General features: G+C 48.5%; 47 protein-coding genes and 1 other RNA gene. 29 read left to right on the top strand and 19 right to left on the bottom strand.

The features are described 5' to 3' along the window. Window positions 1-3554 (top strand): phosphoribosylformylglycinamidine synthase (purL, locus tag ABY802_RS03435; RefSeq protein ID WP_372625611.1); only part of this gene is annotated, 3554 nt, incomplete at its 5' end. A gap of 104 nt (window positions 3555-3658) precedes the next feature. Here the strand turns inward: purL and ABY802_RS03440 are convergent. The 4 genes from ABY802_RS03440 to ABY802_RS03455 form a co-directional block, all read right to left on the bottom strand. Then, on the bottom strand, window positions 3659-4576 hold the full coding sequence (locus ABY802_RS03440) for a histone deacetylase family protein (protein ID WP_372625612.1): 918 nt from the start codon (window positions 4574-4576) through the stop codon (window positions 3659-3661). Then, complete coding sequence (locus tag ABY802_RS03445) at window positions 4576-6423, bottom strand: GNAT family N-acetyltransferase (protein WP_372625613.1); 1848 nt, start codon at window positions 6421-6423, stop codon at window positions 4576-4578. Before ABY802_RS03445 ends, ABY802_RS03440 begins: the two co-directional genes overlap by 1 nt. Before the next feature lie 132 nt (window positions 6424-6555). Continuing rightward, entirely contained in the window at window positions 6556-7980 is a 1425-nt protein-coding gene (locus tag ABY802_RS03450) for a DUF3300 domain-containing protein (RefSeq protein WP_372625614.1), read from the bottom strand. 113 nt (window positions 7981-8093) lie between these two features. Further along, window positions 8094-9833, bottom strand: a complete 1740-nt coding sequence (locus ABY802_RS03455; RefSeq protein WP_372625615.1) for a GNAT family N-acyltransferase — start codon at window positions 9831-9833, stop codon at window positions 8094-8096. Between the two features lie 171 nt (window positions 9834-10004). On the opposite strand from ABY802_RS03455, the gene ABY802_RS03460 reads away from it, so the two are divergent. Next, on the top strand, window positions 10005-10925 hold the full coding sequence (locus ABY802_RS03460) for a 2-hydroxyacid dehydrogenase (protein WP_372625616.1): 921 nt from the start codon (window positions 10005-10007) through the stop codon (window positions 10923-10925). 381 nt (window positions 10926-11306) lie between these two features. Here the strand turns inward: ABY802_RS03460 and smrA are convergent, their stop codons facing one another. Next, complete coding sequence (gene smrA / locus ABY802_RS03465; protein WP_372625617.1) at window positions 11307-11882, bottom strand: DNA endonuclease SmrA; 576 nt, start codon at window positions 11880-11882, stop codon at window positions 11307-11309. A gap of 87 nt (window positions 11883-11969) precedes the next feature. Then, window positions 11970-12257: a hypothetical protein gene (locus tag ABY802_RS03470; protein WP_372625618.1), complete on the bottom strand. Its 288-nt coding sequence runs from the start codon at window positions 12255-12257 to the stop codon at window positions 11970-11972. Between the two features lie 293 nt (window positions 12258-12550). Between ABY802_RS03470 and ABY802_RS03475 the strand changes: the two genes are divergently transcribed. Then, window positions 12551-12925 carry a hypothetical protein gene (locus ABY802_RS03475; protein WP_372625619.1) on the top strand — a complete coding sequence of 125 codons (375 nt, stop codon included), beginning with the start codon at window positions 12551-12553 and terminating at the stop codon, window positions 12923-12925. Window positions 12926-12968: 43 nt separating this feature from the next. Here the strand turns inward: ABY802_RS03475 and ABY802_RS03480 are convergent, their stop codons facing one another. Then, window positions 12969-14306: a M20/M25/M40 family metallo-hydrolase gene (locus ABY802_RS03480; protein WP_372625620.1), complete on the bottom strand. Its 1338-nt coding sequence runs from the start codon at window positions 14304-14306 to the stop codon at window positions 12969-12971. A 150-nt stretch (window positions 14307-14456) separates the two neighbouring features. Here ABY802_RS03480 and ABY802_RS03485 point away from each other — a divergent pair, with 150 nt between their 5' ends. Next, window positions 14457-14834, top strand: coding sequence for a response regulator transcription factor (locus ABY802_RS03485; RefSeq protein WP_372625621.1), 378 nt, complete (start codon window positions 14457-14459; stop codon window positions 14832-14834). A 131-nt stretch (window positions 14835-14965) separates the two neighbouring features. Then, window positions 14966-15259 carry an ArsR/SmtB family transcription factor gene (locus ABY802_RS03490; RefSeq protein WP_372625622.1) on the top strand — a complete coding sequence of 98 codons (294 nt, stop codon included), beginning with the start codon at window positions 14966-14968 and terminating at the stop codon, window positions 15257-15259. A gap of 61 nt (window positions 15260-15320) precedes the next feature. Here the strand turns inward: ABY802_RS03490 and rpsT are convergent, their stop codons facing one another. Further along, entirely contained in the window at window positions 15321-15590 is a 270-nt protein-coding gene (rpsT, locus tag ABY802_RS03495) for a 30S ribosomal protein S20 (RefSeq protein WP_046555958.1), read from the bottom strand. A gap of 175 nt (window positions 15591-15765) precedes the next feature. Between rpsT and murJ the strand changes: the two genes are divergently transcribed. From murJ to ABY802_RS03590, 19 genes are all read left to right on the top strand, one after another. Continuing rightward, window positions 15766-17340 carry a murein biosynthesis integral membrane protein MurJ gene (gene murJ / locus ABY802_RS03500; RefSeq protein WP_372625623.1) on the top strand — a complete coding sequence of 525 codons (1575 nt, stop codon included), beginning with the start codon at window positions 15766-15768 and terminating at the stop codon, window positions 17338-17340. 54 nt (window positions 17341-17394) lie between these two features. After that, window positions 17395-18345, top strand: coding sequence for a bifunctional riboflavin kinase/FAD synthetase (gene ribF / locus ABY802_RS03505; protein ID WP_372625624.1), 951 nt, complete (start codon window positions 17395-17397; stop codon window positions 18343-18345). A gap of 23 nt (window positions 18346-18368) precedes the next feature. Further along, window positions 18369-21197, top strand: coding sequence for an isoleucine--tRNA ligase (ileS, locus tag ABY802_RS03510; RefSeq protein WP_372625625.1), 2829 nt, complete (start codon window positions 18369-18371; stop codon window positions 21195-21197). Continuing rightward, a complete protein-coding gene (gene lspA, locus ABY802_RS03515; RefSeq protein ID WP_372625626.1) occupies window positions 21197-21688 on the top strand; it encodes a signal peptidase II in 492 nt (163 codons plus the stop codon). Before ileS ends, lspA begins: the two co-directional genes overlap by 1 nt. Continuing rightward, on the top strand, window positions 21685-22122 hold the full coding sequence (fkpB, locus tag ABY802_RS03520; protein ID WP_372625627.1) for an FKBP-type peptidyl-prolyl cis-trans isomerase: 438 nt from the start codon (window positions 21685-21687) through the stop codon (window positions 22120-22122). Before lspA ends, fkpB begins: the two co-directional genes overlap by 4 nt. A gap of 4 nt (window positions 22123-22126) precedes the next feature. Then, entirely contained in the window at window positions 22127-23056 is a 930-nt protein-coding gene (gene ispH, locus ABY802_RS03525) for a 4-hydroxy-3-methylbut-2-enyl diphosphate reductase (RefSeq protein WP_372625628.1), read from the top strand. A gap of 29 nt (window positions 23057-23085) precedes the next feature. Further along, on the top strand, window positions 23086-24135 hold the full coding sequence (locus ABY802_RS03530; protein ID WP_372625629.1) for a sensor histidine kinase: 1050 nt from the start codon (window positions 23086-23088) through the stop codon (window positions 24133-24135). Next, window positions 24132-24854 carry a LytR/AlgR family response regulator transcription factor gene (locus ABY802_RS03535; RefSeq protein ID WP_372625630.1) on the top strand — a complete coding sequence of 241 codons (723 nt, stop codon included), beginning with the start codon at window positions 24132-24134 and terminating at the stop codon, window positions 24852-24854. Before ABY802_RS03530 ends, ABY802_RS03535 begins: the two co-directional genes overlap by 4 nt. A gap of 150 nt (window positions 24855-25004) precedes the next feature. Next, on the top strand, window positions 25005-25622 hold the full coding sequence (locus ABY802_RS03540; RefSeq protein ID WP_372625631.1) for a GspH/FimT family pseudopilin: 618 nt from the start codon (window positions 25005-25007) through the stop codon (window positions 25620-25622). Window positions 25623-25635: 13 nt separating this feature from the next. After that, window positions 25636-26052 (top strand): type IV pilus modification protein PilV, encoded by a 417-nt coding sequence (gene pilV / locus ABY802_RS03545; RefSeq protein WP_372625632.1) that lies wholly within the window; start codon window positions 25636-25638, stop codon window positions 26050-26052. Continuing rightward, window positions 26049-27029, top strand: coding sequence for a prepilin-type N-terminal cleavage/methylation domain-containing protein (locus tag ABY802_RS03550; protein ID WP_372625633.1), 981 nt, complete (start codon window positions 26049-26051; stop codon window positions 27027-27029). The genes pilV and ABY802_RS03550 overlap by 4 nt, the downstream gene beginning before the upstream one ends. Beyond that, window positions 27007-27525, top strand: coding sequence for a PilX N-terminal domain-containing pilus assembly protein (locus tag ABY802_RS03555; RefSeq protein WP_372625634.1), 519 nt, complete (start codon window positions 27007-27009; stop codon window positions 27523-27525). Before ABY802_RS03550 ends, ABY802_RS03555 begins: the two co-directional genes overlap by 23 nt. A 10-nt stretch (window positions 27526-27535) precedes the next feature. Then, on the top strand, window positions 27536-30946 hold the full coding sequence (locus ABY802_RS03560; protein WP_372625635.1) for a pilus assembly protein: 3411 nt from the start codon (window positions 27536-27538) through the stop codon (window positions 30944-30946). An 8-nt stretch (window positions 30947-30954) separates the two neighbouring features. Continuing rightward, window positions 30955-31362: a type IV pilin protein gene (locus tag ABY802_RS03565; RefSeq protein WP_372625636.1), complete on the top strand. Its 408-nt coding sequence runs from the start codon at window positions 30955-30957 to the stop codon at window positions 31360-31362. A 78-nt stretch (window positions 31363-31440) separates the two neighbouring features. Then, window positions 31441-31938 (top strand): hypothetical protein, encoded by a 498-nt coding sequence (locus ABY802_RS03570; protein ID WP_372625637.1) that lies wholly within the window; start codon window positions 31441-31443, stop codon window positions 31936-31938. Between the two features lie 2 nt (window positions 31939-31940). Further along, window positions 31941-32891 (top strand): PilW family protein, encoded by a 951-nt coding sequence (locus ABY802_RS03575; protein WP_372625655.1) that lies wholly within the window; start codon window positions 31941-31943, stop codon window positions 32889-32891. Between the two features lie 91 nt (window positions 32892-32982). Continuing rightward, window positions 32983-33366 carry a hypothetical protein gene (locus tag ABY802_RS03580; protein ID WP_372625638.1) on the top strand — a complete coding sequence of 128 codons (384 nt, stop codon included), beginning with the start codon at window positions 32983-32985 and terminating at the stop codon, window positions 33364-33366. Between the two features lie 40 nt (window positions 33367-33406). Then, window positions 33407-34534, top strand: coding sequence for a hypothetical protein (locus tag ABY802_RS03585; protein ID WP_372625639.1), 1128 nt, complete (start codon window positions 33407-33409; stop codon window positions 34532-34534). Then, the gene (locus ABY802_RS03590; protein ID WP_372625640.1) at window positions 34534-34944 is read left to right on the top strand and encodes a type IV pilin protein; all 411 of its coding nucleotides are present in this window, start codon (window positions 34534-34536) and stop codon (window positions 34942-34944) included. The genes ABY802_RS03585 and ABY802_RS03590 overlap by 1 nt, the downstream gene beginning before the upstream one ends. Window positions 34945-34955: 11 nt before the next feature. On the opposite strand, the gene ABY802_RS03595 is transcribed toward ABY802_RS03590, so the two are convergent. Both ABY802_RS03595 and nadE read right to left on the bottom strand, forming a co-directional pair. Beyond that, window positions 34956-35465: a GspH/FimT family pseudopilin gene (locus ABY802_RS03595; protein WP_372625641.1), complete on the bottom strand. Its 510-nt coding sequence runs from the start codon at window positions 35463-35465 to the stop codon at window positions 34956-34958. A gap of 147 nt (window positions 35466-35612) precedes the next feature. After that, window positions 35613-36443, bottom strand: a complete 831-nt coding sequence (gene nadE, locus ABY802_RS03600; RefSeq protein ID WP_372625642.1) for an ammonia-dependent NAD(+) synthetase — start codon at window positions 36441-36443, stop codon at window positions 35613-35615. Window positions 36444-36590: 147 nt separating this feature from the next. Between nadE and glnB the strand changes: the two genes are divergently transcribed. Then, the gene (gene glnB / locus ABY802_RS03605) at window positions 36591-36929 is read left to right on the top strand and encodes a nitrogen regulatory protein P-II (RefSeq protein ID WP_290613161.1); all 339 of its coding nucleotides are present in this window, start codon (window positions 36591-36593) and stop codon (window positions 36927-36929) included. 17 nt (window positions 36930-36946) lie between these two features. Here the strand turns inward: glnB and ABY802_RS03610 are convergent, their stop codons facing one another. Genes ABY802_RS03610 through ABY802_RS03620 form a run of 3 tightly spaced genes read right to left on the bottom strand, consistent with a single transcriptional unit; the run spans window position 36947 to window position 41371 of the window. Further along, complete coding sequence (locus ABY802_RS03610; RefSeq protein WP_372625643.1) at window positions 36947-38458, bottom strand: deoxyribodipyrimidine photo-lyase/cryptochrome family protein; 1512 nt, start codon at window positions 38456-38458, stop codon at window positions 36947-36949. Between the two features lie 4 nt (window positions 38459-38462). Further along, on the bottom strand, window positions 38463-39848 hold the full coding sequence (locus ABY802_RS03615; RefSeq protein ID WP_372625644.1) for a DASH family cryptochrome: 1386 nt from the start codon (window positions 39846-39848) through the stop codon (window positions 38463-38465). After that, the gene (locus ABY802_RS03620) at window positions 39845-41371 is read right to left on the bottom strand and encodes a cryptochrome/photolyase family protein (protein WP_372625645.1); all 1527 of its coding nucleotides are present in this window, start codon (window positions 41369-41371) and stop codon (window positions 39845-39847) included. The genes ABY802_RS03615 and ABY802_RS03620 overlap by 4 nt, the downstream gene beginning before the upstream one ends. A 159-nt stretch (window positions 41372-41530) precedes the next feature. On the opposite strand from ABY802_RS03620, the gene ABY802_RS03625 reads away from it, so the two are divergent. Continuing rightward, window positions 41531-42169: a DUF2796 domain-containing protein gene (locus ABY802_RS03625; protein WP_372625646.1), complete on the top strand. Its 639-nt coding sequence runs from the start codon at window positions 41531-41533 to the stop codon at window positions 42167-42169. 67 nt (window positions 42170-42236) lie between these two features. Here the strand turns inward: ABY802_RS03625 and ABY802_RS03630 are convergent, their stop codons facing one another. Further along, complete coding sequence (locus ABY802_RS03630; RefSeq protein WP_372625647.1) at window positions 42237-42782, bottom strand: DUF3299 domain-containing protein; 546 nt, start codon at window positions 42780-42782, stop codon at window positions 42237-42239. A gap of 57 nt (window positions 42783-42839) precedes the next feature. On the opposite strand from ABY802_RS03630, the gene ABY802_RS03635 reads away from it, so the two are divergent. Beyond that, complete coding sequence (locus ABY802_RS03635) at window positions 42840-43550, top strand: ABC transporter ATP-binding protein (RefSeq protein ID WP_372625648.1); 711 nt, start codon at window positions 42840-42842, stop codon at window positions 43548-43550. Further along, window positions 43544-44800, top strand: coding sequence for an ABC transporter permease (locus ABY802_RS03640; RefSeq protein ID WP_372625649.1), 1257 nt, complete (start codon window positions 43544-43546; stop codon window positions 44798-44800). Before ABY802_RS03635 ends, ABY802_RS03640 begins: the two co-directional genes overlap by 7 nt. Window positions 44801-44827: 27 nt before the next feature. On the opposite strand, the gene ABY802_RS03645 is transcribed toward ABY802_RS03640, so the two are convergent. Then, the gene (locus ABY802_RS03645; protein WP_372625650.1) at window positions 44828-45796 is read right to left on the bottom strand and encodes a metal-dependent hydrolase; all 969 of its coding nucleotides are present in this window, start codon (window positions 45794-45796) and stop codon (window positions 44828-44830) included. A 43-nt stretch (window positions 45797-45839) separates the two neighbouring features. Further along, entirely contained in the window at window positions 45840-46682 is an 843-nt protein-coding gene (locus ABY802_RS03650; RefSeq protein ID WP_372625651.1) for a PEP-CTERM/exosortase system-associated acyltransferase, read from the bottom strand. A 319-nt stretch (window positions 46683-47001) separates the two neighbouring features. Between ABY802_RS03650 and arfB the strand changes: the two genes are divergently transcribed. Next, window positions 47002-47421: an alternative ribosome rescue aminoacyl-tRNA hydrolase ArfB gene (gene arfB / locus ABY802_RS03655; protein WP_372625652.1), complete on the top strand. Its 420-nt coding sequence runs from the start codon at window positions 47002-47004 to the stop codon at window positions 47419-47421. A 102-nt stretch (window positions 47422-47523) separates the two neighbouring features. Here arfB and ABY802_RS03660 read toward each other — a convergent pair whose 3' ends face one another. The 3 genes from ABY802_RS03660 to ssrA all read right to left on the bottom strand — a co-directional run bounded on the left by ABY802_RS03660 (window position 47524) and on the right by ssrA (window position 51999). Then, window positions 47524-49599, bottom strand: a complete 2076-nt coding sequence (locus ABY802_RS03660; RefSeq protein ID WP_372625653.1) for an amidohydrolase family protein — start codon at window positions 49597-49599, stop codon at window positions 47524-47526. Between the two features lie 118 nt (window positions 49600-49717). After that, a complete protein-coding gene (locus ABY802_RS03665) occupies window positions 49718-51433 on the bottom strand; it encodes a diguanylate cyclase (protein ID WP_372625654.1) in 1716 nt (571 codons plus the stop codon). A 205-nt stretch (window positions 51434-51638) separates the two neighbouring features. Next, window positions 51639-51999: a transfer-messenger RNA gene (ssrA, locus tag ABY802_RS03670) on the bottom strand. Window positions 52000-52017 lie beyond the last annotated feature (18 nt).

Consider the following 52017-nt stretch of genomic DNA (forward strand, 5'->3'; position numbering starts at 1 on the left):
AGGGTGAACGTACCCTAACTGCCAGCGAATTAAACGTGGTTAGCGGTTTGTTGCATGACCGGATGATGGAGGTGGTGTTTAGCGAGTTTGCTCAGGCAGCTGCCTTGTTTGCGCATGCTGCACCGGCAGAATTAAGTTCTGTTGATATTATCAATGGTGGCCGTCAGGCGCTCTCAGAGGCCAATATGGCGATGGGCCTGGCGTTGGCCGATGACGAAATTGATTATCTGGTCAGCAATTTTCAGCAGTTAGGTCGCAATCCAAATGACATTGAACTGTACATGTTCGCTCAGGCGAACTCAGAGCACTGCCGTCATAAAATTTTTAATGCCGATTGGACTATTGATGGTGTAGTGCAGCCTAAATCCTTGTTCAAAATGATTAAAAATACCTTTGAGCACACGCCCGACTATGTATTGTCAGCCTACAAAGACAATGCCGCAGTAATGACCGGCTCAACCGCTGGCCGGTTTTTTCCGGTTCCAGGTACGGCAGAGTATAACTACCATCATGAAGATATCCATATTTTGATGAAGGTGGAAACCCATAACCATCCAACTGCCATTTCCCCTTACCCGGGTGCGGCGACCGGTTCTGGTGGTGAAATTCGTGATGAAGGCGCTACCGGTGTTGGTTCAAAACCAAAAGCTGGTCTGGTAGGCTTTTCGGTGTCGAATTTACGGATCCCGGGCTTTACTCAGCCATGGGAAACAGACTTTGGCAAGCCAGAGCGTATTGTCAGCGCGCTGGATATTATGCTGGAGGGCCCGCTCGGTGGCGCTGCTTTTAACAACGAATTTGGCCGCCCGGCGATTAACGGTTACTTCCGTACCTATGAAGAAAAAGTGACCAGCTATAACGGTGAAGAAGTCAGGGGTTACCATAAACCTATAATGATTGCCGGTGGACTGGGTAATATCCGCACCGATCATGTCCAAAAAGGGATACTACCGCCCGGGGCTAAGCTGGTGGTGCTTGGCGGTCCAGCCATGAATATCGGTTTGGGCGGCGGGGCGGCGTCATCGATGGCCTCTGGCCAGTCCGCAGAAGATCTCGACTTTGCCTCTGTGCAGCGGGAAAACCCGGAAATCGAACGGCGGTGTCAGGAAGTGATTGACCGCTGCTGGCAGCTAGGCGCAGATAACCCAATATGTTTTATTCATGACGTTGGCGCCGGCGGTTTATCTAACGCGTTCCCGGAGTTGGTAAATGACGGTGGCGTTGGTGGTAAGTTTGAACTGCGGAATGTCCCAAACGATGAACCTGGCATGTCGCCATTGCAAATCTGGTGTAACGAATCGCAAGAGCGCTACGTTATGGCGATACCGCCGGAAAAAATGGCAGTGTTTGAGCAAATATGTCAGCGCGAGCGAGCACCTTATGCGGTAGTGGGTGAGGCTACCGCTGAGCAGCATCTGACCCTGACAGATCAGCACTTTGGTACCACTCCCATTGACTTACCGCTTAGTGTATTGCTGGGTAAAGCACCGAAAATGCACCGTGATGTGCAAAGTGCTAAAACCCCTGGCCAACCTCTGCGCCGTGAAGGTATCAGCATTGCTGATGCTGCTGAGCGGTTGCTGCGCTTACCGACCATTGCCGAAAAAACCTTTCTGGTTACCATTGGTGACCGCACGGTGACCGGTTTGGTGGCGCGTGATCAAATGGTCGGTCCCTGGCAGATCCCGGTGGCCAACTGCGGTATTACCGCAGCCAGTTATGATACTTACCATGGCGAGGCTATGGCAATGGGTGAGCGGACCCCGGTCGCGTTACTGGATTTTGCTGCTTCAGCCCGCTTAGCGGTAGCTGAAGCCATCACCAATATTGCCTGTAGTGATATCAGCGATTTAAAACGGATTAAATTGTCAGCTAACTGGATGTCTGCTGCCGGCCATCCGGGTGAAGATGCCGGTTTATATGCTGCAGTAAAAGCCATTGGCGAAGAACTGTGCCCGGCGCTTGAGGTGACCATTCCGGTGGGTAAAGACTCAATGTCAATGAAAACTAAATGGCAGCAAAATGGTGAAGAGAAGGCGGTTACCTCACCAATGTCACTGGTGATCACTGCATTTGGCCGGGTAGAAGATATTCGTAAGACGGTTACCCCACAGCTTCGCACTGACAAAGGTGCCAGCAGTGTGTTACTTATTGACCTGGGCCAGGGCGCTAACCGCTTAGGTGCATCCTGCTTAACTCAGGTATATAAGCAATTGGGTGAAACTCCAGCCGATTTAGACAGCCCAGAGCTGTTACTGAATTTCTTTGCTGCTGTGCAGCAACTGGTTCGTGAGCAAAAACTGCTGGCTTATCATGACCGCTCCGACGGTGGTTTATTTATTACTCTGGCAGAAATGGCCTTTGCCGGTAAAGCCGGTGTTACCGCCGATATCAGCAGCCTGGGTGACGATGACTTAGCCGTGTTGTTTAGTGAAGAGCCCGGTGCCGTGCTCCAGGTTGCTAATAGCGAGTTGGCATATGTGCAGCAAGTTCTGGCTGAGCATAAGCTGGCCGCGTGCAGCCATACGCTGGGCCCTGTAACAGCTAATGACCAACTGTCCTTTAGCCGTGGCGAGCACACCGTGTTCAGTGACAGTCGCAACCGTTTGCGCTGTATCTGGGCGGAGACCACATATCAAATGCAGGCACTGCGTGACAATCCGGCGGGTGCACTGCAAGAATTTACCGCGAAAGCTGATGAAACCGATCCGGGCTTAAATGTCAGCCTTAGCTTTGATGCAAATGAAGATATCGCCGCACCCTATATTGTTAAAGGGGCCGCGCCTAAAGTGGCTATTTTGCGCGAACAAGGCGTTAACTCGCACCTGGAAATGGCTGCTGCGTTCAACCGTGCTGGTTTTAGCGCGGTTGATGTGCATATGAGTGATATTCTGGCGGGCCGGGTTAAGCTTAGCGACTTTAACGGTTTAGCTGCCTGTGGTGGTTTCTCCTACGGCGATGTGCTCGGTGCGGGTGAAGGTTGGGCTAAGTCAGTGTTGTTTAACGATATTGCCCGGGCACAATTTGCGGCATTTTTTGAACGTCAGTCTACCTTCTCATTAGGGGTGTGCAATGGCTGTCAGATGATGTCTAACTTAAAGTCATTGATCCCGGGTGCAGAGCTGTGGCCACACTTTGTCCGCAATAAGTCAGAACGGTTTGAAGCGCGCTTCAGCCTGGTAGAAGTGCAGCAAAGCCCGTCATTATTTTTCAGCGGCATGGCCGGCTCTCGGATGCCCATTGCCGTATCACACGGTGAAGGTCATGCCGAGTTTGCCAGTAGCGAAGCGTTGGCCAAAGCTAATCACAGTGGTACCGTAGCGATGCGCTTTGTCGATAACTTTGGCAAGGTAACGGAAAGCTATCCGGCTAACCCGAATGGTTCCGCTGCAGGTATTACTGCGCTGACCACTACCGATGGACGGGTCAGTATTATGATGCCGCATCCGGAGCGGGTGTTCCGTACCGTGGCCAACTCCTGGCACCCGGATGACTGGCAGGAAGACAGCCCATGGATGCGCATGTTCCGTAATGCCCGGGTCTGGCTTGGCTAATATCTGTTTTGTATAGCTAAAAAAACCCTGCATTTGCAGGGTTTTTTATGGTTTAAGTTAAGGTTTGCGGCCGAATTATAACGTTCAGAGCAGGTCATTTTTTACTACATCAAGCCCTTTAAAAAAGCCACTACGCTGCGCCCCAGTGCGCTGAGGGCATAGCCGCCTTCCAGCATGGCGACGACACGACCCTGACAGTGTTTATTGGCCAGTGCTTTAAGCTCTGTTGCTAGCCAGTGGTAATCGTCTTCACGTAACATAAAGTGCGCCATCTCATCTTCGGCATGGCCATCAAAGCCAGCGGATACCAGAACAAGCTCAGGAGCAAAGGCATTCAGTGCAGGCAGCCAATTGCTGCTGACAGCCGAGCGCCACTGGCTGGCTTTACAGCCTCCCGGCAATGGTAAGTTAATGATATGGTCTGATACCGTGTCGGCGCCGGTATTGGGGTACAACGGGTATTCAAACGATGAGCAAAATAACACTCTGGGTTCGTGTTTAAAAATATCTTCAGTGCCATTGCCGTGGTGGACGTCAAAATCCACTATTGCCACGCGTTTCAACTTATAGTGGTTAAGCGCATACTCGGCCGCAATAGCGATGTTATTAAAAAAACAAAACCCCATAGCCTGTTCATGGGTGGCGTGATGGCCTGGTGGGCGGATGGCACAGAACGCCTGCTTATCACTTGCCTGCATGACCTCATCCACCGCGTTGATACCGCTGCCGGCGGCGTAAAGTGCTGCCTGCAGCGTTTTATTCATCATCTGGGTATCCGCATCAAGCCAGATATGGCCCTCAGTTGGTGCTTTGGCAAACAATTCGTTGACGTAAAGCGTGCTGTGGGCCCGGCATAAATCAGCCCTGGTGGCGGCGGTGGCATCTTTTTGTTGTAAAACATAATCGAGCCCGGAGCGGATTAACTGATCGTTTATTGCATCTAAGCGCTCAGGACATTCCGGATGATCTGTGCCAACATCGTGCTGACGACAAAAGGCATGGCTAAAAACAGTAATGGCCATCAGTGGGCTCCTCTGTCTGCTGCAGTCGCTAAATCAAGTTCCAGAAATACCTCACTGGGATCATCATAACCTTTGCGTTTAAAGCCGGCTTTGGTAAATACACTTAGCATCGGTTTATTTTCCGCCCGAACATAAGCAGTCATTTTGCTGAGTTTACGACTGACAGCGATATCGATCATTTCTTGCAGCAGACGTTTTGCCATGCCTTTACCCTGGTGTTTTTCGCGGGTAACGAAAGCCACTTCACAGCTGTTATTGGCTTTAATCAGGTAATAACGGCCGACCGCCTGAATTTCAACCACTGAGCCTTTTTGTCTGACGATACACAGGGCTAAATCTTCTGTCTGATCGACACTGACCAGAGTGCACGATTTCTCCCGGCTCATCTGGGTAGGCACGGTGTTATAGCGCATTTGCAGGGTTTCTTTAGTGTGAGAGTAAAAAAACTCCTGCAATCGGCGCTCATCCGATGGATTCAAGGGCCGTAAATCAAAGCTTTCACCGTCAAGTTGTAATTCCTTAAAACCGACAGCGCCAAGTTCTGCAACCTCTACCGGTGTCTGTAATTGATAATGGGGTACCCAGTAAAACTTTCGTACCTCTGCCAGCAGCTGACTGCGAAACTTCGGGTGCGCTACCCTAATCAGTTCCAGCGCCCGCTCACGCACACTTTTACCGCGCAAAGACGCTACCCCAAACTCGGTGACCACGTAGTGGACATGGCCACGGCTGGTGACCACCCCGGCGCCTTGTCTGATATGCGGCACAATGCGGGAAATACTGCCATTTTTAGCGGTGGACGGCAGGGCAATAATTGGTTTTCCGCCGTTACTCATTGACGCGCCGCGGCTAAAATCAACCTGGCCGCCTATACCGCTGTAAAAATGATGACCAATTGAGTCTGAGACAACCTGGCCGGTTAAATCAACTTCGATGGCACTGTTGATGGCTACCATTTTATCGTTGCGCGCAATATTGGCCGGTGAGTTAACATACTCGCTGGGATAAAAGCCGATATGTGGGTTTTGATCGACAAACTGATACAGCGCTTTACTGCCGATACAGAAACTAACCACGCTTTTACCTGGATGGAAGGTTTTGCGCCGGTTATTAATGACGCCTTTTCTGATCAGTTCCAGCACGCCATCTGTGATCATTTCGCTATGCAGGCCTAAATCTTTATGATTACTGAGGTATTTAGTAACAGCAGCACAAATACGTCCGACACCCAGCTGGACTGTGGCGCCATTTTCCACCAGCAGTGACACATACTGGCCTATTCGTTCAGTACGGGCATCCAGCTCGGGCATTACTGCCTCTGGCAGCGATTGATCCGCATAATAGAAGGTGTCAATGTCGTCACGGTGAATAAAGGACTGGCCAAAAGTAATCGGCATTTGTGGGTTTACCTGTGCAATCACTTTTTTAGCCGCTTTTGCCGCGGCGGCTACCACGTCAACCGATACCCCAAGCGAATGATAGCCATGTTCATCTGCCGGGCTTACCATGATCAATGCGGCATCCAGCGGTAACACCCCGTCGGTAAAAAGGGCCGGTATATCGGTCATAAAGCAGGGGGTGTAGTCTGCCCGCCCTTCTGCTACCGCCTGGCGAATTTTTTCACCACCAATAAAAAAGGTGTTCACTTTAAATAAATGCTGATATTGCGGCTCTGCCCATTTATTGTCGGCCAGCGTTACCAGCTGCACAATTTCAATATCGTGCAGACTGTTGGCGTGGCTAATTAAGTCGTCAATAAGGGCAGTAGGTACCGCAGCATGCGAACCAATAAAAATCCGGTTACCGGACTTAAGCAACTGTTGCCAGTTTAGCGGGGCAGGTGCCATAGTGCATTACCTGAAAATTGACGGTTACTGCTACTGTAAAGCACAGTAAGTGCCGTTGCCAGCCCCAACTTTAGTCGAAAAAAAGCCAGGGCATGGTTGCCCTGGCTTTTTAACACGTGAAACAAAATCGGGTTATTGAATGCGCTGTGCCTCGCGGTTCCCCCGCACTTCGCGACTGGCGCTGGGCACAGGCCGCTCTATCTGGCGCTGTGGCTGGACTTGACGCTGTGGCTGCACCTGCTGACGTTGCGGCTGCACCTGACGTTCTGGCTGAGCCTGACGCAGTGGCTGAACCTGACGTTGCGGCTGCGCCTGTGGCTCTGGCCGCTGCACCGGTGTTATCCGTTGTTCTGGCCTGGTCTGTTGGTGGCGCACCACCTGCTGGCGCTCAGCAGTTATTGGCGTAGTAGTCTGCATTGGCCGACTAACCGTGGTTCTTACTGGTTGTTGTTCAGCTTGCTGACGACTGGCCTGGTGCTCCCGGTGGTGCACTTGGGGCCTTTCGTTACGCTCAATCCGCTCAGCTCGCTGCTGGCTATTAAGCTGACGGCTGGCAGTAGCTGCCGGCGTCTGGCGTAAATTAACCTGTTCAGCGGTGCGTCGTTGCATCATGGTACTTTCACGGCTTTGCTGATGAGTGTTGTCGTATGCGCGATGTTGCTGGTCACGTCGTTTGCCGGTTTCTGCACGGTATTCCTTCGTTACCTGGCGGGCATAGCCAAAGTTATGCTGACGGTTTAGCACTTCGTGCCGGTAGTGTACGCCACGTCTGTGGTAACTGTCGTGCTGCCAGCGCCGGGCGTCAGTATAGTGCTTATTTCGCCGCGGATAATAACGAGGTGGTGTGTGGTAATAATGATGATTAACCACGATATGGCGATGATGCCAGTCAAATATACTGAAATAAAATGACGGACGTACCGTAAAGCTGGGGCCCCAGTAAAAATGGCTGCTAGCATAAAAACCACGGGGCGCATGCCAGTATACCGGCGGATATGCTGACCACCACCAGTTACCATACACCACGCGGGTATCGTAGTAAGGCACATAAATGACTTCCGGGCGGCGTGGTTCAATGACAATAACCTCACGTTCACGCTGTACCGTCAAATGTTTCATTTTATCTAACGAACCCTGCTGATAAGCACGCTCACGTAATTGCTGAATACTGGCTAGCACCGCAGCTTCGTCCGTTAAAAACATTTCCCCCAGTTGCTGCGTCCATTTCAAGTCATTGCTAAGACGTTGCAATAAATCAGGAAATGCCACCAATGCTTTGACGCTGGGCTCCCAATCTTCAGAAGCGACAGCTTGTACGGCCGCATCACCGTCTAAATCGGGGTTCAATTCTGACCAGCGGGCAGCCTGAACGACCTCCAGCGGGTACGTTGCTGCAATTAACACATGAGTCAGCACGGTATCCGGATACAGTGCGACCGGCGCCAGCATCTGGTCCAGTTCTGCCTGCGACAGGGTATCACTGGCTTTAGCGCTAACGCTAAACAGCAGTATGACACTGAGTAACAGGGCTTTTACGCTTACACTGGTACTTAACATAGTGGTTTCCTCCACAGTGGGCGGTAATGCATTAACGACGTTGATAATACATTACACAAGTGTAGAGGTTATAGGCGGCTGTGGCTTAATGCTAACTGAACTTTGGTTATTCTTTACACTGCCTTTACGTAATCTAAGCTTGCCAGTTGCGGCAGATATCGGGCTTGTTTGGCCGGTTTTAATTGTTGAAGATCGACCAGCACCAGGCCATCAACACAGTCAGCAAAAGCCGGATCGGTGCTGAATGCCAGAAAACTGACTCCGCCTGGCTGGCATAATTCACTGTATTGTTTATATAAAGTCGGAACATTAAGTCCCATGTTAGCCAGTAAATGTTTTAACTGGATAAAATCAGCATGGTAATCATTGCCAGAAAAATGCAGCGCCAGCTCATGCTGTTGCGTCGAAGATAACATATAAGGATGAACTGCCAGTGCCAGAGACGCTGCAGAGCTAAAATATAAGGAGTAAAAATAAACAAGTAAGTCGCGCGCAGTTTGTGGGTAGCTGGCCGAAATACTGACCGCTCCGAACAAATAACGAATATGAGGGTGGTATTGTAAATAGGCGCCGATGCCGTGCCATAAATAATCCAGGCTTCTTTTACCCCAGTATCGAGGTTGAATAAAACTTCGACCAAGCTCCAGTCCTTGCGCTAAATAGGGTTGCATGGTCTGGTTATAATGAAACAAACTTGCGGTGTATAAACCACTGACATCGTGATTTGTGCATACTTGTGCAGCAGGCGCCAGCCGGTAAGCTCCAACCATTTCTAATTCGGCAGGGTCCCACAGAATTAAATGATGATAGGTACTGTCGTATTTATCAATGTCCCGCTTATTGCCAGTACCTTCGCCCACTGCCCGAAACGCCAGTTCCCTTAAACGGCCAATTTCTCTCATTAGCGCGGAGCTTTGCTTATGGTGATACAGATAAATAAGTTTACCATCGCTGGTGGTTCCAAGCTGCTGGCAATTTGCTAAGTCAGCTTTTAATTGAGCACGAGTTTCCGGGTGGGCGATAGTACTTTGAGTACGCAGCAATGGCGCTTTGTCTTTGGCCAGTCGATACAGATGCTTTTTAAATAATTTAAGTTGTTCTTTTGTGGATAAAGGCAGTTGGCCATAGCTGTCGTAAGGGATCTGTTCACCAATTCGCATAGAGATGTTTTTGCGTTGTTGTTTAAACATCTCCTGCACCAGCAACATCGTCGCCAGCGGTTTGTAAAGCATAGAGGCGCCATAAAACAGAGCTGAGTTTCTGCCATCGATATAGATAGGTAATATGGGCGCTTTGGCGCTGCTGGCGAAGCGTAAAAAGCCATTGTGCCACTTACCATCACGCACCCCGTTTGGTTTTAAGCGCGACACTTCTCCTGCCGGAAACAGCACCAGAGCACCTTCCTGCTGCAAATGCGCTCTGATCCGGCTTAAGTGTCCACGCTCAGTACCGCCGTCCATATTATTGACGGGCAACAACAGGCTATGCAGTGCACTTACCGACATCAGCAACTGATTGGCGATAATTTTAACGTCCGGCCTGATATCACTGATCAGTTTTATCAGCGCCAGTCCATCCAGAGAACCAATGGGATGATTAGCAATAATCACCACTTTGCCACTGGAGGGGATGCGGGCAATTTCATTGTCGCGGGCACTGTAGCTGAAATTAAAGTACTCCAGAACCTGTTCGACAAAGTCCAGCCCCTGCAAATGTGGGTATTGTTGGCCAAATGCAGCAAATTCCTGCTCATGCAGTAAATAACTTAAGGCACCTTTTAGTGGTTTATACAGCCATGGCTTGCCGCTGATCCCCGGCATTTGTTGCTGAATAACCTGCTCGACATTAAACATAAAACCTCCTGCATAGTGCCTGTCCAACGACCTCTACTGCAGGCTAACGCTGCAGTATGACAGCGGCGCGACAGTTTTATGGCAATTTACAGAAGTTTTCCGGATACTGCATGGGCATGTTATGAGTTAGTATTAGCGGGTGTTATTGGCTGGTTATAGACGGAATTGCCCATGAGTATTGCCCTAATCATTCCAGATCGGAAATTAGATGATCTACAGCAAAAGCTGCAGCTTGCCTTACCAGACATACCCATTGAGATCTGGCCGAAGCTGAACGATCCCGCTAAGGTTGAGTTTGCCGTGGTATGGAAGCAACCCCATGGTTGCCTGAACTCTCTGGTTAATTTAAAGGCGATTCAATGTTTCGGAGCCGGGGTTGACTCTATTCTGAGTGACCCGACATTACCCGATGTTCCAATCAGCCGGATAGTAGACCCTGCGTTAACCGACGCCATGGTCACTTATCTGGATGGCGTGGTCAGTTACTACCGGTTACGGCTTGACCTGTTTAGCGCTCAGCAGCAACAACTTTTATGGCGGCCCAAAAGCCCTCGTAAGTTTAGCCATATTACGGTTCTGGGACTGGGAGAGCTCGGCGGTGCTGTCGCGCAACATTTTACCCGGCTGGGTTTTCAGGTGGCCGGTTGGTCTCGTAGCAGTAAAAGCCTGCCAGGTATACAGTGTTATGCGGGTGAGGAACAGCTGCACCAGGCGGTCGCATTAGCAGACGTTATTATCTGTCTACTGCCACTCACTCCGGCCACCGAGAGCCGGCTTAACAGCAATTTTTTTCAGGCTCTGCAACCGCAGTCAATTTTTATTAACGTTGCCAGGGGCGCTATTGTTGATGACGCTGCGTTATTGGCGGCATTGAATAACGGCCCGTTGGCGGCAGCATGTCTGGATGTGTTCCGCCAGGAGCCCTTACCCCAAGACAACCCACTGTGGCAGCATCCGGCGATACTGGTTACTCCCCATGTGTCAGCGGTAACGAATGTCAGTACGGTGGTCAACCAAATCGCCGATAATTATCGGCGCAGTCAGCAAGGCCTGACGTTGCATAATCCGGTGAATTTACTAAAAGGCTACTAACTGGTTAAAAACACAGTTATTGTAAATTTGTAACAAGTTAACTAAACTCAGCAACGGTTTAAGTATACTGAAGCTTAAACTCTAATAAAAAGAATAAAATGCGTTATTGAGGTATGTTATGAGTAAAGCGTCCAGTCGTGGTTTTGGCTTTACTGCAATCGCCGTTGTGGTGTGTCTTATGGCACTGTCGGCGTTTCTGACCAAAGCCGAAGCGGCCTGGTTGTTAATCTGATAGGTTAATAATAGTAAGGCTGCAGGAAAAGATTCGGTCAAATGGAATGACCAACTATCAAGGGGTTAGGGTTGTTGCCGGTGTAAACTGGTTAATGTCCCTGGCCCCTTGATGTTTACGACCAATCCCAGGCCCTCTTATTGATGATATTAACTTTTAGTATGCCGTTCCCGATTCTGCCGTTTTTGCTCCGCGTTTTTTTGCAGTAATACATAGGTTGCACTATAACCGCCATGCTGGCGCTGAGCCGTATGAGCTGCCAGCACAGCAGGTAACTGTGGCAGCCATTTAAATACGTAACTGCGAAGTATAGCCGGGTGGGGTTTGCTGTTGCGGCCCATGCCATGATGAACCAATAAGGTACGGATACCACGCTTGTGGCAATCTTCAATAAAGTGTAACAGCTGGCTGCGCGCTTCTGTCAGGGTTTTTCCCAGCAAATTTAAGGTCGCATCCAGCTGATACTTGCCCAGCCGTAAATTGCGATATACGCCCTGCTGCACGCCGTCTTTACAAAATGCGAAAGGGTCGTCCGGCTTCACTAAATCAACATATTCCATGCTCAGATAGTTTGGATCGTACTCCATTTCCTGTTCGGCGGCTTTGCGTCTCGCTTGCTGGGCTAAGGTAGGGCTGAATTCGGTTTGCTGACGCACTTCATCCTGTGATAAGGGTTTAACATCAGTCATTTCCTGCAGAAACAGGTCAAGTTCATTATCTTGCATTAGCCGGCTCCAACTACTCTGGGCGGCTAAGTATAGCTTGTCAGTGCACCTGAAAAAAGCTTAAACACGAGTACACTGCAAGTGTGGCTAGTTTTCTGTAGTTAATGCGCCAGGCGTTGACGTTGCCACTTTGCTGGCGTTTAACGCTTTTCTGCGGGCATTAGCAAAACGGACTAAGTAGTAAGCATTAATTAACAAAACCAACAGGTTAGAAATAACGCCCTGAGGGATCGAGATATGGCTGTAATAGATAAATAACAGGCTGCAACCTATTAGTGTGGCTAATCTAAGTAAAAGCACATCTTTAATAAAAAATGCACCAATACAAATGGTTAAACCTATCCAGCTGATGATGTCGTATACTACATTTTCCATACGTTTCCGCCAAAAAAACTCACTGCAATGGCGCGCATTATGCGCAGTGGCTAACATTTCATCAACTGAGTAATTTTACAGCTTTAGCATTATATATTCTAATGGGTATAGGTGAGGGTTTTTGCCTTAGCCGGGTTAACAATATGATTTGTATGCTTTAGTGCTTCGTGACTGTTTAGAAAAGCTAATCTACGTGTGGCTACTGATTACCGAATTGCATAAAAAACAGGCAAAGCATGCACAGGCTTCTATACTTAGGTGTGTTGTTAAGGTTGATATAAGAAGGTGATGTTGTGCTACCAACTAAAATATATGAACCGTTGCCGTACAGTTATATGCTTGCAGGGTTAATCAGTATGGCATTGCTGCCCTCTTTGCTGGGAATGATGTCAGGTACGTTACTTTTTCTGGCTGGCGCTCTGGTGTGGATAGTGCGTTCGGAGCACAGGCGCGAAGATGACGTTTTTGCAGAACGAAAAAATGGCCCGGTGCCGTTTTGGGGTTATGAGCTTCTGCCTTTTGTCTGCTTATTATCATCAATGACTATTTTTATCATGCCCTTTAATCAGCTTTATTATCCATCGGCCATTATTTTACTCATCGTGGGGGTACAATTGTGGCTAACCCGTAATTTGCAGCGCCGGCATCGCCGGGCGCTGACAAACTGAGTGTAAAAACACGGCACCGCAACTTAACCGCTTGCGACAGCGTTTACTTCCTTAAATCAACCGTGCTATTGGCTATCGCGCGGGTCATTATCAACCATGCTTGCAGGTTTTGCTGCAGTGCAGCCGGATCAATCTTATCCAGCGTATCGTTGGGGGTATGATGGTAATCGAAATAATCGGTACCGTCTTGCTGTAAGCTGGCTACGGGTACACCCAGTGCTTTGAGTACTGACACATCGGGGCCGCCAGATGCGGTATTGCTGCCAGCCTCGATACCAAGATGTTTAAGTTGTTGTTGAATGTCAGCGCCAAACTTAAGTGCCTGTTCACCAAAACCAGTATCAAAACGCCAGATCCGGCCGGCGCCAAAGTCAGACTCGGAGGCAAATACATGGTTTGTCAGCTCAGCGGCATGGCGTGCCGCATAGGCGCGGGCGCCAATCAGGCCTCCTTCCTCGTTACCAAACAATACTACCCGGATGGTGCGTTCTGGCCGTTGTTGTTTTAACAAGGCGGCAGTGGCCATCACCAGGCCAACACCTGCGCCATCGTCCAGTGCGCCGGTACCTTCATCCCAGGAGTCAATATGGGCGCTAATCAGCACGATTTCGTCGGGTCTTTTACTGCCGGTAATTTCTGCAATCACATTGTGGCTGGTCACTTCACCTGGCAGATTATTCTGCATATGCAGACGTAAGCTGGTTTCGGGGTTCAGTGTCAGCATTTTACTTAACTGCTGGGCATCAGGAACCGAAATCGCAGCAGCAGGGATCCTTGGCACGTCTTCCTGATAACGCATAATACCGGTGTGGGCAAAGCGGTTATTGCTGGTCCCGACGGAGCGGATAATAATAGCGCTGGCACCAAGCTTGGCGGCTTCTACTGCGCCTTGAGCACGTGCGCCAACGACCTGGCCATAAAAGCTGCCACGAATATCTTTGCGCAGTGTCTGGTTAATGAAAACAATTTTATCTTTTACGGTTGTCGGATCGGCTTGCTGCAGCTGCTGTAAACTGTCAAACATCACCACCTGACTGGTGATCCCATCAAAGGGGGTACCAACTGACCCGCCGAGTGCTGTCAGCACCAACGCCTGATTAAAGGGCGCTTCGACCCTCAAGCTGGCGTTGCCGCGCTCCCAATATTGCATGGTAAAAGGTTCGGTCCAAACTTTATCAAATCCCAGCTGTTTAAATTTCTGCTCTGCCCATGCTACGGCGCGGGCATCAGCCTCACTGCCAGCAAGGCGGGGGCCGACTTCCACTGTCAATGATTCTACTAATTTGTAGGGCAGATCATTGTTCAGCTCTAGAGAATTCGCCTGAACATTACCACTTATCGCAAAGCTGGCTGCTATTATTGTTGTTAACCACAATTTCATCTTTTCATTCTACCTTGGTATTGATACATTATCGGGACTTTAGCATGCTTTTAAAACCAGCCCTAGCGGCGGGCGGTGAAATGCATTTTGCTCAGGATAAGGCTTCCTGACAACGCTATTTAAGGCTTTTTCAGTCATGAGGCTTCAGGGATGCAAGCAGCACAACCATACACTTCAGCGTTACTGGTGGATGACACCAGCACGGTACGAGATTATTTACGGCAGATTCTGGGGCAGCTTGGTATTACCACCATTTATGAAGCTGCTGATGGCGCCAGTGCCGATGAGCTGTTTTCAACTTATCATCCTCAGTTAGTTTTTCTTGATATTCAGCTGCCAGACATCAATGGCAAGGTATTATTGCGGCGCTTCAAAAAGTTGGATGACCAGACGAAAGTGTTTATGGTGTCTGCGTATTCCAGTGTAGAAAATCTGAAGGATGCGATTGCCGGTGGCGCCAATGCCTTCGTGGTAAAGCCATTTTCGGCAAAACGAATATGTAATCTGGTACAGTCAATTCAGCACTAATTGCAACGGCTATTCTTTGCCTTATTCATGTTTGTTTATTGTTTTATTTTGTTAAATAAGAATGATTATCTTGTCGCATTCAGGTCTAATCGGTACTATTTTGCCAAATACAGAAAGTCAGAGAAATGAAGATGAACTTGAATGACATGCTGGAAAATTCAGCACAAGCAGTAAAACTGTTAAAAGCAGTGTCGAATGAGCGACGTTTAATAATTCTATGCCACTTGCTGGAAGGCGAAATGTCGGTTGGTGATATTAATGATAAGCTGGATTTAAGTCAGTCTGCTTTGTCGCAACATTTAGCATTATTGCGCCGCCACAAGCTGGTTAAAACCCGCAAAGTAGCACAAACCGTTTATTATCGTTTGAGCAGTGATGAAGCGGAGCAACTTATTGCCTTAATGCACAAAATGTATTGCAGCTGATCAGCTTTAGTGACCAACAAAAAAGCCAGCTTGCGCTGGCTTTTTTGTTGGTCACGGACCATTAAGCGGTTTTTAATGCCTTAACATGCGCATTTAAACGAGCTTTATGACGTGCTGCTTTGTTCTTATGGATTAGGCCTTTGGCCGCCATACGATCAATTACAGGTACCATTTTGTTGAACGCTTCAGTAGAAGCGGTTACGTCAGCAGTTAATACCGCTGCGTAGGTTTTCTTGATGAAAGTACGCATCATAGAACGTTGACTGGCGTTTTGCTGACGACGTTTTTCTGATTGAATTGCGCGCTTCTTAGCAGACTTAATGTTAGCCAAGGTAACACTCCTAAAAACTAAAACCGGACTCTTTAAAGGCCGCATAATATGCCTATTTAATGGCCCGTTGTCAAATGCTTTAACGCTAAAGTGCAGGAATTAAATTGTTACAGCTACTGGTAATCATTACTAATAAAGAGCCAAAATAGCGGTAGCGTAAATAAAGGAGCAACGGGTGTCGGGAAAATTATTAAAATCTGGCCTGATTGTCAGTGCTATGACACTGATTTCACGAGTATTAGGTTTAGTTCGTGATGTAGTGGTGGCTAATTTTGTTGGCGCAGGGGCCGCGGCCGATGTGTTCTTTTTCGCTAACCGGATCCCTAACTTTCTAAGGCGGCTGTTTGCTGAAGGTGCATTTTCTCAAGCCTTTGTGCCGGTATTAAGTGAAGTTAAAGCCCATCATGGCGATGATGCGGTAAGGGAATTGATTGCAAAAGTTGCCGGTACGCTTGGCGTGATTGTTACCCTGGTAACCCTGTTTGGCGTGATAGCGTCGCCGCTTATTGCCATGTTATTTGGGATGGGCTGGTTTATTGAGTGGCTGAACGATGGGCCTGATGCCCACAAATTTGAGCTCGCCAGTCTGATGCTAAAAATTACTTTCCCTTATTTGTGGTTTATCAGTCTGGTGGCACTCAGTGGGGCTCTGCTAAATACCTATAATCGTTTTGCTGTTGCCGCCTTTACTCCGGTGTTCTTAAATGTCGCGATTATTGGTTCGGCCTGGTATCTGGCACCTCTACTGAATGAACCTGCCATGGCCCTCGCCTGGGGGGTATTTATTGGCGGGTTGGTGCAGCTGCTGTTTCAGCTACCGTTTCTGGCTAAGGCAGGTTTACTGGTTATGCCCAGATGGGGCTGGCGTGACCCTGGCGTGAAGAAAATCCGTACCTTAATGCTGCCTGCCTTGTTTGGCGTATCGGTAAGCCAGATTAATTTACTACTTGATACCGTTATTGCGTCATTTTTGCTGACCGGAGCAGTAAGCTGGCTTTATTATTCAGACCGGCTAATCGAGTTTCCGCTGGGACTATTTGGCATTGCCATTGCCACCGTTATTTTACCTAACTTGTCGCGCCACCACGCGACGGCAAGTGCTGCTAAATTTCGACATACCCTGGATTGGGCTATTCGTTTTGTTGCTATGTTTGGTTTGCCGGCAATGGCAGCGCTGATCGTGCTGGCTAAACCCATTATTATGCTGCTGTTTATGCGCGGTGCGTTCAGTGAGCATGATGTGATAATGGTGTCCTACAGTTTAATGGCGTATGCCACAGGCTTGCTGAGTTTTATGGTAATTAAAGTGCTGGCCCCGGGTTTTTATGCCAGACAGGACATTAAAACCCCGGTTCGTATTGGTATTATTGCCATGGTGGCTAACATGGTGTTTAACCTGATGCTGGCCCCCTGGCTTAGTTATGTCGGCCTGGCACTGGCTACGGCAATGTCGGCCAGCTTAAATGCGTTTTTATTATACCGAGGCCTGGCGCAGGCTGAGGTATTTCATTTTAGTAAAAGTAGCTGGATTTTTCTGGCAAAAATTGCCCTGGCAAGCGTGACTATGGCGGGCGGCTTATTTTGGCTAAGTCCACCGTTTTCGCTGTGGCTGAGCCTGGATTTCTGGTCTCAGGCTGGTCGGTTGGCGCTATTATGTTTACTGGGTATTGTCAGTTATTTTGTCATGTTATGGTTGTTGGGAGTGCGGTTATCTCATTTCCGGGTGCAAACTGTTGCTGAAAGCAATTAAGTTAGTGGTTATAATGCCGCGTTTATCAGTAGTAACGACAACCTTAAGGCAGGCATGGAGTTAATTCGCGGCTTACATAACATACAACCCAGGCATCACGGCTGTGTGTTGACCATAGGCAACTTTGATGGTGTGCATCTTGGGCATCAGGCGGTACTGCAACAAGTGCGGGCCTTAGCGGAGCAATCTAACTTACCCTCCTGCGTTATGGTGTTTGAACCGCAACCACTGGAATTGTTTGCCGGTAGCGCCGCGCCAGCCAGGTTAAGCCGATTTCGGGAGAAATATAGCCAGTTGTCGTGGCTGGGCATTGACCGTTTAGTGTGCGTTAACTTTAATCCGCGTTTTGCCGCATTGCAGCCCGAGGTATTTATCGAACAGCTGTTGTTAACCCAACTGGGTACGAAGCAGCTTATTGTCGGTGATGACTTTCGGTTTGGTAACAATCGGGCAGGTGATTTTAACATGCTGGCAGCGGCCGCAGCGCGCTATCAGTTTGGCCTGACCAGTACCTCGAGTTTGAAACTTGGCCAACAGCGGGTAAGTAGTACCTTGATCCGTCAGGCATTGCAGCAGGATGATTTACACGCAGCAGAAACCATGTTGGGGCGGCCATTTAGTTTGACCGGCCGGGTGAGGCATGGTCGCAAGCTGGGACGGGATCTCGGCTTTCCAACGGCTAATGTCTGGCTATACCGGCGCAAATTACCGGTTAGTGGCGTTTACGCCATTACTGCTGAGACCAAATATGGTCGTTTTCAGGGCGTGGCAAACATTGGTAATCGGCCTACAGTGCAAGGTCAGCGAGAACAGCTTGAAGCACATCTTTTTGATTTTAAAGGTGATTTATACGGCAGTCAGATAGCCGTAACGTTGCGCCATAAGTTACGATCTGAGCAGCGTTTCGCGGATCTGACCGCCTTGCAGCATCAAATTACGGCAGATATGCATGCTGCCAAAATGTATTTTAGTCGCCTGGCTACTCATGCCAGCAGCATAAGCTAACTTTTAAAAACGGAATAAAACGGATGAGCGATTATAAGCATACCCTTAACCTGCCTGAAACGGCGTTTGCCATGCGCGGCAATCTGGCGCAGCGCGAGCCGCAAATGCTGGCGAAGTGGACAGAAGATAACCTGTATCAGCAGATCCGCAGTGCCAAAAAAGGCAAAAAAAGTTTTATTTTGCACGACGGTCCTCCTTACGCCAATGGCAACATTCATATTGGCCACGCCGTTAATAAAATTCTGAAAGACATTATTGTTAAAGCAAAAACCTTGTCTGATTATGATGCCCCTTATGTACCTGGCTGGGATTGTCACGGCCTGCCCATTGAGCTGGTTGTTGAAAAGAAATATGGTAAACCCGGCACCAAACTGACGGTAGCCGAATTTCGCCAGCACTGTCGTGATTATGCACAAACCCAAATTGAAGCGCAGAAAGTCGATTTTGTGCGCTTAGGAGTGCTGGGTGACTGGGATAATCCATACCGGACCATGGATTTTAGCTCTGAGGCCAATATTATCCGGGTATTGGGCCGGATTATTGACAACGGCCATTTACAGCAGGGTTTTAAACCGGTGCATTGGTGTACTGACTGTGGTTCGGCGCTGGCCGAAGCGGAAGTGGAGTATCAGGATAAAGTATCCCCTGCAATTGATGTGCGTTTTACCCTGGTTGATGAGCAGCTGGTGGATAAATTCGACCATCCTGAGCAACATCGTGGCCAAGGCCCGGTGTCGGTAGTGATCTGGACCACCACGCCCTGGACAATTCCTGCTAACCGGGCCGTAGCGGTTAATGCCAAACTCGATTACAGCCTGGTGCAGGTAGAGCAGGGCCCGAATGGTCCGGAGCGTTTAATTATCGCCACCGATCTGGTTAACGAGGTAATGGCCCGCGCGAATATCGAGCATTATCACGCGCTTGGCTTTTGCAAAGGTGAAACACTGGAGTTAGTGCAGATCCGCCATCCACTTTATGATTTCAGCGTGCCGGTTATTCTGGGTGAACATGTTACCACCGAGTCAGGCACTGGCTGCGTGCATACGGCGCCAGGCCATGGCCAGGAAGACTTTGTGGTGGGTAAACAATATGGGCTGGAAGTTGCAAACCCGGTAGGGGCAAATGGCGTCTATCTGCCAGATACACCATTGTTTGCCGGTCAGCACGTGTTTAAAGCTAACGACAGTGTGGTAGAGGCATTAAAAGCCGCTGGGGCGTTGCTGGTCCATAAAGCTTACAAGCACAGTTATCCTCATTGCTGGCGCCATAAAACGCCGATTATTTTCCGCGCCACACCGCAGTGGTTTATCAGTATGGATAAACAAGGTTTACGCCAGAAATCACTGACCGAAATCGCCAGTACCCGTTGGATCCCGGATTGGGGCCAGCAGCGAATAGAGAAGATGGTTGCCGGTCGGCCGGATTGGTGTATTTCCCGCCAACGTACCTGGGGCGTACCGATTGCGTTGTTTGTTGATAAAGATACCGGAGCCTTGCACCCACAAACTCAGGTGTTACTGGAGCAGGTAGCCCAAAAGGTAGAACAGGGCGGCATTCAGGCCTGGTTTGATATGGAAGCAAGCGAACTGCTGGGGACGGATGCAGAGCGTTATGTCAAAGTGAGTGATACGCTGGATGTCTGGTTTGATTCAGGGGTAACTCATGCTTTTGTGGTTGACCAACGACCAGAGTTTAATCAGGCGAAGCAGGCAGATTTATATCTTGAGGGCTCTGATCAGCATCGCGGCTGGTTTATGTCATCGTTAATGACTGGGGTAGCGAGTAAAACGCATGCGCCCTATCGACAGGTGCTGACCCACGGTTTCACCGTTGACGGTGAAGGTCGTAAAATGTCGAAGTCACTGGGTAATGTCGTGTCGCCGCAAGAGGTCATGAATAAATTAGGTGCTGATATTTTACGGTTATGGGTTGCCACAACCGATTACACCTCTGAAATAACCGTTTCGGATGAGATATTAAACCGGGCTGCCGATAAATACCGCCGTATTCGCAATACTGCGCGCTTTTTACTGGCTAACCTGAATGGGTTTAATCCGGCAACGGATTTGGTGCCGTTTAATGAAATGGTTGAGCTGGACCTGTGGATGGTAAGCCGGGCGGCTAAACTACAGCAGGAAATTGTTGAGGCCTATGATAATTACCAATTTTTACAGGTCAGTCAGAAGTTAATGAATTTCTGCACGGTAGAGCTTGGCAGTTTTTATCTGGATGTGATTAAAGACCGTCAATACACCGCGCATAAAGACAGTGTTGCCCGTAAGTCGTGCCAGAGCGCGCTGTACCACATTGCGGAAGGCATGGTGCGCTGGATGGCCCCGGTGATGAGCTTTACTGCCCAGGAAATCTGGCAGGCCCTGCCCGGAGATCGCAGCAAGTATGTCTTTACCGATGTCTGGTACGATGCGCTGGCGACAATGCCAGCCGGAAAGTTTGATGATGAATACTGGCAACAACTTTTGCTGGTACGAGATGAAGTTAACAAGGTACTGGAAGCGGCCCGCCGTGAAGATCGGATTGGTGCGTCCTTGCAAGCCGAGGTAACTTTATACGCCAGCGCTGAACTGGCTGCGGCGCTTGCGAAGCTGGGTGACGAGTTACGTTTTGCTTTAATTACGTCAACTGCGCAGGTAAGTAGCGATGACGCTCCTGCCAATGCGGTTACCACTGATATTGCCGGTTTAAAAGTGCTGGTTGTCGCCTCAGCCGCTGCCAAATGTGAACGCTGTTGGCATCACCGGCATGATGTGGGGGCCGATAGTGCTCACCCCGGCATTTGCTTACGTTGTGTCAGTAATGTCGCCGGCGTTGGTGAACTGAGGAAATTTGCCTGATGCAGTTACTTAAAGAAACGGGCTGGCGTTGGTGGTGGTTGATCGTGCTGCTGATCATCGCCGATCAGGTTTCAAAACAATGGGTGCTGCATGCTATTCCGTATCAGGGCAGCATACCATTATTACCCGTATTTGAGCTGGCGCATGTTTACAATCACGGTGCGGCATTTTCATTTCTGAGTAATGCCGGTGGCTGGCAGCGCTGGTTTTTTACGGCTATTGCAGTGGTGATCAGTATTGTTATTGCCATCTGGTTAAGCCGGGTGGGGCGTGGACAGCAAAAACTTAGTCTGGCCCTGGCGTTGGTATTGGCTGGCGCCATTGGCAATTTAATTGATCGGGTTGTTTATGGTTATGTGATTGATATGCTGCATGTGTTCTATAAAAACTGGAGCTATCCGGTATTTAACCTGGCAGATTCGGTGATCTTTATTGGCGCCGTCTTACTAATATGGGATAGTTTTAGCAGTAAACCTGAGGTAAAAGCATGACGCAGGCAGCCATTAGTGCAAACAGTAGTGTGTTATTTCATTTTGATATTACTTTGGCCGATGGCAGTGCAGCAGAAAGCACCCGGGTGCACAATAAGCCCTCAAAACTGCAAATGGGCGACAGCAGTATCTCCCCGGCGTTTGAAGCGCAATTGATTGGCTTGGTTGCTGGCGATAAAAAAACTTTTACTCTGGCGCCACAAGACGCTTATGGCATGCCGAATCCGGATAATATCTTTTATGTCGATCGAAGTAAGTTTTCCGGCGATGCCCCAGCCAAAGTCGGAAGCATCATTGGTTTTACCATGCCAGATGGTTCCGAACTGCCGGGCTTGGTTAGGGACGTAGTGGGTGAATCTGTAACAGTAGATTTTAATCATCCCCTGGCCGGGCAAACCCTGACGTTTAACATTGAAATCGTAAAAGTGAGCTAAGCAGATGGATATTTTATTAGCCAACCCGCGGGGTTTTTGTGCCGGGGTCGATCGTGCCATCAGTATTGTCGAGCGGGCTCTGGAATTATATGAGCATCCTATTTATGTGCGACACGAAGTCGTGCACAACAAGTTTGTGGTAGATGGCTTACGTCGCAGTGGCGCAGTGTTTGTGGATGAGCTGGATGAAGTACCCGATGGTAACATCGTCATTTTCAGCGCGCATGGTGTATCACAGGCTGTGCGCGAAAACGCCAAACAACGCGGACTAAAAGTATTCGATGCCACCTGTCCTTTGGTTACCAAAGTGCATATGGAAGTTACCCGGGCCAGTCGCAAAGGCATTGAATGTATTTTAATTGGTCACGCCGGCCATCCGGAAGTGGAAGGCACCATGGGCCAATATGATAATCCGCAAGGCGGTATTTATCTGGTTGAGTCGGTTGAGGACGTTGCCCGCTTACAGGTGAAAAATCCGGCACAGCTGTGTTATTCCAGTCAGACCACCTTGTCAGTTGATGATACTGCAGATGTGATAACAGCACTGCGCCAACGTTTCCCTGAGATTGACGGGCCGCGTAAAGATGATATTTGTTATGCCACCCAAAACCGGCAGGATGCAGTACGTGATTTAGCATCAAAGGCGGATCTACTGTTAGTGGTAGGAGCGAAAAACAGCAGTAATTCAAACCGTTTACGTGAGCTGGCCGAGAAAATTGGCTGTACGGCTTATTTAATTGATACCGCCAATGATATTCAGCAAAGCTGGCTGGAGAATATTAACGCGGTAGGTGTTACTGCCGGGGCATCAGCACCCGAGGTGTTAGTACAGCAAGTGGTGGCGCAGCTTAAAATGTGGGGCGGCCAGACGGTAAATGAAAACCCGGGCAGGCCAGAGAACGTGGTGTTTGCCATACCGGCAGAGTTGCGTTAAGCCATAGATGACATCAGGCAGGAGGACAGGTGAATAATTCAGTAACCGGCAAGTCTACCCTGCTATTTCCGCTGCCTGATCTCTGCCACGGCAGAATGGTGCTAAGAGTACTGGTACTGGCACAGGCTGTGGCTATTTTGCTTGCTTTTGCACCAGGCACGGCTGAAAGCCCCTGGCAACGTTTAGGGCTAATCAGTTTATTTGTACACTGGATAGCCTTGCTGTCGGGCTACAGTTACTGCAAGCTGCGACCAGTATTGGCCCGCCAAAGACCTTTATCCATAGCCGCCAGCTGTTTGCTATTACTCTGTACTATCACGGCGCTGATAAGTAGCCTTGCTTGGTTATGGTTGCATGATGCCGGCGTGTTGCTTTCCCAACATTTTATCCATTTTATTCTGGCAAATCTGATGATAGCCCTGGTGGTGGGGTTGATGGCAATTCAGCTCGGACTGATGCATGCCGAGCGCAGTCAGCAGTTGGCTGCGCAGAGCCGGGCCGAGTTAGGGGCGTTGCAGGCGCGGATCCAGCCACACTTTTTATTTAATAGTTTAAATACCGCAGCAGAACTTACTCAGCACGACAGCCAGGCTGCCGAACAGGCATTATTAAACCTGGCCGATTTATTTCGTGCTGCGATGCACGCGGGCGAGCAGATTAGTCTGACCGAGGAACTCACCCTGGCCAGGCAATATTTAGCGCTGGAGCAATGGCGGTTGGGTGAGCGTATGCAGCAAAACTGGCAATTACCGGACAGCTTACCCAAATTACAGCTGCCGGCGCTGACGATACAGCCGCTGCTGGAAAATGCAGTACGTCACGGTATCGAAAGCGCTAAATATGGCGGCACCATTGATATTGAACTGATTAATAGTAGCCAGTCGGTTACCGTGCTGATTACTAATCCTTTTGCACCTGCGCTGGATAGAAGTCGCAGTAATGGCGTGGCGCTGGCCAATATCCGGCAACGCCTGCAACTGTATTTTGGTGACAGTGCCAGTTTAACCCGCAGTATTGTTAATGGTCAGTTCCGGGTTAAACTGGTTCTCCCTAAAAACCAGGCTGGCCCGGGCGGATGAAAGTATTAATTGTTGACGATGAACCTCTGGCAAGAGCCAGACTGCAACGCTTGTTGGCACCGGTCAGCGGTTTCAGTTGTGTCGGTGAGGCGCAGAACAGCCAGCAAGCTCTGGAAATGTGCCAGCAATTGCAGCCCGATGTATTGCTGTTGGATATCAATATGCCAGGTGGTGATGGTTTGCAACTGGCCGCGACATTGGCCAGTCAGGCGCTGCCACCAGCTATTATATTTGTCACGGCTCACCCCCAACACGCGCTGGATGCCTATCAGGTATGTCCAGCAGATTATATTTTAAAGCCGGTATCGGCTGAGCGGCTGGCTGCAGCGTTGGCCCGTTTAGGGAATCGTACCCGGGCCCACATTGGGCGTCAGGCAGCAGCAGATGAAGCTATCAGTTATCAACTTGGTTCCGCAACACGCCAGATCGCCCTGAGCAAAGTGTTGTATTTTAGTGCCGACAGTAAATATGTTCGTATGGTTTTTGAAGGCGGTGAAGCCCTACTGGAGCTTAGCCTGAATCAATTACAGCAACGCTTTCCTGAGCAACTGGTGCGGGTTCACCGCAGTACGTTGATAAACAAAAGTTACTTTAGTGCGCTCCGTTCAACCGCCGATGGCAAACATTATATTGAATTAACTGCGGTGGATGAGCGGCTGGAAGTCAGTCGACGGGCACTCAGTCAGGTTAAGCAGGTGTTAAAGCTTACTCGCAGTTAAGGTCGTCATAAGCACTTTTTAATAACGATGCCGCTTGTCGGCAGAATAAACCTTTAGTCCGGGTCGCAATAGGAATAGCCAATGCCTTTTGCTAGGGTAACGCTATCAAAAAGTTTTAATCAATTAAATAACAAAGAAATGGGAAACACTATGGCATTAGTGGTTGCAGATAACAGGCAAAACCAGCGCTCGCCGAAAGGTAGGCAATATGGGTTTACCCTTATTGAATTGATGGTAACCGTTGCGGTGTTAGCCATAGTGCTGACCGTGGCGGTGCCGAGTTTCGCCAGTTTGGTGAACAGTAATCGGCTTACCTCTCAGGCTAACGATATTCTGGCCGGGCTTATACTGGCCAGAACCGAAGCCATTAAGCAGAATCAAAGCATGATTTTCTGTCATTCTGCAGATGGGGAAAACTGCTCTACGGCGCCTGCCGCGGGTTGGCAAGGCTGGTTAGTTCGCGGCACTATTGATGCGACTCCCATAGCCAGCAGCGTGATGTTGTCATCCAATTTAACGGTTCAGGCCAGTAACAGTGTGGTGGAGGCAACAATCGGTAGTACCGGAAGTTCTATCCGCTTCAGTCCGCAGGGGTTAATTCGCAGCGGTACGGCTAATAACGCCTTAAATGGCGTGATCCGTATTTGTTTGCCAGACAACCCCATAACCCCGAATAGTCGTGATATTGAACTTCGCTCTGGAGGCCGTACCCGGGTGGTGAGTAATGACGTGGCTGATAGCTGTCCAACCCCGGCTAATCCGGTTTGATAAGGTGCTTAAAATGAGAAAACACCCATTAGGTATAAAAAAACAGCATGGCGTATCCTTACTGGAAGTCCTGGTGTCTGTGTTAGTGCTGGGGATCGGCTTGCTGGGCGTTGCCGCGTTACAAACGTCCAGTATGCGTAATACAAATAGCTCGTTGGAGCGTACCATGGCGGTGATTCTCACCGATTCTCTGGCGGAACTGTTTCGTGCCAACCCGGAGCAGGCACGGTTAGGCAATTACGCTTTCAGTGATTGTGTCGGCAGTACAGAATTAGGAACGGCCAATTGGGTGCTGGATGTTAAAGAAGCGACCCGAGATGAAACATGCCCGGTAGTGAGCTGGGATGTAGACCGCTATACGGTGACGATTAATTGGGGTGATGAACGGTTAGGTGCTGAAAACGAAATTGTAACGCAGGTAATGCCATGAAAATTAAACAGCAGGGTTTTTCACTGGTTGAGTTAATGATTGCCATGGTGCTGGGATTAGTGGTTCTGGGCGGCGTTATTGGTGTATTTATTGCCAACCAAACTACCAGTCGGGCAAATATGGCGTTAAGCGAACTGCAAAATACCGCCCGCCTTAGTTTCCAATTAATGTCGCAGGATATTCGTAATGCCGGATTTTCAGGCTGTAATAATTCTCCCTGGGTAGGAAATACTATTGCGATAGCAGGAGTGCGTCCTGCCTGGGCAGACTGGACTAATGGTTCTGGTATTTTGGGGATGGCCGCACCAGCACCGGTAATTAACGGGCTTGCGCCAAAAAATGATACTCAGGCGTTACGGTTAATGTTTGCTGCGGGCAACAGTAATTCTATTCGCAATTATGACGGCATAACGTTTACCTTAAATGCTGATTCAGTGGTGGATGCCGGAGAGGTAGCTATCGCTTGTGACGAAAACGCTGCCAGTATTTTTCAGGTGGCAACGGCGGTAGGTGATACCGTAACTCATGATGGCAACGGCTTGAATGCCGATACCAATCTGGGGTTTATCAACCCATGGGTACCGGGCACCGCGCCTGCGCGTGGATTTACCAACAACGCCATGTTTATGCGATTTGAATCGATAGCCTGGTTTGTGGCACCCAGCCAGGATGATGCAGCAGTGCATTCGTTATACCGTGCCTCTTTAATTGGTGATAGTCAGGTTAATGAAGAAGTGTTGTTTGGTGTCGTTGATATGCAAATGACTTTTTTAAATGGCGATACGATGAATTTTGAAACCGCAGCAGCGGTAACCGCTGCTGGCAGGTGGGGCCGCATCATTGCGGTAAATGTCACCGTTGAGCTGGACGAAGCGGTAATGCAAGGGCTTGAAGTTCCAGATAGTGTCCGTAATGTTAATTTTATGGTGTCGCTACGTAACAGGTTAGGGGGTAATGGTGCACAAGCTATATTCTAAACAACAGGGCGTAGCCCTGGTCGTCAGTTTACTGTTACTACTGGCAATAACCTTGCTGGCAGTCAGTAATATGAAACGGACTACTGTTCAGGAACAGATGACAGGTAATTTACATGATCGCCAGCTTGCCTTACAGCAAGCCGAAGCCGCGTTGTTAGTGGCAGAGCGAATACTGGATGCTGCGCCGCTGCCTGGCGGTCCCGTAGCATTAATTAATAACGCTGGTTTTTATGATATTCCAGATCCGGTGGCTGCAGACCGCTGGGCACCGGGAGTGCCGGTTACCTGGTTAGGGGCACCGCCAATGAACACGGGCCTGGCCAATCCGGCAAGTTATATTGTTGAATACATGGGCGATTGGGCGTTCCCACCCAATTGCGACCGTGCTACTACACCGCCGGTGGGTTGTTTACAACCTACCTTCCGCATTACTGCCAGGACCCCGGCAACGCCGGGCCGGGCTGAAGTGACTTTGCAAACTATCTGGCGCCGCTGAGGATATGACAATGAAATTATTACGCTCAAAAATGCTGCCAGTGAAGTGTACTTTTCTGGCGAGCATGTTGTTTGGCTCAGCGGTAGCGCATGCGGCAATAGAAATTTCGCAAACGCCGTTGCAAACCGGCAGCTCCGTGCCACCTAATATTATGTTTATTATTGATGACTCGGGTTCAATGCAGTTTGAATTATTACCAGATGAAGCAATTTTACAAAGCGCCCGCTATATTTTCCCTCGTGCTGACGGTATCTATGAAGCTGGAGATTATAATAACCGGGTACCTACGGTACAAGATGGCCAGCCCTATAATGCGTTTTCCCGCTCACCGCAAATGAATAAAAGTTACTACGACCCGGCAGTAACTTATAAAGCCTGGGTGACTGCAGATGGTACGGTAATGCCAGATGCCAATCCGGCTTGTGCATGGCATAACCCGGTAAGGACTGGGACTTGCCCAACGGGTGCCGTCAATAGTAGGGCTCGAAATTTGACGGTGACCAACTCTAATTATAATAATAGCCGTTGGGTGCGTTGTACCAGTAGCACCGGTGGTTGTACTACGGAAAGTGATGAAACAGTAAGAAACTTTTGGCCAGCGTCATATTTTAATCATAATGGCGGTGATAACTGGGTATGGGGCAATTATACCAAAGTTGAAATAAAGCCTGTGACTGCAGTGTATAGCGGTCATGGCCGGACAAGCCGGACAGATTGTACTGCGGGCGTATGTACATACGCCCAGGAAATTCAGAATTTTGCCAATTGGTATACCTATCACCGTTCTCGTATTCTTACCAGTCGGGCAGGTATCGGCCGAGCCTTTGTTGGTCAATCAGAAAAAATGCGGGTTGGCTTTGGTGCCATTAATAAGTCTAGCTCCACTATTGATGGTGTCGACACCAATGTCATAGTGCGAGGTGTACGCGAGTTTAAAGATAGTGCTAAAGCAAGTTTCTTCAGCGATTTATATAACAGAGCGATGCCAGCAGCTGGAACGCCATTGTTAACGGCATTAAATGCGGCAGGTCAATATTATTCCAGAGATGACAGTCGAGGGCCTTGGGGTGTGAATCCTGGTTCTGGCACTGAAGCACCCATTGATCATATTTCGTGCCGGCAAAGTTTTACCATACTGATGACGGATGGTTATTGGTCGGACTCCGATGATATTTCAGTAGGTAATCAGGATGGTACAGCTGGAACAACCATTCTGAGACCTGAGGGGGATACTGGTGCAAATTACACTTATACGCCAGTTGCGCCTTTTGCTGATAGTCGTGATAAAACTTTAGCCGATGTCGCAATGAAGTTTTGGAAAAATGATTTACGGCCTGACCTGGATAACCGGGTACCTACCAGCACCATTAATCCGGCATTCTGGCAGCATATGGTTACCTTTGGTATTGGCTTAGGGGTAGTGGGTAATGAAGATCCTGACAACGCTTTCGCGGCAATAAACAGCGGTGCCACGATCAATTGGTTAAGTCCAAGTACTAATCCGGCTAAAATCGATGATTTACTGCATGCCTCAGTGAATGGCCGGGGTGGTTTTTTTACTGCTGATAAACCCGATGAGTTTGCTTCAAAGTTGGAGCGTACGCTTACTGCGATTATTGACCGGGTAGCATCTGCTTCAAACCTGGCAGGGACTACAACCTCAATGCAGGCCGATAACTTTGTTTATCAGGGCAGCTTTAACTCTGGTGAGTGGAGTGGTTCACTGAAGTCATTTAATATCGATGATGTAAATACCCCGGTATGGCAGTCAAATTTCCCTGCCTGGGACAGTCGCAAAATTTTGTTTGGCAAAACAAGTGGTGTTGCCGCGGATTTTACGCCAACTAACGTCACTGCTGATGGTAATGCGTTAAGTGGTAAAATAAACCTGATTAATTATCTGCGTGGTGATCAATCCCTGGAGCTGGGCGACAGTGCAGAGTTCCGGCGGCGGGTATCGCTGCTGGGTGATATTGCGAACTCTTCGCCACTTTATCTTGCTGCGCCGGTTAACCGTAATTACCAACGATACAACTGGGATGGTGCCAGCAGCTATCGGTCGTTTTTAATCAGTAATGCTGCCAGGGCGCCGATGGTTTATGTTGGTGCGAACGACGGTATGCTGCATGCGTTTAACGGCACCAATGGTACTGAAGTGATGGCCTATGTGCCACGGCAGATACTGACTACAGCAGCTGATTTGGAATCGTATGCCGACCCTGACTATCAACACAAGTACTATGTTGATGGCTCATCTGTGGTGTTTGATGCTTACATAGGAAGTGCCTGGCGTTCAATATTGCTAGGTTCACTGGGGCGTGGTGGTGATAGCTTATTTGCAATTGATGTTACAGACCCTTCTGCATTAGCGTCGACAACCGCTGCAGGTAAAGTACTTTGGGATAAGCGTTATCCTGAGCTTGGTGTGACGACAAACAAACCGGTGATTGCCCGTTTGAATAACGGTAAATGGGTGGCAGTTGCAGGCTATGGTTATAACAACAGCACCAATAAAGCAGGCTTGCTGGTTATTGATTTAGCCAACGGTGAAGTGTTGAAAAGACTGGAGACCACCAGTGGTTCACCGAATGGTTTGGGCCAGGTAGAAGGCTGGGATGCGACTGGCGACGGTAATACCGATTGGTTCTTTGGCGGTGATATATTGGGTAATATCTGGAAATTTGATTTATCTTCCACTAACCCATCAGAATGGAATGTTGCCTACAGTGGGCAGCCGTTATTTACCGCAAAAGATGCCGTAGGTGATGCACAAGCGATAACCGGTGGCCTGTCGTTATCTGCGCAACCGGAAACTGGCCATTTATGGGTGTTTTTTGGTACCGGTAAAATGCTCTCCAGCGAAGACCCGTTATTAAGCGATCCAAATAGCTGGTATGGTATTCGTGACGGCATTGCGATTAATGGCAGAGCAGATTTAAAACAACGTAATATCGTGTCACAGGCTGACAATGCCAGAGTAATCGAACCTGGCGCGCCCTATGACATGATGGGGTTGCGTGGCTGGTATATCGATTTAGGTGATGCCAGAGAGCGGATAGTTAACCGGCCACAGCTGGTAGGTAATAGCCTGGTGATTAATACCATTACGCCAGGTGATAATGATTGTAACCCACAGGGTAGTGGTTGGGTCATGTCCGTTAGCCCTTATACCGGCAGTCGTTTAAGTTACTTATTTTTCGATAGAAACAATGACGGTGTGGTCGATAGTGACGACGGTTTAACGGTCGATGACGTTGTGGTGCCGGTTACCGGGATCCGCTTTGATGGTATGCCAAGCGAACCGGTATTTTTTGAAGATAATATGGTGATCGGTTTAGCCGATACCCGGATAGCAAATGTCACGGTAGCACCAGGCGTACTTCGGGGCCGGGTATCCTGGCGCGAACTCACTAATCAATGAGTAGTATTATGAAATATAAACAGCAAGGTGTTACCCTGATCGAGCTTATGGTAGTAGTAGCAATAATCGGTATTTTAGCTGCTATTGCTTACCCTTCTTATCAGGATTATGTGCAGCGCACCAACCGTGCGGCGGCAGCGGCCTGTTTGATGGAGCAGGCCCAGTTTATGGAGCGCGGGTATACGGCAGCCTTTTCGTATGAAGGGGTGGTATTGCCGGCAATGCAATGCATGGATGATGTAGGCAACCGTTATACCTTTAGTCTTACCGGTGTAGCTGACAGGACTTTTCTTCTGAGTGCGGCTCCAACCGGAGCTCAGGCAGGCGATGGCTGCGGTACCCTTACCCTGAACCAAGCTGGGCGTAGAGGGGCGAATGGCGGTTTTGCTGTCGCTGATGTGCAACGCTGCTGGTAATTAATTGTGGTTATAATTTGATCTTTTGAAATAATGTTGTAACTTTATAGTTAAGTAAATTAACTATGGCATACGGATATGCGGTTACAACGCGGCGTGAGTCTGCTGGAAGTTTTAATCACCTTACTGATCCTTAAACTGGGATTGCTTGGCGTTTTAGCCGGGCAAACCCTCGCTTTACAATACGTTATAGATGCCACACAACGAACCACTGCGGTTGCGCTTAGTGCTTCCCTGGTGCAGGAGCTTGGCGCCGTGTTAACCGACCACCCTGCTTTTTCCCTTGAACTTAATCCAGATAGCTCGGCAGAACTGCCAGACTGTTCGGCTGAGGTTAGCTGCAATAATACGCAATTGCGTGATTACCAGTTAGCGCGCTGGCAGCAGTTGTGGCAAAGCGAAGCAGAGCGCGCAGCACCTCTCTTCTCGCCGCAGTTTTGTCTGCAGTTCGCCGGAGGTAATGTGCAGTTACAGGCGAGCTGGCAGCAAAGAGCCAATGCAGACAAGGCTGCCTCAGTGAGCTGCGAAGCGGCGCCCGGTCGCTCAGGCCTGGCATTAACAGCAAGGCTCCCGTGACGATGACTGGCCGGGGGTTTTCACTGGTAGAGCTGTTAATCGCCATGCTGTTAGGGCTGGTGTTATTGGGGTTTACCGTGCAAATTTTTATTACCCTGGCAGCGTCATCCAGGCAAAGCCAGCAACTTGCACAGCTGCAACAAAATGGCCAGTTAGCGCTTAACCTGCTGCATAACGAATTGCAGAATAGCGGCTTTTGGGGTGGTGTTAGTCTGAGTGATATTAGCGAGGCAACTGTTGAAATCGAGTCACCGGCGCCGGATTGTGTTGAAGCAGAGCTGGATAGTGGCAGCTTTCCCGTCGCGGGTCAGGTTTTTACCAGTTTATACGGCAAAGTCGCGACATCAGGACGCCAGCTTAATTGTCTGACATCGCTAGCCGTCGATAGTGAAGTATTGCAACTGAAAAGAGCCATTGGCCTGGCGGTCAACTCAGCAGAGCTGAGGCCGAACCGGTTTTATGTTAGTCCACATTGGCAGCAAAGCCGTTTTGTCAGTCAGGACAGCCCGGGGCTTGAGGTTGACAGTGTATATTACCCTTATCAGCATTTAGTTTTTTATATACAAAATCAGCGGGTTGATGGGCAGACCATTCCGGTATTGATGCGAAAAAGGCTAGTTCGCTCTGCCACTGGTAGCGCCAGAATTGCAACCGACTCAATTATTGATGGGGTAGAGCGCCTGCATTTTGAATTTGGCATTGATAGTGATGCGGATGGCCGCTTAAATTACACGCTGCCAACTGCGTTAATGCGCCGCGAACACTGGCAACAGCAACAGGGCTATATTGTCAGCATCCGGTTTTACATTTTAGTGCGCAGCACCTTTCCGGATCCAAGTTATGTCAATCAGCAAATTTATCAGATGGGTGCCAGCCAGTTTGAAGCGCCTGATGATCATTACCGACGGCTGCTATTGGCCGGTAGCGTTTATTTTAATAATGCTGCCTTTTAGTCGCAGTCGCCACGCCGGCAACTTTTAGTTAAACAATCGAAAAGCAGTTATTTCATCCACATAGAATGGCTACCCACAACAGGGAGGTTGTATGCGACAGAGTGGTATGGCGCTTATAAGCGCGTTAATATTTCTGCTGGTAATGCTGTTAATTGTCAGTGCAAATTTATTTATTAGTCAGATGAGTATTAAGTCTGCACAAAGTGCCCAGCGGCAATTGCTGTTTGAGCAACAAGCTCTGACACTTCATCTGAATTCAGTGACGGACACCACCAGTGACATTAGCGAAGCAGAGTTAACTGTTGTCAGCCGTTGTCCAGCCAGTTATGCGGTGTGGTCTGACACCCTCGTGCAATGTGATTTGCTGACACTGACAACCAGTTTACTATCAGATGACAGCCGCTTTGCCACCAGTTACAGCAGTATGTTACTGCGCCAGCAAATTGTCGACGGGGAGGTGCTCAGTGCAGACTAACCGTGCAAATTCGCAGTTTAAAAGCAACAGAAATACAGCGATGCAGAGCCAGCCGTGGTTAAAACTCGCTCCACTACTAGCCATCGTGTTACTGACTTTGCTCGCAACTGCTGTGTTTTGTTTCAGTGCTCTGGCAACCACTCCGGAATGCTGGCGAGCACCGGCAGAACCACGAGTGCTGGAAATGAAAGGCAGCAGCAGTTCCGGTCCGATACAACGATTTCTGCATCACAACGATCATGATGGCGCTGGTCAGTTGCAATTGTATTCAGCTGATAGCCCGCTAGTACTGGCATCTTTGCACCACTGGCCATTATCAGATAGCACAGGTGCCGCCGCTGCGTTTTATGCCAGACCCGAACCGCTGGACAGTGATTACGATGGTCTGATTGACCATCTGATAACTACCGATATTATTGGCCGGATTTGGTTAACCCAGGTCAATGCGACAGGCTTTGGGCCTACACGCCTGCTGGCCGATTTAGCTCAGCCAGACTGGCGCTTTATTGCAAGCGCAGGCGTAATGGAGGTGAGCTTGCCCTCACTGTTGCGTCCGGATGGTTTAGCAGGCAGGCATCACAAGTTACTACTGATTGCCCGGAATATTACCACTGGCGAGGATGCATTGTTTACATTGCGCCTGCCAACTTATGTGCCGTTAGCAGACCCTATTGAGTTTGATGCTTTGTTTGACCGCACTGTGCTAACCGAGATTGAGCGGGAGGAGGGGCTTAGCAGTGAACAATGGAGAAATATCGTCAATAGCGCCGGCTGGTGGGCCAGGTTATCTGGTCAGGTAACCCAGCCGCCTAAAGTCGTGGCCGGAGTCATTTACAGTGCGGTGGCTGGCAGCGATTTTAATGCAGAGGTGTGTGCAGATCAGAGTGCAGAGCACGATATTGTTGCCATGCAATTACACAGTGGCGGTTTGGTGTACAGTCAGCGCCGTTTTCGGCTGCTAAATGGCGAGGGGCAATTAAAATTACTGCAGCAACCTGATGGTACGGCAGCGTTGGTTTTGGATAACACTGATGAGCAGCAATTGGTTCTGAGCGATTTACAAATGATCTCGTCAGCATGCCAGGACTGTACCGAGCAATTAAAACTGGATGAATTCCCCCGTTGGCTGAAATTGGCAACCTACCGGCATGAAACAGGGGCACATTGATGGTCGCAATAGAGCGCAACGGTTTTACCTTAATCGAGCTCATGGTTGCGGTAGCGATAGTGGGCATTCTTAGTGCCATTGCGTACCCGTCTTATCAGCAGTATGTATTAAAAACCCATCGTGCTGAGGCGAGCCGGGTGTTGCTGACGGCTGCTAATATTCAGGAGCGCCTGTTAGCAGATTATGGTCACTACACCGATAATGTCGCAGCACTGGGTGTCGCATCAGATGGCATGACCGCCAGCGGGCGCTATCAGCTACAGGTATTGCTGAGTGATGCTGGCAGCTTTACTCTTGAAGCCACAGCCAAGGGGGCGCAGACGGCAGACCATGAGTGTCTGGTTTTTACCCTCGATCATACCGGCGAGCGTAACCGCAGTTTGCCATCATCATTATTCTGCTGGGACTAGCCGGTCCAGCCTTACTCAGGGCAGGGACTATGATGAAAGGTTAAACGATTACGTCCTGCCTGGTTTAATACCAGTGTGTAATGCCATCGGAATGTCGGCTGTGGGCAATAATAAAAAGTGCCATTTTCCAATCCATTTAAACTGCCATCCCGCCGGAATTGTAATTGACTGCGGTTATATTTTAATTGGTGCTGACTGAAAACCGGCGGAATTTGCCGCAACATAAACTCGGTTTCAGTGTGAGGGTTAAGTAAACTCATTACCAGGGGGTAATGGTGCCAGTTGCTCTGACATTCGCTACCCGACAAGGGGCAGACTCTAACCGGCTGTTGGCTGTTTGCTGCCTGGATCCTGGCAAAGCCGAGGTGGCGGCTAAACTGCGCCATATAACTACCAGCACGCTGTTTATTAATTAATTCAGCCATGGCGGGTAAGGCAACTTGCAACAATACAGCCATAATTGCCAGACCCAGCACTAATTCAAGCAGGGTTAGCCCTGCTTGCTTTGAACAACCTGTCATTAATGCACTCCCTGCAAACCAGTATTTAAGTAAGCAAAGTGTAGCAAAGATATTTATAAAGTGTTTTTTTAATGCCAGCATACTGGCATTATGGCGCGTTAACGAGGTAATTATTGACCTGTGTCCGATTTAAGTGTGCACGAGGCGTTAGTCGTAAATTGTCGGTATAGGGTCGCGCTTATGCTGGGTTTTCAGGTAAATACTAATTAAACGCTGTGCCACTTCAGGTGCAACTTGTTTTCCCTCCAGAAAATCATCAATTTGATCATAGGTCAGCCCCAGTGCAGCCTCATCGGCTTTTTGTGGCGCAAGGCATTCTAAATCTGCTGTTGGCGTTTTCCCAACCAGTACTTGGGGTGCTCCTAATCTGGCAGCAAGGGCGCGAACCTGGCGTTTACTTAAGCCAAAAAGAGGGGCTAAATCGCAGGCACCATCACCCCATTTAGTATAGAACCCGGTAATATTTTCAGCAGAATGATCGGTGCCCAGCACCAGGCCATTATTAAGCGCCGCAATGTGATACTGGGCTATCATCCGGCAGCGGGCTTTAACATTACCTTTAGCAAAATCGGCTTTCGCTTCACTTATTTTGCTGTCGCTGGCACTAGAGAGCGCCGTAAGAGTAGTTTGATGCATAGCATCAGCCGATGCTTTAATATCAACGCTTATTGCTTTAGTTGGCTGAATAAAGCGGATGGCTAATTGGGCTTCATCTTCATCATGCTGTGTACCGTAGGGCAGCCGAACTGCAATAAACTGATAGCCAGCACCATACTCATCGTTTAATTCGTTGATGGCCAACTGAGCCAGCCGGCCACAGGTCGTAGAATCCACGCCGCCACTAATGCCAAGGACCAGACTGGTCATCCCGGCATGACGTAATTGTTGTTTTATAAACTTGACCCGGCGTTGGATCTCAACGTCTGCATCTATTTCAGGTAAAACCCGCATTTGGGCAATGATATGTTCAGCCTGCATTTTAATTAGCCTGTCGTTTTAAAAAAGCACAATATCTTAACGTATCTGACAGAAATAGGATCAACTAATTGCTGCTAAAAAGCTGATGCCGGCGGGCGCATGGTTTATACTGGCGCTAACTTCTGGCCCTAAGCTTTGGAATTCGTGATGAAAAAAATTGAAGCCATAATTAAGCCTTTTAAACTTGACGATGTGCGCGAAGCACTGGCCGATATCAAAATAACCGGCATGACAGTGACCGAGGTAAAAGGCTTTGGCCGGCAAAAAGGCCATACCGAACTGTATCGTGGTGCAGAGTATATGGTCGATTTTCTGCCTAAGGTTAAATTGGAAATTATCGTTGGTGATGAATTGGTTGAGCGCTGTGTTGAAGCCATAATGAAAACCGCGCAAACCGGCCGGATTGGCGATGGCAAAATATTTGTGTTTGAAGTGGAACGGGTGGTTCGGATCCGGACCGGTGAAGAAGATGAAGACGCCATCTAAGAAAACCTGTTAACGATTTACCAGTCAAAGCTCAACTGATTTTTAGAGGGTGTTTTTTTGAGCGCTATTGGTCGCTTGCGACTGGCATGGCGCTCTATGACGGCCTGTTTCTGGTGGTGCCATTGCGCTTTGGATCGGTTTTTAAGCCATAGCCCCAGTTTTGCCCTGGCTTGCTGCTGTGCCTGCTGTAAGTCGACAATCGGTGCCGGATAACTGATATCAATAATGCAGCCATATCGCTGTTGCAGTGCCGGTGGCAGCAGCCAAGGCGTGTGCAGCCAGCTGTTCGGTAACTGCCGAAGCTCGGGCAACCACTGCCGGATAAACTGACCGTCCGGATCTTTTTGCTGGCTTTGTTTTATCGGGTTATACATCCGGTTCGGATTAATGCCGGTAGTGCCCGCCTGCATCTGAATTTGTGGGTAATGTATCCCGGGTTCGTAATCCACAAAACATTGCGCTAAATGCAGTGCGACCGGGCGCCAATGCAGCCACAGGTGATAACTGGCAAAGGCAACTAACATGGCTCGACCACGAAAATGCAGCCAACCTGTAGCTAACAGACAACGCATGGCCGCATCAATTAACGGGTAACCGGTTTGACCATTTTGCCACGCGTTGAACAATCCCGGATTAAAATCATTTTCGCGCATGCCATCAAAACCCCGGTGCATATTAAAAAACTCCACCGCCGGTTCATCCTCCAGTTTCTGCATAAAGTGACAATGCCAGCGTAAGCGGCTGAAAAACGCTTGCAAGCCTTGTTTCTGGCGCTGCTGAGTGTGTTGTTTTAGTGCCAGTAGACTCTGTTGCTGTAATTGGCGCAAACTTAACTGGCCATAACTAATGGCAGGACTTAAACGGGAACCGCTGCGCTCTGCTTTGGCTGGCAATGAAATATGCTGTCGGTAGTGGCGGCTGCGGTGATTAACAAAGCTGTGAAAGGTATCTTCGGGGTACGTTGCTGTTTGCAACATGCTGACTGCGGGTAAATCTTTGCCACGGTGAGGCCCATGCGACAATGCGCTGGGGCTGCCCGAGCTAATCCAGGGTAGTTTATCAGGCGTGGGGCATATCTCTGATTTCAGCCAGTTATCTGCCAGTTCAAACCAATTGTCGCGGTCTGCTAAGCGGCGAAACACTGCAAACTGGCGATACTGTTGCCAAGGGATCTGAAGGCTTGTCAACAACCTGCCAACGGCCAGATCCCGCTGATAGGTCCATAGATTACCGGTTTCTTCATGGCTGAATACCTGTTGAATAGCAAACTGCTTACACAGTTGCTGTAACACCACAGTGGCAGGGCCTTTAACCACCAATAAGGGTTGACCAAGTGCTCTCAGCTGCTGATCAAGTTCTTGCAGCGCCGGCGCAATGTATTGCCAGTGACGCAATGACGTGTCGGGCTGCTGCCAGTAATCGGGTTCAATGATGTATACCGGTAATACCGCGCCTTGTTTAGCGGCATACCATAGCGGCTGGTGATCCTGCAGCCGTAAATCCCGTTTAAACCATACCAGACTGGTCATTTGTTCAGGTCTTGCGGTCAGTCAATTTAGACAGCCAATAGTGCCAGTGCTCAGGTACGTTAACTGCCGGGCCGGGCTGATGGATCATGCTGCCCTGCGCTGTTAGCTCCGGCAGCATAGTACGGACGAAATCACCGTTTCCATCATAGTTAAGCGCTTGCTTAATCACATTAAACTGGCGCTCGCCGCTGTTACCGCTGCCCGCAATATAAGCCCAGTTGCCCCAGTTGCTGGCAACATCATAATCAAGCAGGCGCTGCTCAAAATAGGCGGCGCCAAGTCGCCAGTCAATGCCAAGGTCATGGATCAGAAAGCTCGCCACATTTTGCCGACCACGATTGCTCATTAAACCTGTAGTGTTAAGCAATCGCATATTGGCGTCAACAAAGGGAACGCCGGTTTGTCCGGCGCACCAATGATTAAACGTTTTATGCTGTGCCACGTTAAGATGGGGCTTACTGAAGTCCAGTGGGCCTTTTATGGCATTTTTACTAAACCAAGCCTTACCATATTTTCGAAACTGCCAGCGAAAAAACTCCCGCCATAACAGCTCAAACTTAAGCCAGTAAGTCGAGTCATTTGCCAGCTGTTGCTGCTCAAACTGCACAATCTGCTGCCAGCAAAAGCGCACAGACAAACAGCCACAAGCCAACGCTGCCGAAAACTTGCTGGCATAATACTCACCCAGCAAGCCATTACGGCTGGTTTTGTAATGACGGATCGCCTGTTTTTGCCAGATAAAGTCATCAAGCCGGCGCAGTGCCTGTTGTTCGCTGCTGCCGGGTAGGTTACCTGGCTGACTAAAGGCGGCTAACTGGCTGAAGTTCTCACAAAATTGGGCAGTTTTTGCAGGAGTTAGCCAGCGCTGTTGTGGCAGCGGTGTAAACTCAGGCACTGCAACGTCAACTTGTAACAGCGGTTCCCGTTGCTTGCGAAACTTACTAAAGCTATCCGGAAAATCAGGTAATTGCGGTGCAAGCGCCGGGCTACCCAGTAAACTGTTTACATCGTCTGTATTTACCTCAAAGCGCTGCGCGAGTTGCATAACGAGTTGTTGCTCGTAATAGCCTACCGGTGTTGCTGTCAGAATCTGCGTTGCATTAAGTGCTCGGGCAAGGGCAGTCAATTCTGTTAACGGGTCACCAAATAAAGTCACCAGGCCAATGTTTAATTTGGCCAGTGCCTGTTCGCTGTCTGCTATCAGCTGCAATTGCTGTTGCAGTCGTAACAGGCTGGCTCGCGCTACACCATACTGACTACCAAAAAAAGCGGCTTTATCAAGGCAAACCACCGCCACTAAAGGCTGGCTGCGGTCTGCCATGCCTGCCTGACATAACAATGGGTTGTCATGTAGTCGCAGTGTTTTGTCCAGCAGCACCAGGCAGCTCAAAGTTGCTCCAGATTTATCAAATATTCATCTGCTTTATCGCGTAATGCCTGTTGTTGCTCTGATGTTTTGTTGTACCAATTTTTATAGGCTAATTGCATTCGGGCATTGCCGCCAAGCTTGTCTTCGTTTCTGGCCAGAAAGTCCCAATAAAGCGCATTAAACGGGCAAGCACCCTCGCCAGTACTTTCTTTGACTTTGTAGTGGCAGTTCTGACAGTAGTTACTCATCCGGTTTATGTAGGCACCACTGGCGGCGTAGGGTTTTGAGGCAAGCACGCCTTCATCCGCAAATAACGCCATGCCCAAAGTGTTAGGCAGTTCCACCCACTCATAGGCATCAGCGTACACAGCCAGATACCAGTCTGTGACTTCAGCAACATCAAGGCCGCTTAGCAGCGCGAAATTACCGGTTATCATCAGCCGTTGAATATGGTGTGAGTAAGCGTGTGTCATGGTGTGGCTCACCGCTTGCTGCATGCAACGCATCTTGGTTTTGCCGTGCCAGTAAAAACCAGGCAAAGGGCGTTTCGCCTTTAAGAAATTGCGTTCTTTATATTCCGGCATTAGCAACCAATATAAGCCTCGGACGTACTCACGCCAGCCAATCAGTTGCCGGATAAAGCCTTCAGCCGCATTTATCGCAACGTTATCCTCCTGATACGCCGCTTCAACTTTCTGGCACATCCAGCGCACATCAAGCAGCCCACAATTTAAATATACTGAACAAATACTGTGAAACAGGAAAGGTTCGTCCAACACCATTGCATCCTGGTAGTCGCCAAATTTAGCCAGCTGCTCTTTAACAAAGTGTTTGAATGCTTCCCTGGCTTGCTTGCCCGTTACCGCGTAGCAAAAATTATCGGCTGATCCCGGATTATCCGCAAAATTCTGCTGTACCAGCTTTATCACGTCAGTGGTTATCTCATCAGGTTTAAATTGTAACGGGGCAACCGCTTTCAGCTCTGCTGGCGGGCTCTTCCGATTGGCTTTATCAAAGTTCCACTGGCCACCGACAGGTTGTTGTTTTGCGTCAAGCAACAGTCCGGTGTAGCGGCGCATCTCACGGTAGAAATATTCCATCCGAAGTTGCTTCCTTCCATCTGCCCACTTGGCAAACATACTGGCGCTGCACAGAAAGCGGTCATCTTCCAGAATATTGACCGGTAAATCGAAAGCTTGCTGCCATGCTTTAATTTCCTGCGCCAAGCGATACTCGCCGCATTCCGTCAGCATAATGCCACTGAGCTTAGGATATTTTTTCAGGCTATGTTCAACCGCAGAAGTGATTGACCCGAAACCTTGCTGATAGTCTAAATAGATAACATTACGGTCTTGCTGGCGTAACACCTCGGCAAAGTGGCGCATGGCGCTGAACAACAAAATAATTTTGTGCTTGTGATGTTTGACGTAGCTGGCTTCCTGCTTTACTTCAGCTAACAAAATAACGTCGTCACCTTTTGCTTCACGCAGCGACGGTAGTGCCGGACTAAGCTGGTCTGCGAGGATTACGATAAGCTTGGCCATAAATCCTGACTCTTAAGAACAATAGCTAATGTTACGCCTCTCTGCCGCGGCCAGATCAGCCATTTCAATACGTTGCTACCAGCAGGATGCGGCAATATATTGCGTTGCATTAACAAGCGGGTATGATAACAACATTAAGAAGGAGCAAGGACCTGACAGATGGCATATTTACGTTTTAGCACAGCAACACGCAGTTGGTTACAGGTGGTAACCCTGGGGGCCGTTTTAGTCGCAACACCGATGGTGCAGGCCCAACAAGCTGGCTCGAAGCACGATCATCAACATGACCATAAACACGATCATAAATCTGAGCATCAACACGATCATCAACATGACCATGGCGAAGACGATTTCGGCAGTCCTGGCACCCATGTGCATGGTCAGGCCACCCTGACCATCGTAGTTGAAGGCAATGAGGCGATGGTAGCTTTGCAGTCTGCTGCATACAATATTGTAGGCTTTGAACATGCGCCGAATAATGCGGAGCAGCGCCAGGAAATAAACGCTGCGCTGGATATATTGCGTCAGGGCAACTGGTTTAGCATTAATCCACAAGCAGGCTGTGACGTTGGAGATACTGATGCCAATACTGATTTAACCGCTGAGGTGAGCAGCAAACATAGCGACTTTTACGCCAACATCAGTTTGATTTGTCAGCAACCGGCACGGTTTAACGAATTGACAGTAAGCTTGTTTAATCTGGTACCGAGTTTACAAGAGATAAACGTGCAGTGGGTTATTAATGGTAAACAAGGGGCGGCGGCGTTAAGTTTAAGTCAGAGCGTGGTTGCCTTTTAATGTGTTTTATATCAAAAAAAGCCGCCGGTTCATCAGCTGATGCCGGCGGTTTTTATTAAGGTATCCGTCAATAAGTATATTCTTCTACTGAATCCGCTTTTAAGCTATAGGCAGCATTTGCCAAATCATGGCTCATGGGTTGGGTAGTGATGGTGCCAATAATCCAAAATGGCGAATAAATCATATCGGCTTTCAGGTTTTTTGCGCCACTGACGTAAATAATCTGATTTGGCGGTGGTGGCGGCACATGAATACAGGCGCCAAAATAAGGTACCAGGAAGAAACTGGTGACGTTTTGCTCGCCATCAAATTCCAGTGGGACAATAAATCCTGGGATCCGAACTTTGGTGTTGTTGTACTCTTCTTTTACTTTGGCCGATTGCAGGATTTGCTCCCAGGCACCTGCGGCCGGGTCGTTTCCATTATAGTTATCATCAAACGGTGACGGCTGACTGTAATCATGCTGTACTTCAGGCATCGCTTGTAACGCCGCGAGATCTTCTTCCGGCATTAAATCGGTCCATTCTATTGTTTTCACTTCGCTGGCATTTAGCAACATGCTAAAGCTTGCGACCAACAACATAGATAACGTAACAGATAACTTGTTAAGCATTGGAGCTTACCCTCTTAATTTTGCATAATAGACGCCAATTAATGGAGTAATCATAACATGACCGGGATTAAACCTGTGACCGACAAGCCGAAAATTCCTGCTATTGAGCTCAAAAATATCCTGTTTTATTACCAGCGCTCGGGCTGGCAACTGAGTTTGCCTGAGCTGACGTTGCTACCAGGACAGCATTTGTTTATTAAAGGTGCGTCGGGTAGCGGCAAAACCACCTTGCTTAATTTACTGGCCGGTATTCTCTCACCCCGGCAAGGCGAAATTAAGCTAAACGGTGCGCCATTTAGCAGCGTGTCGGCGGCAAAGCGCGATAACTTGCGGGCTCGTTATATCGGCGTCGTGTTTCAGCAACTTAATCTGATTTCTTATTTGTCAGTGCTGGATAATGTGCTGTTAAGTGCCCATTTTGCTGACAGCAACAAGCAAACCAGCGAACAACGGGCCCGGTTGCTGCTACAACGCCTGGGGCTTGAGCCTGAGTTACTTGAGCAACAAGCAGCGGCGTTAAGCGTTGGTCAGCAGCAGCGGGTCGCGATTGCCCGGGCGCTGCTGACAGAGCCGGCATTACTGATTGCGGATGAGCCTACTTCAGCCCTCGATGCCGACAACCGGGATAGTTTTATGCAGATATTGTTGGAACAGGCCAATGCCTGCGGTACCACAGTGATATTTGTCAGCCATGACCCCGGACTACGCCGTTATTTTGACAAGCAGCTGGATATGCAGCATCTGGCAAAGGGAGTACAGCCATGTTAATAAAACTTGCCCGGCAAAGCCTCTGGAATCGTCGTGGAACGGCGATAATGACCTTGTTTTCGTTAACAATTAGCCTGGTGCTACTGTTTGGTATAGATCACTTGCGAAAAGAGGCCAGACAAAGTTTTACCAGTACCATCTCTGGCACCGATTTAATTGTCGGCGCCCGTTCCGGCCAGCTTAATCTGTTGCTTTATTCCGTATTTAGAATTGGCAACGCGACGGCCAATGTCAATTGGGCAACGTACCAACGGATCAGCAAGCATCCACAAATTAGCTGGACAATCCCGCTGGCGCTGGGCGATTCGCATCGCGGCTACCGGGTGCTTGGTACTAACAAAGACTACTTTGTGCACTATCGCTATGCCAACCAGCAGACCTTACGTTTTAGCGAAGGCCAGCCGTTTGAGGGGGTATATGAAACCGTATTAGGGGCTGAGGTTGCAAAAAAGCTGGGTTATAAATTAGGCGATCAGATAACCTTAGCTCATGGTGTTGGCGCGGTGAGTTTTAGCGAGCATAAAGACAAACCCTTTACAGTAACTGGTATTCTTGCTGCCACCGGCACCCCGCTGGATCAAACCGTTCATGTCAGCCTGGAAGGCATAGAGGCGATTCATATCGACTGGCAACAGGGCGCACCTGTGCCAGGTCGTAAATTAAGCGCAGAGCAAGCGTTAAAACAGGATTTAACACCCAAGGCAATTACGGCGTTTATGGTGGGCCTGGAATCCAGAATGGCTACCTTTGTGGTGCAGCGGCAAATAAACGAATTTAAAGGAGAAGCGTTATCCGCAATATTGCCGGGTGTGGCATTAGCTGAGTTATGGCAAATGCTGGCGATGGTTGAAAACCTGTTACTGTTAATTACCTTGCTGGTATTAGTCGCGGGCCTGGTGGGCATGATGACTACTTTACTGGCCTCGATGAAAGAGCGGCAGCGGGAAATGGCGGTGTTACGGGCCGTTGGCGCCCACCCCTGGTATCTGTTTGTTTTGATCCAACTGGAGGTGCTGCTACTGACGATTTTTGCCTTACTGGCAGCGGCAATTACCCTGGTGGCTACGTTATGGGCCTTGCAGGACACCCTCGCCAGCCATTATGGCCTGTTTATTACGATTAATCCGTTTAGTCTGCAAAGCCTGTACTGGGCTGCTGCGGTATTAATGGTCAGTGCATTGCTGGCCTGTATTCCGGCGTTTACTGCATACCGCAGGGCGCTAAATGACGGTTTGGCAATCAGACTGTAAAGCATTCGCCCAAAACTGGCAGCAGCATCAATCAGCTGCTGCCAGTTTTTGCTGCATCCAACGCAGCGTGGCTTTCATGTCATAGGCTCTGGGTAAAGCCTGTGGTGCAGCACTGGCATCAGGCGTCACTTCAAAATTGAAAGCGTAATTTTGGCGTAAGCCCATTCTTAAATCAGTCAGAATAAGCTTATTATCCTTAGGCGTTAAGCTATAAAAACCGTGGCTGAATGACGCAATTCGGGAAATGTCCGGGTGATCTGCGAAGTACTCGCGTAAGTCGGCATCCTGTGAAAAAAACTGATAATCAACAGCTTCATCCTGCTTCAGGACATTGTAAAACCCTTCGTAATAACCGTTTTCATGCATAATCAGCACCCGCCACAACAGGGTATTAAAAGGGGTTGGCGTGACCAGTATTCCTGTTGGGGCTGGTGCAGGAAGTTGTGCATTAACCTGTGCCACTATGTACTGCTGTGCGCTGAAACTCCAGACTAAATAAAGTGAAGACAGCCCTAAGCCACAAGCTGCAGCGCGGGTGCACCAGTTTGGCCTAAGTAATGCAACTACCAGTGCAATCACAAGCGGTAGGGTATACAGCGGGTCAATAATGAAGATACTACCAATGCCAAAGGGCGTGTTGGTGAACGGTAAACCCAATCGGGTACCATAAATGGTCATTACATCCAGTAAAGGATGAGTAATCAGTACCAGGCTTGTGGCCAGCCACCAGCGCGGGAATAGTGAAAGCTGGCGATGGATAGCTGAAATCAGCCACGCAAAAAGCGGACTTAGCAATGCCAGATAAAGCAGAGCGTGCGAATTGCCACGGTGGCTGACCATTTTAGTAATCGCATCGCCAGCACCAAACAATACATCTAAATCCGGTAGGGTACCGGCTACCGCGCCCCATAACATCGCGTGTTTTATCGGTACTTTGTTACCCATCACCAATGTAGCAACACCCGCACCTAAACATATCTGACTCAACGAATCCATAATTGCTATCTGTTAATCAATGATACTTCAGATACGCCATCTATCAGGCAATGGCCCACTGTAAATCAGAACCGGAATGGTTCTGCTGGCTAACAACCTGTTGCCCAGTTTTGCTGAGCAATTGCCCGTTTAATGTTTGCATGAGCTGCCGGTACTCTGGTTGCAGATTAGCAATAACCTCGCGACCGTCCAGGTAATAAGGCGCACGCTTACCGTTAAAATCGATAGCTTCGCCAATCTGGGTAAAATTAATACCAATGCGCTGCAGTATTCTGGCCAGGCTGGGCTCAATACTTACAAAGCCGTGGTAGTATCCTTTTTCCAGGCACATTGCTGTCGCCATCAGGTACAAGCCAATGGCGATATACCGATTAAAGGGTTGATGAGCACTACTGAGGGTGGGTAAATCCTTGGCAGACGCATCTTTTAAGCGACGCCTGAACCTTGCGGCAACGGCCAGTCTGGATATCTCACAGACATTTTCCCGCGGAAAACACTGGGGTGTTAAATGCACATTGGTAAAGCGGCCGGCGTAGTATTTTTCAATGGGCAGCGGAGCGGGATCTTGTTCACAATGAATTAATCGCACGGTTCCGGCAATTTCACCGCTGTGCAGGTCAGCCAGACTGCAATGTAATGCGCGCTGGTCATCGTCATCATGTTCCAGTCCTGACGGTCGTGGTGGTTCGAAACTGAGTTCTTCACAGTACACTTTATGGCGTAAGCGAAATACGTTATTCTTTTCCTGGTGGCTTAACGCCTGAGAAGCTTGGAAAAAAGCGCTAAAATCAGATAAGTTTAATTCAGTTGCTGATTCTGCTTTTGATATTTTGGGCACAAAAGCATTTTGCTCCGGCGTTCGCAATGTCGGATTAAACAGTGTCATCGTTATACCCTAAAGATGATAGTACTACCCACGCTATCGATAAAATTACGGTCTGTGTTTGTTGCTGCTTAGCCTGCTAAGACCTAACCATCCATGATAAAGTAGGGCACTTCACTGTGCTCAGATGAAATTACTATGCAGATCATCTTTTAGCGGGTCAAACCCAAAGTCGCTGGATCTGTTCCAATAAAAGAAAATTATTAAATAATAACTTGATTTTACAGTTGTTAATTTTTTAAACTTTTTTATCACCAGTTCGTCGATAAATTAAGCTTAAGTTCATAAAACGGCAATTACAGCGGAAATAGGAAGGAAATGCGTGGCAATTACAATTTCTACAAGCGTGAGTATCGCCGACAATGAGCTTGAATGGCAATACATTCGGGCTTCCGGGGCGGGTGGTCAACATGTTAATAAGGTATCGACTGCTGTGCAGATTATCTTCGATATTAATGCCTCGTCACTGCCGGAGTTCTACAAACACCGCTTACTGAATCGCAGCGACCATCGCATTACCAAAAGTGGCAAAGTGATTATTAAATGTCAACAAAGCCGCAGTCAGGAAATGAACCGGGAACTGGCGTTGGCGCAGTTTATTGAGCTGGTGCAATCTGTTGCTAAAGTGCAAAAAAGACGGGTAGCAACCAAGCCCACTTATGGCAGTCAGCAACGGCGGTTAGAAGGAAAAAAACAGCGCAGTAAAACCAAGGCGTTACGCCAGGGTAAGCCTGATCACTAGCGTGTTTTTTTCAGAAAACTGTGATAGAGAATCATCACAAAAATTGCCACAGCAAACAAAAGACCACCATACGGTGGCCTTGTCAGCTAAGTGCTCAAACAGCTAATCGCCGTAATGTACTTGCGGCACATCAGTGAAGGGTTTAATACCAAACTCAGGGTAAACTTGAGATGGAAAATAAATCTGACCATTCTTAGCGACCATTGATACCGTTTTAATGGCGCGTAAGTCTTGCAGTGGGTTGCCTGGCACTAAGAAAAAGTCGGCCAGTTTACCGGTTTCAATACTGCCTAACTGCTCGCCATAAGCCAGGTAATTAGCCATATCGTAAGAGGCCCGACGCAATACTTCAGCATTTGACATTCCGATTTTAGAAAATAACTCTAATTCGCGATGCAGCTCAAAGGCGCCACCTAAATCGGTACCGGGAACGATAAAAATACCTCTTTGATGCATCAGGCTTAAAGTTGCCACAATTTTATCAAAGGCAGCCATATAGGCGATATCTTCTGCCTCATCAGCGACATTTAGCAGCGCTTGTTTGGCTGAGCGCTGCACACCAATAGGCATATGATCAATGTAATCTATCATGCCACGCCGGGTCTGGCCGTTGCGCCCGGTCAGCCCGAATTCATGAATTACCATGGTTGGATCGATAGCGATATTTTTGTCGACCATAATGTCCAATGACGTTTTAACGGCTTCGCTATTAAGATCTAAATCTGCAAAACGTTTCATACCGGTAATGCGGAACAGGGTACGGGTGTCTTCTTCTCTGTCGAGCACCCAGCTCAACATCAGCTGATTAATATGCGTCACCTCGTCGTAGCCGTTTAGCATCATTTCATCAACTTTGGAAAATGCTGGTATGTGGCCAGCCACCCGCATGCCGTGTTTTTTGGCTTCAGCCACCATGGCTGGCACCCATTCACCTTTAACAGAGCTGTAAATTTTAATCTGATGATAGCCACCACGCTCAGCATACATTTTAATTAATGCGACCGCTTCCTGTTCGTTTGCTGCCAACTCGCCCGTGGCGTTAGAAAACGGACTTTTTCCTTCGATAAAAGCACTTTTGGTAATGCGGGGGCCAATTAATACATTACGCTCTATTTTATCTTCCAGAGCTTCAAGGACCTCCATTTCGTTACCCATATCGCGTACCGAGGTCACACCAGCCATTACATTTAGCAGAGCATCATCATCGCTCATATGACCATGCATTTCATACAACCCCGGAATAAGGGTACCGCCATTGCCGTCAATTACTACTTCATCAGGCGATGGTTGTTGCACCACGGCTTCAATGGCCGCAATTTTATTGTGGTTTAACAGTACCGATTTAGGCTGAGAAAGAGACAAGGTTTGTGGTTCAAATATCCGCACGTTATTAATACGCACCGGTTTTTCAAATGTATTGGTGGCACGCTGTGCGATCGCTTCAAAGCGGGAGGCATTAAGCTCTGCCGCCAGTTCCCGTAATTTCTGATCTTCGCCAACCAGGTCATTTCGAAGCAGGGTAAAACGCGGTGATAAATAACCGAGCATGTTGCCTTTATCATTAAGAGCAATATAGCTGGGGTCTAAATTAATACCTGAAATGGCATAAATAATGGCATCGACGGGCGCACCGGCTGTAGTGCTTTGCAACGAAATCGTCTGTTGCTTTTCGATGCGAAGCGTACCACCCGGCAGGGCTGACAAGGTGTTGTCTTCGTCATTTAACAGGGCACTGGCATACAGGTAGAGTGAATACGGGCTGGCATTTTGCGCTACATAAATGGCGTTATCAGAGAATGTGGCCTCGCCCCCGCCGGCAGCATCCTGCCAGGTTGCTTTGCCATTTTCGGCGGTAAAGCGCTCATCAACAGTGTTACCAAATACCGTCTTGCCGCTAATTTTCCAGTCAAGCGGCAAGCCAGTGTCTGACAGCCGGAGGCGTTCTTTACTGCTGGCACCGCGACCGTTATTGCTATAGCCATAGTCAATATTTAACTGATTACTATCGCGAGCCACTTTAAGCTCACCCACATTGTTGCCACCAAATAACACCGCGTAGCTTTCACTGCGTGGCGCTGTTGCTGTTGTTGCAGCATTGTCTTGCGTTTGCGGTTTATCGTTAGGTGAACAGCCAAATATACCAATGCATAATAAGCTGAGTGTCAGATGTTTAAACATGAAAACGGCCTGGGTTGCGATGCGTGTAGCTGCAGTATTACACAGCGTCTGAAAAAGACAATCAGCAGACTAAGAAAGCATTAGCGAAAAAATTAAAGTCGATTCAATGCCTAAGTAATTATAAGTTGGCACTAAGTTTTGGCTCATTGATCACTTTTACCGTATTTCTACCTTGCTCCTTGGCTGAGTAAAGTGCTTCGTCAGCCAACGTAATTAATTTATCCAGATCGATTTGATCCGGCGTTGCACTAACAACGCCGATACTTATAGTCACACTGCCAACTTTATTAAAGCTAATTTGTTCAATTTGCGTACGTAGCTCTTCTGCGAGTTGTTTCGCTTGGTTGATAGAGGTAGTGGGTAAAAATATCAAAAACTCTTCTCCACCCCAACGCAATGCAATATCAGAATCCCTAATACGGCTCTTAATAATTTTGGCCACACCTTCCAGCACGCAATCCCCGGCAGCGTGACCAAATTGGTCATTAATTCGTTTAAACCAATCTAAATCCATCAACATAATGGACATGGGCGTATTGTTTCTTTTACCCAGCTCCCAACTTGGGCTAAGCAGCTTGGAAAATGCGCGGCGGTTATACAAGTTGGTTAAAGGATCGTGCAGGGCATTGCTTTCGGCTCTAATACGGGCTTCCTGCGCTAATTTGAAATTAAAACCAAGTGATATGGACAGCAATGACATTTCTAATAGCATACCCACTTCTATTCCCCGGAACGCCCACTGCGAATAAGGAATAATTCCCCAGGTCGCAAAACTGGAAAAGGTCGCGCCTCCGGTTCCCATAATGATTGCGGGTATAAAAAATTTGGCAATGGGATCTTTGTTTTTTAATGCCATGCATCCAACCACTACCATCCAGACCGATAGGCTGGTTAGCATGATCAACTGAATCATGATGATCAACGAACGATTACCGGATAAAAATATCAGCCCGGCTATTATCAGTAAACTGACATATATTAGGTGCCTGTAACCATACAAAGTCGGTAAAAAAGTACGCGTATTTAAAAAGCCGATGGTAAACAGTACTGCTGAAAACAAGTAGCAAAACATCAGACCAGGCATCATCCATTGTTGCATGGTGACAGACCCTGACCAAACCAGCCAGAAACCATGTCCTGTATAAGTGAAGTTGAATGCGGTGAACGCCATCAGGTAGATGGGGTAGAGTAAATACCTCAGTTCTCTTATATAAAAAAACAACGCAAGATTGTAGATAAGCAGGATCAGTAAACCGCCATACAACGCACCATAAAAATAAGCATTTTCTGCAAAAGCAGACAGCATTGCTCTTTCGCTTCCAAGGTAGATAGGGATGGTCATTGGGTCTTCAGAGCGGAACCGAAACAGTACATGAGATGTGCCAGAGGGAAATTCAAACGCAGCCGAGGGCATTCGTTCTTGACGCAAACGTCGGCTAAAGGGCACGTTATCGCCTATCGATACCTGGCTAACTAAAGCGCCAGCAGAAAAAAAATAAAGATCAATATTGTCGAGCCAGGCGTTATCAATTTTTATGACATTTTGTACCGCAATTTGAGAGGCATTCTCAAAAGGCAATACTGCCCATATCGTACTTTGGGTAAAGCCAAAGCTGACTTTATTTTCAGTATTCTTTTTAAATTCATTACGTTGATATGCCTGAAAAGCGTTCTGAGGATTTAAGTTGGATGATTTATCTTTAAGTAAATACAACTGGTCATTAACCAGTTGTATTTGATGTTCAGAGGACGATGTATTTGCTATCGCGTAAAAACACCACGAGCAAATCACCAGAAAAAAGGTCGCTATAGCGAGCATTCTACAACGGCTCATATATATACTTGTTGTGATCCACTTTGCTCAGCGTTATCTAATAAAGGTTAGAAAACCATATCTGCCAATTCGGATAACTATAGCCTATATCTGAGCCAATACTGCGATAACTTGTTGTAGCGGCGTGAACGAATAGATCGTATGTCCCAAACTTTTATGAAGTAGAAAAGCAAAAGGCCACCTTGCGGTGGCCTTTTGCTTTGTGTGGTGGAGCTGGGGGGATTTGAACCCCCGTCCGAAAAACCTACATCTTCGGTACTACATGCTTAGCACATTCATTTAGTTAACCCTATGAGCGCCGAATGGCAGGCTATCGTCGGGCGAGCCTGATTGGTTTTAACGTGTTGTCTCCAGGCGAAGACGCGACGCGATTCTGTTAGGGGTGATCTTCCAGAGTCTCAGCTTACAGACATGCGTGAGGGGAAGAGCTCTCTACTGCCTATTAAGCAGCGAGTGCGTAGTTTTCGTCGTTTGCGACTAGTTTTTTGCGGTTTTTTTACGAGGCCTACCGCACCTCGGCATGCACCTAGGAGTTCGTGAATCCCGTCGAATCCAGTATCAGCCCCGAATTCTGTGGTTTAACA

Origin of the sequence: Arsukibacterium sp. (assembly GCF_041616895.1) — a bacterium.
GTDB lineage: Bacteria > Pseudomonadota > Gammaproteobacteria > Enterobacterales > Alteromonadaceae > Alishewanella.

Excerpts from the sequence above, each read along its gene's own strand:
- ABY802_RS03660 (WP_372625653.1), bottom strand. The coding sequence starts at position 49,599 with ATGTTTAAACATCTGACACTCAGCTTATTATGCATTGGTATATTTGGC.
- ABY802_RS03440 (WP_372625612.1), bottom strand. The coding sequence starts at position 4,576 with ATGGCCATTACTGTTTTTAGCCATGCCTTTTGTCGTCAGCACGATGTT.
- ABY802_RS03565 (WP_372625636.1), top strand. The coding sequence starts at position 30,955 with ATGAAATATAAACAGCAAGGTGTTACCCTGATCGAGCTTATGGTAGTA.
- nadE (WP_372625642.1), bottom strand. The coding sequence starts at position 36,443 with ATGCAGGCTGAACATATCATTGCCCAAATGCGGGTTTTACCTGAAATA.
- ABY802_RS03570 (WP_372625637.1), top strand. The coding sequence starts at position 31,441 with ATGCGGTTACAACGCGGCGTGAGTCTGCTGGAAGTTTTAATCACCTTA.
- ABY802_RS03645 (WP_372625650.1), bottom strand. The coding sequence starts at position 45,796 with ATGGATTCGTTGAGTCAGATATGTTTAGGTGCGGGTGTTGCTACATTG.
- ABY802_RS03625 (WP_372625646.1), top strand. The coding sequence starts at position 41,531 with ATGGCATATTTACGTTTTAGCACAGCAACACGCAGTTGGTTACAGGTG.
- ABY802_RS03485 (WP_372625621.1), top strand. The coding sequence starts at position 14,457 with ATGCAAGCAGCACAACCATACACTTCAGCGTTACTGGTGGATGACACC.
- ABY802_RS03630 (WP_372625647.1), bottom strand. The coding sequence starts at position 42,782 with ATGCTTAACAAGTTATCTGTTACGTTATCTATGTTGTTGGTCGCAAGC.
- ABY802_RS03580 (WP_372625638.1), top strand. The coding sequence starts at position 32,983 with ATGCGACAGAGTGGTATGGCGCTTATAAGCGCGTTAATATTTCTGCTG.
- ABY802_RS03640 (WP_372625649.1), top strand. The coding sequence starts at position 43,544 with ATGTTAATAAAACTTGCCCGGCAAAGCCTCTGGAATCGTCGTGGAACG.
- ABY802_RS03650 (WP_372625651.1), bottom strand. The coding sequence starts at position 46,682 with ATGACACTGTTTAATCCGACATTGCGAACGCCGGAGCAAAATGCTTTT.
- ABY802_RS03445 (WP_372625613.1), bottom strand. The coding sequence starts at position 6,423 with ATGGCACCTGCCCCGCTAAACTGGCAACAGTTGCTTAAGTCCGGTAAC.
- glnB (WP_290613161.1), top strand. The coding sequence starts at position 36,591 with ATGAAAAAAATTGAAGCCATAATTAAGCCTTTTAAACTTGACGATGTG.
- ABY802_RS03610 (WP_372625643.1), bottom strand. The coding sequence starts at position 38,458 with ATGACCAGTCTGGTATGGTTTAAACGGGATTTACGGCTGCAGGATCAC.
- fkpB (WP_372625627.1), top strand. The coding sequence starts at position 21,685 with ATGACGCAGGCAGCCATTAGTGCAAACAGTAGTGTGTTATTTCATTTT.
- ileS (WP_372625625.1), top strand. The coding sequence starts at position 18,369 with ATGAGCGATTATAAGCATACCCTTAACCTGCCTGAAACGGCGTTTGCC.
- ABY802_RS03635 (WP_372625648.1), top strand. The coding sequence starts at position 42,840 with ATGACCGGGATTAAACCTGTGACCGACAAGCCGAAAATTCCTGCTATT.
- ABY802_RS03455 (WP_372625615.1), bottom strand. The coding sequence starts at position 9,833 with ATGTTTAATGTCGAGCAGGTTATTCAGCAACAAATGCCGGGGATCAGC.
- ABY802_RS03595 (WP_372625641.1), bottom strand. The coding sequence starts at position 35,465 with ATGACAGGTTGTTCAAAGCAAGCAGGGCTAACCCTGCTTGAATTAGTG.
- ABY802_RS03665 (WP_372625654.1), bottom strand. The coding sequence starts at position 51,433 with ATGAGCCGTTGTAGAATGCTCGCTATAGCGACCTTTTTTCTGGTGATT.
- ABY802_RS03585 (WP_372625639.1), top strand. The coding sequence starts at position 33,407 with ATGCAGAGCCAGCCGTGGTTAAAACTCGCTCCACTACTAGCCATCGTG.
- ABY802_RS03550 (WP_372625633.1), top strand. The coding sequence starts at position 26,049 with ATGAAAATTAAACAGCAGGGTTTTTCACTGGTTGAGTTAATGATTGCC.
- lspA (WP_372625626.1), top strand. The coding sequence starts at position 21,197 with ATGCAGTTACTTAAAGAAACGGGCTGGCGTTGGTGGTGGTTGATCGTG.
- ABY802_RS03540 (WP_372625631.1), top strand. The coding sequence starts at position 25,005 with ATGGCATTAGTGGTTGCAGATAACAGGCAAAACCAGCGCTCGCCGAAA.
- ABY802_RS03460 (WP_372625616.1), top strand. The coding sequence starts at position 10,005 with ATGAGTATTGCCCTAATCATTCCAGATCGGAAATTAGATGATCTACAG.
- ABY802_RS03575 (WP_372625655.1), top strand. The coding sequence starts at position 31,941 with ATGACTGGCCGGGGGTTTTCACTGGTAGAGCTGTTAATCGCCATGCTG.
- ABY802_RS03470 (WP_372625618.1), bottom strand. The coding sequence starts at position 12,257 with ATGGAAAATGTAGTATACGACATCATCAGCTGGATAGGTTTAACCATT.
- smrA (WP_372625617.1), bottom strand. The coding sequence starts at position 11,882 with ATGCAAGATAATGAACTTGACCTGTTTCTGCAGGAAATGACTGATGTT.
- ABY802_RS03555 (WP_372625634.1), top strand. The coding sequence starts at position 27,007 with ATGGTGCACAAGCTATATTCTAAACAACAGGGCGTAGCCCTGGTCGTC.
- ABY802_RS03620 (WP_372625645.1), bottom strand. The coding sequence starts at position 41,371 with ATGGCCAAGCTTATCGTAATCCTCGCAGACCAGCTTAGTCCGGCACTA.
- ABY802_RS03450 (WP_372625614.1), bottom strand. The coding sequence starts at position 7,980 with ATGTTAAGTACCAGTGTAAGCGTAAAAGCCCTGTTACTCAGTGTCATA.
- ABY802_RS03490 (WP_372625622.1), top strand. The coding sequence starts at position 14,966 with ATGAACTTGAATGACATGCTGGAAAATTCAGCACAAGCAGTAAAACTG.
- ABY802_RS03480 (WP_372625620.1), bottom strand. The coding sequence starts at position 14,306 with ATGAAATTGTGGTTAACAACAATAATAGCAGCCAGCTTTGCGATAAGT.
- ABY802_RS03535 (WP_372625630.1), top strand. The coding sequence starts at position 24,132 with ATGAAAGTATTAATTGTTGACGATGAACCTCTGGCAAGAGCCAGACTG.
- ribF (WP_372625624.1), top strand. The coding sequence starts at position 17,395 with ATGGAGTTAATTCGCGGCTTACATAACATACAACCCAGGCATCACGGC.
- ABY802_RS03560 (WP_372625635.1), top strand. The coding sequence starts at position 27,536 with ATGAAATTATTACGCTCAAAAATGCTGCCAGTGAAGTGTACTTTTCTG.
- pilV (WP_372625632.1), top strand. The coding sequence starts at position 25,636 with ATGAGAAAACACCCATTAGGTATAAAAAAACAGCATGGCGTATCCTTA.
- ispH (WP_372625628.1), top strand. The coding sequence starts at position 22,127 with ATGGATATTTTATTAGCCAACCCGCGGGGTTTTTGTGCCGGGGTCGAT.
- ABY802_RS03590 (WP_372625640.1), top strand. The coding sequence starts at position 34,534 with ATGGTCGCAATAGAGCGCAACGGTTTTACCTTAATCGAGCTCATGGTT.